Annotated in this window: 49 protein-coding genes and 3 pseudogenes (1 of these 52 running past the window's edge); 25 read left to right on the forward strand and 27 right to left on the reverse strand. The window is 69.5% G+C overall.

Annotated features, from left to right (window positions below; translation table 11 throughout):
• Positions 1-149: 149 nt before the first annotated feature.
• Positions 150-656: a helix-turn-helix domain-containing protein gene (locus tag ABT254_RS05900; protein ID WP_351464122.1), complete on the reverse strand. Its 507-nt coding sequence runs from the start codon at positions 654-656 to the stop codon at positions 150-152.
• A gap of 355 nt (positions 657-1,011) precedes the next feature.
• Positions 1,012-3,270 (reverse strand): ATP-binding protein, encoded by a 2,259-nt coding sequence (locus ABT254_RS05905; protein ID WP_351464125.1) that lies wholly within the window; start codon positions 3,268-3,270, stop codon positions 1,012-1,014.
• A 214-nt stretch (positions 3,271-3,484) separates the two neighbouring features.
• On the opposite strand from ABT254_RS05905, the gene ABT254_RS05910 reads away from it, so the two are divergent.
• From ABT254_RS05910 to ABT254_RS05920, 3 genes and pseudogenes are all read left to right on the forward strand, one after another.
• Positions 3,485-4,591: a hypothetical protein gene (locus ABT254_RS05910; protein ID WP_351464128.1), complete on the forward strand. Its 1,107-nt coding sequence runs from the start codon at positions 3,485-3,487 to the stop codon at positions 4,589-4,591.
• Between the two features lie 167 nt (positions 4,592-4,758).
• Positions 4,759-5,001: pseudogene (locus ABT254_RS05915) on the forward strand (YrrC family ATP-dependent DNA helicase); the annotation flags it as partial.
• A gap of 6 nt (positions 5,002-5,007) precedes the next feature.
• Positions 5,008-5,394 (forward strand): annotated as a pseudogene (locus tag ABT254_RS05920) (aldo/keto reductase); the annotation flags it as partial.
• 400 nt (positions 5,395-5,794) lie between these two features.
• On the opposite strand, the gene ABT254_RS05925 reads toward ABT254_RS05920, so the two are convergent.
• The 7 genes and pseudogenes from ABT254_RS05925 to ABT254_RS05955 all read right to left on the reverse strand — a co-directional run bounded on the left by ABT254_RS05925 (position 5,795) and on the right by ABT254_RS05955 (position 12,482).
• Positions 5,795-6,562, reverse strand: a complete 768-nt coding sequence (locus tag ABT254_RS05925; RefSeq protein WP_351464131.1) for an SDR family oxidoreductase — start codon at positions 6,560-6,562, stop codon at positions 5,795-5,797.
• 652 nt (positions 6,563-7,214) lie between these two features.
• Positions 7,215-7,643: pseudogene (locus ABT254_RS05930) on the reverse strand (sugar phosphate isomerase/epimerase family protein); the annotation flags it as partial.
• A gap of 736 nt (positions 7,644-8,379) precedes the next feature.
• Positions 8,380-9,651 (reverse strand): IS256 family transposase, encoded by a 1,272-nt coding sequence (locus ABT254_RS05935; protein WP_351464134.1) that lies wholly within the window; start codon positions 9,649-9,651, stop codon positions 8,380-8,382.
• Positions 9,652-9,789: 138 nt separating this feature from the next.
• Positions 9,790-10,218, reverse strand: a complete 429-nt coding sequence (locus ABT254_RS05940) for a DUF6069 family protein (protein WP_351464137.1) — start codon at positions 10,216-10,218, stop codon at positions 9,790-9,792.
• 141 nt (positions 10,219-10,359) lie between these two features.
• Entirely contained in the window at positions 10,360-10,722 is a 363-nt protein-coding gene (locus ABT254_RS05945) for a DoxX family protein (protein ID WP_351464140.1), read from the reverse strand.
• 136 nt (positions 10,723-10,858) lie between these two features.
• The gene (locus tag ABT254_RS05950) at positions 10,859-11,902 is read right to left on the reverse strand and encodes a CE1758 family FMN-dependent luciferase-like monooxygenase (RefSeq protein ID WP_351464142.1); all 1,044 of its coding nucleotides are present in this window, start codon (positions 11,900-11,902) and stop codon (positions 10,859-10,861) included.
• A 97-nt stretch (positions 11,903-11,999) separates the two neighbouring features.
• Entirely contained in the window at positions 12,000-12,482 is a 483-nt protein-coding gene (locus tag ABT254_RS05955) for a MarR family winged helix-turn-helix transcriptional regulator (RefSeq protein WP_351464145.1), read from the reverse strand.
• A gap of 472 nt (positions 12,483-12,954) precedes the next feature.
• Between ABT254_RS05955 and ABT254_RS05960 the strand changes: the two genes are divergently transcribed.
• Together ABT254_RS05960 and ABT254_RS05965 are read left to right on the forward strand one after the other, a co-directional pair.
• Complete coding sequence (locus tag ABT254_RS05960; RefSeq protein WP_351464148.1) at positions 12,955-13,917, forward strand: VOC family protein; 963 nt, start codon at positions 12,955-12,957, stop codon at positions 13,915-13,917.
• 228 nt (positions 13,918-14,145) lie between these two features.
• Positions 14,146-14,514, forward strand: a complete 369-nt coding sequence (locus ABT254_RS05965) for an OsmC family protein (RefSeq protein ID WP_351464151.1) — start codon at positions 14,146-14,148, stop codon at positions 14,512-14,514.
• On the opposite strand, the gene ABT254_RS05970 is transcribed toward ABT254_RS05965, so the two are convergent.
• The 5 genes from ABT254_RS05970 to ABT254_RS05990 all read right to left on the reverse strand — a co-directional run bounded on the left by ABT254_RS05970 (position 14,474) and on the right by ABT254_RS05990 (position 22,808).
• On the reverse strand, positions 14,474-14,845 hold the full coding sequence (locus tag ABT254_RS05970) for a hypothetical protein (protein WP_351464154.1): 372 nt from the start codon (positions 14,843-14,845) through the stop codon (positions 14,474-14,476). The genes ABT254_RS05965 and ABT254_RS05970 overlap by 41 nt on opposite strands.
• Positions 14,846-15,317: 472 nt before the next feature.
• On the reverse strand, positions 15,318-16,382 hold the full coding sequence (locus ABT254_RS05975) for a LacI family DNA-binding transcriptional regulator (protein WP_351464157.1): 1,065 nt from the start codon (positions 16,380-16,382) through the stop codon (positions 15,318-15,320).
• A gap of 184 nt (positions 16,383-16,566) precedes the next feature.
• Positions 16,567-18,246, reverse strand: coding sequence for a cellulase family glycosylhydrolase (locus ABT254_RS05980; RefSeq protein WP_351464160.1), 1,680 nt, complete (start codon positions 18,244-18,246; stop codon positions 16,567-16,569).
• 143 nt (positions 18,247-18,389) lie between these two features.
• A complete protein-coding gene (locus ABT254_RS05985) occupies positions 18,390-19,904 on the reverse strand; it encodes a glycoside hydrolase family 43 protein (RefSeq protein ID WP_351464163.1) in 1,515 nt (504 codons plus the stop codon).
• Between the two features lie 54 nt (positions 19,905-19,958).
• Positions 19,959-22,808, reverse strand: a complete 2,850-nt coding sequence (locus ABT254_RS05990; protein ID WP_351464166.1) for a glycoside hydrolase family 3 C-terminal domain-containing protein — start codon at positions 22,806-22,808, stop codon at positions 19,959-19,961.
• Between the two features lie 369 nt (positions 22,809-23,177).
• Here ABT254_RS05990 and ABT254_RS05995 point away from each other — a divergent pair, with 369 nt between their 5' ends.
• The 5 genes from ABT254_RS05995 to ABT254_RS06015 all read left to right on the forward strand — a co-directional run bounded on the left by ABT254_RS05995 (position 23,178) and on the right by ABT254_RS06015 (position 29,676).
• Positions 23,178-24,860: a type 2 periplasmic-binding domain-containing protein gene (locus ABT254_RS05995; protein ID WP_351464169.1), complete on the forward strand. Its 1,683-nt coding sequence runs from the start codon at positions 23,178-23,180 to the stop codon at positions 24,858-24,860.
• Positions 24,861-24,919: 59 nt separating this feature from the next.
• Positions 24,920-25,921 (forward strand): ABC transporter permease, encoded by a 1,002-nt coding sequence (locus ABT254_RS06000; RefSeq protein ID WP_351464172.1) that lies wholly within the window; start codon positions 24,920-24,922, stop codon positions 25,919-25,921.
• Positions 25,918-26,871: a carbohydrate ABC transporter permease gene (locus ABT254_RS06005; RefSeq protein ID WP_351464175.1), complete on the forward strand. Its 954-nt coding sequence runs from the start codon at positions 25,918-25,920 to the stop codon at positions 26,869-26,871. Before ABT254_RS06000 ends, ABT254_RS06005 begins: the two co-directional genes overlap by 4 nt.
• A 376-nt stretch (positions 26,872-27,247) precedes the next feature.
• Positions 27,248-27,688: a glycoside hydrolase family 31 family protein gene (locus tag ABT254_RS06010; RefSeq protein WP_351464177.1), complete on the forward strand. Its 441-nt coding sequence runs from the start codon at positions 27,248-27,250 to the stop codon at positions 27,686-27,688.
• Positions 27,685-29,676, forward strand: a complete 1,992-nt coding sequence (locus tag ABT254_RS06015) for a beta-galactosidase (protein WP_351464180.1) — start codon at positions 27,685-27,687, stop codon at positions 29,674-29,676. Before ABT254_RS06010 ends, ABT254_RS06015 begins: the two co-directional genes overlap by 4 nt.
• On the opposite strand, the gene ABT254_RS06020 is transcribed toward ABT254_RS06015, so the two are convergent.
• The 3 genes from ABT254_RS06020 to ABT254_RS06030 form a co-directional block, all read right to left on the reverse strand.
• On the reverse strand, positions 29,576-30,112 hold the full coding sequence (locus ABT254_RS06020) for a fumarylacetoacetate hydrolase family protein (RefSeq protein ID WP_351464183.1): 537 nt from the start codon (positions 30,110-30,112) through the stop codon (positions 29,576-29,578). The genes ABT254_RS06015 and ABT254_RS06020 overlap by 101 nt on opposite strands.
• A gap of 148 nt (positions 30,113-30,260) precedes the next feature.
• A complete protein-coding gene (locus ABT254_RS06025; RefSeq protein WP_351464186.1) occupies positions 30,261-32,318 on the reverse strand; it encodes an RICIN domain-containing protein in 2,058 nt (685 codons plus the stop codon).
• Between the two features lie 223 nt (positions 32,319-32,541).
• Positions 32,542-33,606, reverse strand: a complete 1,065-nt coding sequence (locus tag ABT254_RS06030; protein ID WP_351464189.1) for a LacI family DNA-binding transcriptional regulator — start codon at positions 33,604-33,606, stop codon at positions 32,542-32,544.
• A 376-nt stretch (positions 33,607-33,982) separates the two neighbouring features.
• Between ABT254_RS06030 and ABT254_RS06035 the strand changes: the two genes are divergently transcribed.
• The 5 genes from ABT254_RS06035 (at position 33,983) to ABT254_RS06055 (ending at position 39,946) form a co-directional block, all read left to right on the forward strand.
• Positions 33,983-35,293 (forward strand): ABC transporter substrate-binding protein, encoded by a 1,311-nt coding sequence (locus tag ABT254_RS06035; protein ID WP_351464192.1) that lies wholly within the window; start codon positions 33,983-33,985, stop codon positions 35,291-35,293.
• A 20-nt stretch (positions 35,294-35,313) separates the two neighbouring features.
• Positions 35,314-36,291 carry a carbohydrate ABC transporter permease gene (locus ABT254_RS06040; RefSeq protein WP_351464194.1) on the forward strand — a complete coding sequence of 326 codons (978 nt, stop codon included), beginning with the start codon at positions 35,314-35,316 and terminating at the stop codon, positions 36,289-36,291.
• Positions 36,288-37,172, forward strand: coding sequence for a carbohydrate ABC transporter permease (locus tag ABT254_RS06045; protein ID WP_351464197.1), 885 nt, complete (start codon positions 36,288-36,290; stop codon positions 37,170-37,172). Before ABT254_RS06040 ends, ABT254_RS06045 begins: the two co-directional genes overlap by 4 nt.
• A 47-nt stretch (positions 37,173-37,219) precedes the next feature.
• Positions 37,220-39,235 carry a beta-galactosidase gene (locus tag ABT254_RS06050; protein ID WP_351464200.1) on the forward strand — a complete coding sequence of 672 codons (2,016 nt, stop codon included), beginning with the start codon at positions 37,220-37,222 and terminating at the stop codon, positions 39,233-39,235.
• 291 nt (positions 39,236-39,526) lie between these two features.
• The gene (locus ABT254_RS06055) at positions 39,527-39,946 is read left to right on the forward strand and encodes a hypothetical protein (protein WP_351464203.1); all 420 of its coding nucleotides are present in this window, start codon (positions 39,527-39,529) and stop codon (positions 39,944-39,946) included.
• Positions 39,947-40,836: 890 nt separating this feature from the next.
• Here ABT254_RS06055 and ABT254_RS06060 read toward each other — a convergent pair.
• A complete protein-coding gene (locus ABT254_RS06060; RefSeq protein ID WP_351464206.1) occupies positions 40,837-41,802 on the reverse strand; it encodes a pirin family protein in 966 nt (321 codons plus the stop codon).
• A gap of 112 nt (positions 41,803-41,914) precedes the next feature.
• Between ABT254_RS06060 and ABT254_RS06065 the strand changes: the two genes are divergently transcribed.
• From ABT254_RS06065 to ABT254_RS06075, 3 genes are all read left to right on the forward strand, one after another.
• A complete protein-coding gene (locus ABT254_RS06065; protein ID WP_351464209.1) occupies positions 41,915-42,400 on the forward strand; it encodes a MarR family winged helix-turn-helix transcriptional regulator in 486 nt (161 codons plus the stop codon).
• 2 nt (positions 42,401-42,402) lie between these two features.
• Complete coding sequence (locus ABT254_RS06070) at positions 42,403-42,867, forward strand: MarR family winged helix-turn-helix transcriptional regulator (protein WP_351464212.1); 465 nt, start codon at positions 42,403-42,405, stop codon at positions 42,865-42,867.
• 80 nt (positions 42,868-42,947) lie between these two features.
• On the forward strand, positions 42,948-43,295 hold the full coding sequence (locus ABT254_RS06075) for a tetratricopeptide repeat protein (RefSeq protein ID WP_351464215.1): 348 nt from the start codon (positions 42,948-42,950) through the stop codon (positions 43,293-43,295).
• Positions 43,296-43,528: 233 nt separating this feature from the next.
• Here the strand turns inward: ABT254_RS06075 and ABT254_RS06080 are convergent, their stop codons facing one another.
• Entirely contained in the window at positions 43,529-44,974 is a 1,446-nt protein-coding gene (locus ABT254_RS06080) for a PepSY-associated TM helix domain-containing protein (RefSeq protein ID WP_351464217.1), read from the reverse strand.
• Positions 44,975-45,119: 145 nt separating this feature from the next.
• Between ABT254_RS06080 and ABT254_RS06085 the strand changes: the two genes are divergently transcribed.
• Together ABT254_RS06085 and ABT254_RS06090 are read left to right on the forward strand one after the other, a co-directional pair.
• Positions 45,120-45,764 carry a peptide deformylase gene (locus ABT254_RS06085; RefSeq protein ID WP_351464220.1) on the forward strand — a complete coding sequence of 215 codons (645 nt, stop codon included), beginning with the start codon at positions 45,120-45,122 and terminating at the stop codon, positions 45,762-45,764.
• A 50-nt stretch (positions 45,765-45,814) separates the two neighbouring features.
• Entirely contained in the window at positions 45,815-46,042 is a 228-nt protein-coding gene (locus tag ABT254_RS06090) for a hypothetical protein (RefSeq protein ID WP_351464223.1), read from the forward strand.
• Between the two features lie 5 nt (positions 46,043-46,047).
• Here ABT254_RS06090 and ABT254_RS06095 read toward each other — a convergent pair whose 3' ends face one another.
• Positions 46,048-46,731 carry a DUF6082 family protein gene (locus ABT254_RS06095; RefSeq protein WP_351464225.1) on the reverse strand — a complete coding sequence of 228 codons (684 nt, stop codon included), beginning with the start codon at positions 46,729-46,731 and terminating at the stop codon, positions 46,048-46,050.
• Between the two features lie 116 nt (positions 46,732-46,847).
• On the reverse strand, positions 46,848-48,281 hold the full coding sequence (locus ABT254_RS06100) for a dihydrolipoyl dehydrogenase family protein (RefSeq protein WP_351464228.1): 1,434 nt from the start codon (positions 48,279-48,281) through the stop codon (positions 46,848-46,850).
• Between the two features lie 121 nt (positions 48,282-48,402).
• Between ABT254_RS06100 and trxA the strand changes: the two genes are divergently transcribed.
• Complete coding sequence (gene trxA, locus ABT254_RS06105; RefSeq protein ID WP_099933232.1) at positions 48,403-48,789, forward strand: thioredoxin; 387 nt, start codon at positions 48,403-48,405, stop codon at positions 48,787-48,789.
• A gap of 24 nt (positions 48,790-48,813) precedes the next feature.
• On the opposite strand, the gene ABT254_RS06110 is transcribed toward trxA, so the two are convergent.
• From ABT254_RS06110 to ABT254_RS06125, 4 genes are all read right to left on the reverse strand, one after another.
• Positions 48,814-50,250 (reverse strand): benzaldehyde dehydrogenase, encoded by a 1,437-nt coding sequence (locus ABT254_RS06110; RefSeq protein WP_351464230.1) that lies wholly within the window; start codon positions 50,248-50,250, stop codon positions 48,814-48,816.
• Between the two features lie 30 nt (positions 50,251-50,280).
• Positions 50,281-51,459: a 4-hydroxybenzoate 3-monooxygenase gene (locus ABT254_RS06115; protein WP_351464232.1), complete on the reverse strand. Its 1,179-nt coding sequence runs from the start codon at positions 51,457-51,459 to the stop codon at positions 50,281-50,283.
• A 17-nt stretch (positions 51,460-51,476) separates the two neighbouring features.
• Positions 51,477-52,526, reverse strand: a complete 1,050-nt coding sequence (locus ABT254_RS06120) for a LacI family DNA-binding transcriptional regulator (RefSeq protein WP_351464234.1) — start codon at positions 52,524-52,526, stop codon at positions 51,477-51,479.
• A gap of 61 nt (positions 52,527-52,587) precedes the next feature.
• The gene (locus tag ABT254_RS06125) at positions 52,588-53,268 is read right to left on the reverse strand and encodes a TetR/AcrR family transcriptional regulator (RefSeq protein ID WP_351464237.1); all 681 of its coding nucleotides are present in this window, start codon (positions 53,266-53,268) and stop codon (positions 52,588-52,590) included.
• Between the two features lie 102 nt (positions 53,269-53,370).
• Between ABT254_RS06125 and ABT254_RS06130 the strand changes: the two genes are divergently transcribed.
• A complete protein-coding gene (locus ABT254_RS06130) occupies positions 53,371-53,934 on the forward strand; it encodes an NAD(P)H-dependent oxidoreductase (RefSeq protein WP_351464240.1) in 564 nt (187 codons plus the stop codon).
• 75 nt (positions 53,935-54,009) lie between these two features.
• Here ABT254_RS06130 and ABT254_RS06135 read toward each other — a convergent pair whose 3' ends face one another.
• Entirely contained in the window at positions 54,010-54,912 is a 903-nt protein-coding gene (locus tag ABT254_RS06135) for a LysR family transcriptional regulator (RefSeq protein WP_351464243.1), read from the reverse strand.
• Between the two features lie 115 nt (positions 54,913-55,027).
• Between ABT254_RS06135 and ABT254_RS06140 the strand changes: the two genes are divergently transcribed.
• Entirely contained in the window at positions 55,028-55,246 is a 219-nt protein-coding gene (locus ABT254_RS06140; protein ID WP_351464246.1) for a hypothetical protein, read from the forward strand.
• Here the strand turns inward: ABT254_RS06140 and ABT254_RS06145 are convergent.
• On the reverse strand, positions 55,222-56,103 hold the full coding sequence (locus ABT254_RS06145; RefSeq protein ID WP_351464249.1) for an LLM class F420-dependent oxidoreductase: 882 nt from the start codon (positions 56,101-56,103) through the stop codon (positions 55,222-55,224). The two genes, ABT254_RS06140 and ABT254_RS06145, sit on opposite strands and share 25 nt — an antisense overlap.
• A 122-nt stretch (positions 56,104-56,225) precedes the next feature.
• Between ABT254_RS06145 and ABT254_RS06150 the strand changes: the two genes are divergently transcribed.
• Both ABT254_RS06150 and ABT254_RS06155 read left to right on the forward strand, forming a co-directional pair.
• Positions 56,226-56,381 carry a hypothetical protein gene (locus ABT254_RS06150; RefSeq protein WP_351464252.1) on the forward strand — a complete coding sequence of 52 codons (156 nt, stop codon included), beginning with the start codon at positions 56,226-56,228 and terminating at the stop codon, positions 56,379-56,381.
• A gap of 43 nt (positions 56,382-56,424) precedes the next feature.
• Positions 56,425-57,041, forward strand: partial view of an alpha/beta hydrolase gene (locus ABT254_RS06155; RefSeq protein ID WP_351464255.1) — the 5' portion only. Its footprint extends 358 nt past the window's final position; the window shows 617 of its 975 coding nt (coding positions 1-617); it begins with the start codon at positions 56,425-56,427; its stop codon lies beyond the right edge, outside the window.

The following is a 57,041-nucleotide window of genomic DNA, read 5'->3' on the forward strand; positions in this document are numbered from 1 at the left end:
CCGCGAGGGGGATCGAGGCGGCGAGGACAGCGCCGACAAGCAGTCCTGCACGGCGTCTTGATGTCGAGAGAGGTCTCACTTGTTCTCCTCGTGTCGTGTCGGAACCGGGACCTGGTTCCGCCGCACCCGCCCTGAGGACGGGACGAATATCACCGGCCGGTAGCGGAATCGGCCGACGGCGGTCGGCTGAGACCCCGGACGGCCGTCGGGCCGCCGGCCGCGGTCATGGTTCGCCGGCGCGAATCGCCGTCAAGTGCCCGCATCGCGCGCCACTTGCCCATGTCCGCGAGGACCGCCATCGGCTGCGCCCGGTCAGGCTGGGGCTGTGCGCCGGTCACCGCGCCGCGGACGGTCACCTGGTGCCGGGAGCAGTCGCTCTGCTGCGCCCGGGACAACTGCTCGGCAGTCGCCCACCAGCGCCGCTTCCACTCCCGGGGATCGGCACCGCACACCTCGGCGTACGCGAGGACCACGGCAAGGGTGGGCAGCTGGGTTCCGGCCGCGGCCCGGGAGAACGTCACCGCCGAGAAACCGGACCGGCGCGCCATCTCCCGGTAGGTGATACCGCCGGCCCTCTGCCGCAGCCCACGCAGCTCGTGGGCCAGAGACGTGACGGGCCCACCATCGGAATCCAATGGGCGTTCCGGTCGTCCCATTCCTCGTTCCTCCCCTGGCGGGAAATAAGAAACAGCGCTTGTTTCCCTGCCGTAGAAATTCCTCGCATGTCGACCGGGGCGCATTGAATCCCGGACAGCTGTCATCCGTGGGGGGTGAATTCCGAAGGCGGCTTTCTCGTCGGTGAGGCGATCAGGCAGACGGTCCACGACGTGCCGGCCAGTGAGCCGACAAGGCGGTGTCAGCCGAGGTGGTCGCCCCTCCAGCGGTCGGTGGGGCGCCGTCTTCGTGGCAGGAGCATCGCTGCGCGGCCGACGCCCGCGCTATGCGTAGTTCTACCGATGCCGGGGTTCCGGACAGTGGGTACTCGCCCCGGGGCGGTTGGGTATCGAGCCGCTAGTCGGTGGGTACCTGGGGCGCGGACCACCAGGCGGCGATCTGGGCGCGAGACCTGAAGCCGAGTTTGCCGAGGATGTTCTGCACGTGACGGTCGGCGGTACGCGGCGACAGCCCGAGCCTGGAGCCGATCTGCCGGTTGGACATCCCCTTGGCGACCAGGGCCGCCACTTCACGCTCCCGGGGGGTGAGCGGGCCTGTCCCGGCGGCCCATGTCGCCGGCCCATGGCCCAGGGCGTACTGGATGGCCCGGCCGGGGGTGTCGTGGCGGCCGCCCTCGGTGAGTTCCTGCGCATACGCCGCCGGGCCCAGGGCCTTGCGGGCCGCTTGCTCGCAGTGCTCGTGGTATTCGGCCATCTGCGGGCCGAATGCGGAGACGGACGTGCCGACATCGCGCCACAGGGCACTGGCAGCGCCCAGCAGCCGGGCCGCCTGCCCGTGATCACCGTCGGCGGCGGTGGCCCAGGCGAGCAGTTCCAGCATCCGCGCGGTCAGCGCGTAGTCGTTGAAGCCGCGCATGCTCTCCAGTGCGGACCGGGTCAGCGCCTTGGCCGCCTCCCGGTCGTCACGGGCCCAGGCGTTGTGGCCGAGTGCCATCAGTACCTGGGCGCGGCCCCACCGCTCCCCGCTCGCCTCGAACGCGGCGATCACCTGCCTGCCCGTCTCCGCTGCACGGGGGTCGCCGGCAAAGGCCTGGCCGCAGGCCAGCGCGTGCAGCCACGCGACCGCCCCGAGCTCGTCGCCCAGCGCCTTCGATGCAGTCATCGCGTCCTCGTACCGGGAGACGCTTTCCTCCGGCCGCCCCTGGCGGTACGCCGACAGGCCGCGGAAGCCGATCACCTGGGCACCCATCCACCGGTCGTCCAACTGCTCGCTCAGTGCTGCCAGTTCGTCCAGCCACCGGTCAACCGCCGCTAGGTCGCCCTGTGCCTGCGCCACCCAGATGGCGATGGCGAGCGCCCGGCCTCGCTCCGGTGTGGGCTCGGTCGCCGCTGCCAGCGCCCGGTCGATTTGCCGGCGCCCTTCGCTGAGGAAACCGCCGACGCACCAGTGGAAGCTCAGCGCCGCGACCAGCGCGAGCCTGACCCGGGGGGCGGCGTCGCAGTCCAGGGCCGCCAGCAGGTTGGGGTGCTCGGCGCGCAGCCGGCCCAGCGCCTCCACCTGGCCGGGGCCGTACCAGTCCTCGGCGATGCACCGGGCCAGGACGAGGAAGTAGTTGCGGTGCTGCAGCAGCAGACGCTCCTCCTCTCCGGAGGCGGCGAGCCGTTCGCGTCCGTACTCCCGGATGGTCTCCAGCAGCCGGTAGCGCGGCAGTCCCTCGGTCTCGGTGGTCAGGACGACGGACTGGCCGACCAGCCGGTCGAGCAGGTCCAGCACCTCGTGCTCCTCGATACCGTCGCCCGCGCAGACGCCGTCGGCCGCCTCCAGATCGAACCCGCCGGCGAAGACCGACAGCCGGTTCCACAGCAGCCGCTCGGCCGGGGCGCACAGCTCGTAGCTCCAGTCGACCGTCCCGCGGAGCGTGCGCTGATGCGGCAGCGCGGTCGGGGACCCGCTGGTGAGCACCCCGAACCGGTCCTCCAGCCGGTTCGCCACCTGCTCCACGGTGAGGGTGCGCAGCCGGGACGCGGCCAGCTCGATCGCCAGCGGCAGCCCGTCCAGCTCGGCGCACAGCCGGGCGGCCTGGTCCCGGTTCGCCTCACCGACCTGGAACCCAGGCCGGACAGCCGCGCCCCGGTCCCGCAGCAGGGCCACCGCGTCGTCCGGGTGCAGGGGCTGGACGTTGAAGACGTGCTCGCCCGTCACCGCCAGCGTGTGGCGGCTCGTCGCCAGGATGTGCAGCTCGGGGGCGGCCGAGAGCAGGGTCTTCGCCAGCTCGGCGCAGGCGCCGGCCAGGTGCTCGCAGTTGTCCAGCACGATCAGCGCCCGCCGCTCGGCCAGATATCCCGCGAGCTGCTCCAAGACGGTCCGGGCACCCGGATCCGGCACCCCCAGCGCGGTCGCGGCCACCCCCGCCACCGCCGCCGGCTCCCGCACCGGGGCCAGGTCCACCAGCCACGCCCCGTGCGGGAAGGTCTTCGCCGAGACGGTGGCCGCCTCCAGCGCGAGCCTGGTCTTGCCGACCCCGCCCGCCCCGATGAGGGTCACCAACCGCGCCGTCAGCAGCAGGCGGCTGATCTCGCCGAGCTCGGCCTGCCTGCCGACGAAGCTGGTGAACGTCGCAGGCAGGTTCCCCGTGTGCATGGCGCTGCCGGGCATGGCCCCATCCTCCCACTCGGGGGAGCCTCACGCATCGGGGTTGCCGGAATTTGATTCACGACGGGAAGGGGTTGTGAATCAACCTGCGAGGCCTAAAAATCGCATTCCGATCCCGTTATGGAGATGCCCGGCACGTGCCGGCGGCATCCCTTGGCGCGCAGAGGGAAATGCGAATTCGGCCCCCTCATGCGCAGAAAAGACAAGGGCACGAATTATGCAGAGAAAGACTACCGCCAGATCGCTGCTGATCGGGGCCGTCCTGTCCACGTCGCTCGTCCTGGGCGCCATCCCGTCGTACGCGGACATGACCCCGCAGGCCGCGGGGATCAGCGACTCCGACTGGTCGCTGGTCGGGCAGGTCGGCGACTACAACAACGCGTACATGGAGTACGTGGACAACCAGGGCGAGGCTACGCTGGTGTTCACCGGAGGCCATGTCCCCGACCAGCTGCAGTGGCCGTCGGGCTTCACCGGGTTCTCCAACCCCAACCTCGTCCTGACCGGCGAGTACAGCCAGTTCCCCACCAACAGCGACATCGACGCGACCATCGGCAACACCGTCGCGCAGATACAGGCGGCCGGCTACGGCGCGTCCGCGGCCTACGACCCGGACACCGACAAGGTGGACGTGACCACGGATGCCCCCTCGTCCGTCACCAACCCGCTCGTCTCCAGCTACGGCAGCAAGATCCACATTGTCGTGGGGGTCCCCGACATCAGTGAGACGGACTGGGCCTCCATCCAGGAGATCGCCGACTACAACGGCGCGTACACGGTGTTCCTGGACAGCCAGAACGAGCCCACGCTGGTCTTCACGGGAGGCCATGTCCCCTCCCAGCTGCAGTGGCCGTCGGACTTCCACGGGTTCCAGGACCGCAACCTCGTCCTCTACGGCGAGTACAGCCAGTTCGCCACCAACAGCGACGTCGACGCGACCATCAACAACACCTCCACGCAGCTGAGCAACGCCGGCTACACCGCCCTCTCGGCCTACAACCCGTACACCGACAAGGTGGACGTGACCACCAACGCCCCCTCGTCCGCCACCAACCCGCTCGTCGCCACCTACGGCAGCAAGATCAACATCATCGTCGGGACCGTCGAGCAGCAGTCGGCGGACGGTACTTCCACGGCTCCCGACTCCCTGAAGAAGCACCACTTCAAGAAGCACGCGCCCGCCAAGAAGCCGACCTCCAAGCAGCACCAGCCCGCCAAGAAGCCGGCGCCGAAGAAGCACGTGTCCCTCAAGCACTTCAAGAAGGCGTCCCCCGCGCCCGGAGAGGCGCACAAGTTCCGCTTCGCGATGCGCAAGCACCAGTAACGGGACCACTGGCGGCCCGCCCCGAGGAGTCAGGCAGACGCGCCCGGCCGGGAGTTCCCCGGCCGGGCCGTCGGCTGCCGCCGGGTACGGCATACGGTGTCGGGGTTCTCCACACCCGGTGCGGGGAGACCGCGGGCGATGTCGGTCCCCGCCGGTACCGTCGGATCATGGGCAATCAGGCGGGGGCGGAGAACACCACGGGTGAACGGCGGCTCGCCGTCCTCGAAGGCGTGCTGGAGCGGATCACGTACGCCAACGAGGAGAACGGCTACACGGTCGCCCGGGTCGACACGGGAAGAGGGGCGGGGGACCTTCTCACCGTGGTCGGTGCGCTGCTCGGCGCCCAGGTCGGCGAGTCCCTGCGGATGGAGGGCCGCTGGGGCTCACACCCGCAGTACGGCAAGCAGTTCTTCCCCGTACTGGAGGAGCTCGGCATCGGGCTCGTCGCCTACTCCCCGCTCGCCCGCGGCTTCCTCAGTGGCGCCGTGAAGTCCCGCGAGCACTACGACGCGGGCGACTTCCGTCAGATGATTTTTTGGTGGGCCCGTGAGAACTTCGACCAGAACCTCTCCATCGGCAACGAGCTCACCAAGATCGCGGAGAGCAAGGACGTCACCCTGTCGCAGCTCGCCCTGGCATGGCTGCTCGCCAAGAAGGACTACATCGTCCCGATCCCCGGATCCCGCAGCCCCGAGCGCGTCGCGCAGAACATCACCGCCGCCGACCTCGGGCTGACCGCCGACGACCTCGCCCGCATCGACGAGATCGCACCCGACGGCGCCATCGGCGGACGAGGCATGTGACACGCCCGCCCAACGGATCCGTGCTCAGCGGCTGGTTCGTCGTGAACCACGCAGGGCAGCGACGTCCAGTTCACCTTCGGCAACTTCGGGCAGGGCGCCTTCACTGGTGCCGCGCCGGCCGACCTCGCGACGGCACGGGCGCTGTCCTCGAAGATGGTGGACTCGTTCGCCGCGTTCGCGCACCACGGTCCCCTTCAACCCGGGCGCTGCCGAACTGGTCGGCCTTCACCCCTCGCCATCGGGCATGCCTGTCCTTCGACGTGGAGCCGCGTCTGGTCCACGACCGGCTCTCCGACGCGCGGCGCGAGGCCTGGGACGGGGTCGATCCCTTCGCAGTCTGCTGATACCTGATGCTGCCGCGGGGGCCGCCGTCCGTTGTGTGACGGCGGCCCCCATGCCGTCATCGGGCGACGTAGCCGCCGTCGACGGGAAGGGCGACGCCTACGACGAAACTCGCTCCCGGGCTGCACAGCCACAGGACCGCCTGAGCGATCTCATCCGCCGTGCCGAGCCGGTTGACGGGCTGGTTGGCCTCGGCCTCGGCCAGGTCCAGTTCCCCCTTGGCGATCATGTCGCTGACCATGGGGGTGTCGATGGTGCCGGGGCAGACGGCGTTGACTCGGATGCCGCGCGGGGCGTATTCGAGGACCGCGCTGGTGGTCAGGCCGATCGCACCGTGCTTCGAGGCGTGGTGGGAGGCGCGGCCGGGAAGGCCCACCAGGCCGCCGAGCGAGGAGCAGTTGACGATGGCCCCGCTGCCCTGAGCACGCATGTGCCGCAGCTCGTGCTTCATGCAGGCCCACACGCCACGGAGGTTGATGGCGTTGACGCGGTCGAACCGCTCGGCGGGTTCGTCGGCGGCGTCGCTGGGCGGGATCTGGATACCGGCGTTGTTGTAGGCCATGTCGAGGCGGCCGAAGGTCTCCACGGTGCCGTCGACCGCGGCGGCCACCTGGTCCTCGTCGCTGACGTCGCAGGTGAGGGCGAGCGCCTGGTGGCCGGAGTCGGTGAGCTCCTTGACCGCTGCGTTCAGAGCGGCTTCGTCGATGTCGGTGAGGGCGACGGCGGCACCGGCCTCGGCGAAAGCGCGGGCGGTCGCCAGGCCCATGCCGGAGCCGGCACCGGTGACGAAGGCGACCTGGCCGGGGAAGTCGTAGGTGGGGTTCACGCGTCTTTCCTGGGCCGCCGACCAGAACCTGCCGGCCTCTCCCCCTCCCGCCCGACCACGGTCGGGCCCTTAGTCGCCGAGCAGGCACCTCACGATGAACCACATACCCAACGGCCAACTGCCGCCCCGAGGTAAGCCCTCCCGCCCCACCAACCCGGGCTCGAACTCGCCCGCTCGCTGCCGGGGCCTGTGCAGGTGGCCCAGTTCTACGGCTGCGGGCATCAGGCCGGCGGTCGGCGAGCAGAGGAGGAGGCCGACCTTTCTCGCGAAGCGACTGGCTCCGGTGCCCGTAACGGAACCCGCCGATTCCAGAAGCCTTCCGTTCCCTCCCGAGACATCCTCAACACGGACCTTCGCACCCGCGCACCGGGGCCAGTTCGCCAGTGACCCCGAGACGACGCACTGCTATCCGGGCACCCTCCGCACAGCCTGCGCGGTCCGCACGCCTTCGCTACCGGGCGGTCCTGGCGGACGTGCTGCGCGCACTAGATGTACTCACCGCCCAGCCGGAGGCCATGAGCTGGCCGATCGGCGTCTACGGCGACGACCTGGGCGTGATGGTCGCGGCGCGCAACCTGCCGTCCGGGCGGCCCGCGTCGACTCCGCTCTCCTGCCTCAGTGGAGCGCGAGCCTTGGGTAGCGAACGCCCTGCTCAGCGGCCTGTAATGAAGGCTGCGTCGAAGGAGGCGGCGGGCGGCTCGATGGCCGTGAGGGCGCGCACCCGGGCGAGGGCGTCCGGGGCGCCGATGAGGCGGTCCATGCCGGCGTCCTCCCACTCGACCGAGAGGGGACCGGTGTAGCCAACGGAGTTGAGGGCGCGTACGCACGCTTCGAAGTCGATGTCGCCGTGTCCCAGTGAGACGAAGTCCCAGCCCCGCCGGGGGTCGGCCCAGGCCAGATGAGATCCCAGGCGCCCGTTACGGCCGTTGAGGTTTTTCTTCGCATCCTTGAAATCGACGTGGTAGATGCGGTCGCGGAAGTCCCAGGCAAAGCCGAGGTAATCCAGGTCCCGCCAGACGAAGTGGCTGGGGTCGAAGTTGATGCCGAAGGCGGGGCGGTGATCGATGGCTTCCAGAGCGCGCCCTCACGCATCGCCTGTCCCGGATCGGGGCGCTGCGCCCGCTCGCGGGCGATCTCACTCGGCTGGACCTGGTGCTCCACGCCATCGAGTTGCACCGGCAGCCTCGGGCCCGTGCCGCGAGTGACGGCCAGCTGCCGCCGGGCGGCGCGCTGCTGACCGCCACCCCGAGTGGTCAGATGACCTGCCAGGACAGGCGGCGCAGGTGGGTCCCGGTGCGGCACTCCGTGGCCCCATTGCCCCGCTGCGCCGGCCCATCCGCAGGCCGTCCGAGCGGCCATGATCGAAGCCCTATGGACGTCGCTTCCGATGACCTGTGTCCTGCCAGCGTCCCGAATCCAGTGTTCAGCCGCTCGCGCACGTCCACACAGCGACCTGCCCTGATAGCGAGCCGGCCCGCAGCACCTCGTCGCAGCTCATCCGGCCTACCCCTCACGCCAGCTGATCAACCCAGCTACCGCAACGAGACAGTCACCACGCGGACACGGCACTCTCACCGACCTCACTCAACAAGAAACGCACCCTCGAGCCGATTGCGGCAGCAGGCGATGAGGTCTTCGAGGGCGGCACGGTGCTCGCGGTAGTGAGCGCAACGGATCCACACCCCCGCCACCTCCAGAACATCGAAGACGGACGGAAGCACGCGGGTTCGTACATTCTCGGAGCTGAACAGCGAGGAACCCGTACACCAAGCACGGTGAACGGGGCGTGTCAGTGATCTTGTGTAAGTCGCCTGGTTTCATTGGATGCTGAGCCGGTCCTCGAAGAAGAGTGAGAACTGGTTCAGTGCCTCTTTCCAGTGTGCGGCGACGTGGTTCGCGTCGCGCGCTTTGGGGTTGATCTGCTCGCGGACCGCGAGGTAGAGGACCTTCAACGCGGCTTGTTCCGAGGGGAAGTGCCCGCGGTTGCGGGTGGCTTTGCGGAGCCGCGAGTTGATCGACTCGACCATGTTCGTGGAGTAGACCACCGTCCTTATGGCCGACGGGAACGCGAGGTAGGGCGTGAACTCCGGCCAGGCCGACCGCCAGGTCCGGACGATCGCTAGGTAGCGTTCACCCAGGTCAGAGGCAGCGAATGCGTCGAGGGCCTGTTCGGCGGCCTGTTCGGTCGGGGCTGCGTAGATCGCTTTGAGGGCCGGCACGAGTTTGGGGTGGTCCCGCACCGACGAGAGCCGGAGCGAGGCTCTGGTCAGGTGGATCACGCAGGTCTGGACAGTGGCCTTGGGCCAGGTCGCGGTGATCGCGTCGGGCAGGCCTTTCAGTCCGTCGCAGGCGACGATGCAGACGTCCTCGATGCCCCGATTCCGTAGTTCTGACAGGACCGCCATCCACGTGGTGGCGCCTTCGCCTTCGGATCCGACCCACATGCCCAGGACGTCTTTGCGGCCGTCCATGTCGACGCCGACGGCCAGGTAGACCGGCTTCGAAGTCACCGAACCTGAGCGGATTTTCACCCACAACGCGTCGATGTAGATGATCGGCCAGACCGCGTCGAGGGGCCGGTTCTGCCAGGTCACGAGCTCGTCGATCACGGCGTCGGTGACCTTGCTGATCAGGTCGGGGCTGACCTCGACGCCGTAGATCTGGGCGAGGTGGGAGCGGATGTCGCGCACGCTCATGCCGCGGGCGTAGAGGGAGAGGATCCGGTCGTTGAACCCGGCGAGCCGACGGGCGTTCTTCGGGACCAGGCGCGGTTCGAAATCGCCGTTGCGGTCCCGTGGAACCGCCAGCGTGACTGCCCCTGCGTCGGTGAGGACGGTCTTGGGCGAAGTCCCGTTGCGGGAGTTCCCCGAGCCGTGGCCTGCGGGATCTCCGCGTTCGTAGCCGAGGTGTTCGCTCATCTCGGCTTCCAGGGCCCGCTCCAGCACGGCCCGGGTGATCTCCGTCAGCAGCCCGCCCTCACCGAGCAGGGCCGCCCCTGAGGCGTCAGCCTTGTCGAGCAGTCGCTCGACGACCTCGTCAACCATCTCGTCGTCGGCCACGTACGCGGCCGCTTCGTCTTTGTCTGCCATGACTCGTCCGATCCGCCCGGCCCGAGGGCCCGAGGGCGAGCCCCGGGCCAGGTTTTCACATCACGGACTTACACGATCTTTCAGACACGCTCCGGTGAACGTGACTTGGCGTACGGGGCTTGCCTGGGTCGGCGGGTATCAGGATGACGCAGTCCGGCTGTTGCCGAGGCGCGGTAGGACGATGAGCAGGACGGTCGCCGCCGCGATCAGGTGAAGGACTTCGAGGGCCGCGATGGTCAGGCCCTGGTGGGCGGAGGTGAGGGGCCCTGCCGCCATCACGACGACGGCGAGCGCCACGAGCAGGACGAAGGTCCGCCCGGGCCGTGCGGTCCGCCGGGCGATGACCAGGGCGATACCGCCTCCGACCAGGGTCATCAGGAGGGTCATGATGCCGGCCATCGGCGCGTTCACCGTGCTCTGGCTGCCGGACATGGTGACGGTGTAGTCGGCTCCCGCCATGTCGAAGAGGAAGTAGGCCACGAGGACAGCGACCGCCGCGGCGATGGCTGCCGGCAGGACGGTGCGGACGAAAGCGGCCAGGGGGCGGGAGGAGACAGCGGAGGACATACGGACTTCTTTCCGGAAGGTCGGACGACGGGCGTCGTGGGGAGGTCGGGTGTATCGCGGGCGCGATAGACGGGCCGTGTGATGTGGCGTGGGGCAGCCACCCGGCGACTTGGATGCGTGGGCGGTCCCGCGCCCGCGGCTCTACAGGGCGGCGAAGCCGAGGACGGCGGCAGTGAGGGTGAGCACGGCCAGTACCGCCGGCGCGGCCGGGGATTCCTTGCGGCGGGTGTGGACCTTGACGGCACCGAGCATGACCAGCGCGAGGCAGATGCCGGCGATCGGACTGAGGACGGTCGCGGTGTCGGTCAGGGCGGGCAGGATCAGACCGAGTGCACCGAGCACCTCGGCCAGGCCGATGAGCTTGATGGGCCCGGCGGAGAAGTCGTCCACCCAGGGCATGTTGGCCTCTTTGAGGGCGGCGCGGTCTCGGGCGAGCTTCATGCCGCCTGCGGCGAGGAAGACGAGCGTGCCGAGGCCGGCGACTATCCAGAAGGCGATGGTCATGGCGTAGTTCTCCGTGAGGTCGGATGCGGACAGAGAGAGGGGACTGGGGTGCCCCACGCCACTGCGGAGGGGGCGACCCGCGCACAGCGTGTGCGCAGGGGGAGGCGAGGGGGTGGCGCGGCGGGAATGTAGCGGCTCAGGCGGCTGTGCGCGTCTTTCCGGCTGCCGGAGGTGTGGGCATCTCGCGGCGCAGGACGGGGAGAATGTCGGAGCCGAACAAGTCGAGCTGTTCGTGGATGGTCTTCTCCGGGACGCCGCCGAAGTCCAGGCCGAACAGTTGGCGCTGGTAGGGGCCGAAGTAGTCGGGGAAGGAGAGGACCTTCTCGATGACCTGCTGCGGGCTGCCGACAGTGAGCCCGGTCTCCCTCGTGACCTGGTCGAAGTCGCCGGAGTGGAAGCGGCTGCCCCCACGGAAGTAGGGCATGTACTCGGCGACGGCGTCCTGACTGTTCCTGCGGACGAAGGCGCCACCTCCGGCGCCGACGATCGCGCCGACGGCGGGGCCGTGGCCATGGTGTTCGAAGCGGGCGCGGTAGTAGTCGACGAAGTCCTTGAAGTACTCCATGGTCATGAACAGGTTGTTCACGAAGAAGCCGTCGCCGTAGTACGCGGCCTGCTCGGCGATCTCGGGCGAGCGGATCGAGCCGTGCCAGACAAACGGCTGGGCGCCGTTCAGCGGCCGGGGCATGGAGGTGAAGCCCCGCAGCGGGGCCCGGAACCTCCCCTCCCAGTCGATGACATCCTCGTCCCACAGCCGGCGCAGCAGAGCGTAGTTCTCTATGGCCAGGGGGATGCCCTGGCGGATGTCCTGGCCGAACCACGGATAGACCTCGGGGGTGTTCCCGCGGCCGAGCATGATGTCGACCCGGTCGCCCGCGAGGTGCTGCAGGGTGGCGAACTCCTCCGCGATCCGCACCGGGTCGGTCGTGGTGATCAGGGTCGTCGACGTCGACAGAGTGATGTTCGTCGTCTGCGCGGCGATGGAGGCCAGGATCGCGGCGCCCGCGCTGGAGATGAAGGGCGGGTTGTGGTGCTCGCCGATCGCATAGACGTCGAAGCCGACCTCGTCGGCGTGCCGCGCGATGCGGACGATGCCCCGGATCCTCTCGGTCTCGCTGACCGTCTTCCCCGTGACCGGGTGAGGGGAGAGGTCCCCGACGCCGAAAATTCCGAACTCCATGACGCGACCTTCCGGGCGGGCACACCCGCCAAGTAGTTGATACGTGTACAACCTAACCCGAAGGTAGTACACGCGTCAACTACATGCCCGAGGGGCATCAGCCGTCGGCCGCCCCCTCGGCCCGACCTGCGGCGGTCACATGCCGGATGAGGCTGGCGGAGATGTCGATCAGCGCCTCCTGCTGCTCAGCGGTCAATGCGTCGAGGAAGTACTTCCTCACGTGCGCGCGGTGCAGCGGCGCCGCCGACCGGATCGCCGCACGCCCGGCATCGGTGACCGCGACCACGGAACCGCGTCCGTCACCGCGATACCCCTCGCGGGACACCAGACCCCGCTTCTCCATGCGCACCGCGTGGTTCGACAGCCGGCTCTTCTCCCAGCTGATGGCCGCGGCAAGGTCCGTGGGGCGCATCCTCCCCTCCGGCGCCTCGGTCAGCGCGACCAGCACCGTGTAGTCCTGCGGGGACAGATCCGTCTCGCGCGCAAGATCCCGCTCCACCTGCTCGCGTACCAGCCGCTGCGCATCCAGCAGACCTCGCCACGCCTGACTCTCTCGCGCATTCCAGTGCTCCGTGCTCACCGCGCCATCCTACCCTGATTAGTTCATGCGTGAACTAATCAGGGTGCGGCCAGGACCTGTCCAGTGGGGGCATGCACCTGCGCCCCTACGCGCACGAACGGAACACGACACAGAAGTCCGGCTCGACCGCACTGAGCGCCGGATCACCGCGCGCGCCAACCCAACCCCCATCTCAAGCCGCCACACCTCGACAGCCGCTCCAACCTTCGATCCAGGGGCATCGCCGCCGAGCAGAAACGCAGGTCGAGGCGATCAAGGCGAGGAGTGGGACCGGGGCCCGGCGCCCGGCTTCGCCTACAGATAGTTGACACGTATACCAACTCGCTCTAGGTTGTTCACGCATCAACTATTCGCTGGTGCGTCGCTCGGAGCGGGCTCGTCATGGAATTCGGGTTCTGGCCGGTTCCGCACCACAGCGCGGGGCGACACCCACCGACGACACTGCAGCCCCCCACCCTCAGGAGCACCTCTCATGACCATTTCCTTCACACGCCGCACCGTGATAGCAGGGGCGCTGGTGGTAGGCGCATCCCTCACGGCCACCAGCCTGGCGCTGGCGTCGCCCGAGACCGGTCCCAGCACGAATGAGACCGCCCCCACCGCTGACGCGGGTACCACCAGGCTGCAGTGGGGGGCGGTCGCCCTGACCGCCCGGCAGTACCCCGCGATGAAGGAATTCGCCCAGAAAGCCCTCGGCCTGAACCTGGTGAACAGCTCGGAGGAGTTCTCCGTCTTCACGACGCCCAACGGCAACCTGTTCGAGCTCTATGGACCGAAGGCCCCTCAGTACCCCTGGCGCACAAGCCCCACCTCGACAGCGATCGGCTTTGATTCCACCAACCTGAACACCGCCGAGAAGGCGCTGCAGGCCAACGGTGCCAAGTGGGCCTCCACCGTCCAGGTGGTTCCCGGCGCCGGAGCCGGCGGCAGCGACTACCGCTTCCGGCTCTTCCGCGCCCCCGACAACCGCGTCTACGCCATCGCTCAAAGCGGCACCGACCCCCGGAAACCGGTGAGCAATGAGGACACCGGATCCGCAGGGATCAACAAGCTGCAATGGGGCGCTGTCGCCTTGACCGCCGAGCAGTACCCCGCGATGAAGAAGCTCGCCGCGAAGGGCCTGGGCCTCACCCCCCTCAACGAAGCGAAGCAGTTCTCCGTCTTCGGAACAGAAAACGGCAACCTGTTCGAGCTCTACGGACCGAAGGCCCCCCAGTACCCCTGGCGCACCAGCCCCACCTCCATCGCCTTCGGCTTCAACACCACGAATCTGGACAAGGCCATGACCCAGCTCCAGAACAACGGCGCCGAGTGGGTCTCCACCGTCCAGGTGGTCCCCGGCGCCGGAGCCGGCGGCAGCGACTACCGCTTCCGGCTCTTCCGCGCCCCCGACAACCGCGTCTACGCCATCTCCCAGAGCAACGCCACCAGCTGACTCCCTCCCCCTGCCGGGTGACCGACGTTCGCGTCGGCCACCTGGCAACATCACGACAGGCACCAGCAGCACGGCCTGGGCGCTCGCCAAGGTCGCCTGCCTCAGCCGGCCGCCGGCGCAGCACCTGCCGAAAGGGCCGGGTAACCGCCGATGACTTCGTCCTCCTCCACAACCACCGCCGGGCAGTCTGCTACGCGAGCGGCGTCAGGGCCGCCACGCCGCACCGGCTTGCTGATCACTGTGCTGGCCGCTCTGACCGCGGCTCAGGCCGCCAACCTGCGGATCCCGTTAGACTCCCTGGAGGTGGAGGTCCAGGCCGACCACGAACCGCGCGCCGGGCGGCCCGGCTTCGTTGAGGTGGCGATCGACCCGCACAACATCTCCTACACCGTGCGCATCACCTCACCCGCCGGCGAGGCCCGTATCCGCGCACTGCACGAGACGGTCGAGCGCAAGTGCCCGATCTACAGCCTCCTGGACAACCCGCAGTCGGTCACCGGCCGGGTCGTCCTGACCAGCAGTCCCCGCCGAGCAGGGGTCAGGAAGCCCGGAGCACCTAGGCGGCGCTGGTCGTGGCCGACCGCACATCGGGCTTGATGCCAAGTGCCTCGGCGACGAGCGCGTGGGAGTGACGGCGGGCTTCCTGGTCGGGGCTGATGCTCTGGAGCATGACTTCGGTCGCGCCGGTCTGCTCGATCATCTGCAGGAGCTGGTCGCGTACGGTTTCCGGGCTGCCGGCGACCTGGCGGGGCCACCGCCCGCCCACGATCCGGGACGGTTCGTCCTTCTGCGCCGTGGTGAGCATGCGAGAGGCTTCGTCGACGGACACGATGTCGGGTATCCGTCCGGAGCGGCCCGCGCAGGCGAAGACGGCACGCATCGGCCAGGTCATGCGGTGGGCCTCTTCGTCGGTGTCGGCGGCGAACACGCTGACGCTGAGTATCGCCTGGAGTCTCGGAGCCGTAGTTGGGTGGGGACGAACACCTTGCGGCACGCCTGCAGTGCGGGCACCGAGCCTGCCGGGTTGAGGAACCCGGCGAAGGCGAGGGGCCCGGCCCAGACACCGGCCGAGCGGGCAAGGAGCTGATCGAGGCAACGCGCGCGCCGCTTGGACCGACCGATGAGGTGGCCAAGGCCGCCGTAGGGCCGTCCTCTGCGAACAGCCCTATAAAGGCGACGGTGTTGAACTCCTGAGTCGCATGCTGAGACGTTTCCTCAGGTGCAGGCGTGCGTGGCGGGGCGGGTGGGGCTCGAACCAACGGTCGGCGGATCATGAGTCCTTTTAGGATCTTGGTGGTCCTTGCCGATCAACGCTCATCCATGACGTCTTTGCCGGTCAGAGTGAGTGAGCGGTGTTCGTACTCCTCAGCCCTTGTCAGTCTGTTCCTGTCCTTGTGGCCTCAGACCTTCTTCTGCTTCTTCGCGGGTTTGGCGGTGCTGCTGCGCACGGTGAGCGTGGTGGCGATCTCCACGCCGATCTGCGCCGGTCTCTCGCCGCGGCCGAGAGAGAGCGCGAGCTCGGTGGCCGCCGTCGCCATCTCCGTCAGCGGTTGGTGAACCGTCGTCAGCGGCGGGTCCACCCATGCCACGACAGGGAGGTCGTCGAAACCCACGACGCTGAGGTCGCCGGGAATGGTGAGTCCCAATTCGCGGGCAGCCTGGTAGACACCCAGTGCCTGCAGGTCGTTCGAGGCGAAGACGGCGGTGGGCCGCTCGCTCCGCGTCAGCAGCTCACGCGCGGCTTCGCTGCCGCCTTCCCTGGTGAGCGGTGCATTGATCACCAGGTCGGGGTCGGCGGGCAGGCCCGCCGCGTCCAGGGCGGATGTGTAGCCGGCCTGCCGTGCGCGGAAACAGGAGACCTCCCGGGGACCGCCGATCATCGCGATGCGGCGGTGCCCGAGGTCGATCAGGTGCCGGGTCGCCGACTGGCCACCACGCCAGTTGGTGGCGCCGACGAAGGGCACGCCGTCGGGGGGCTCCTCCGTCGGGTCGAAGACGACGAAGGGGATGCCCTTGGCGCTGAGTTGCTCGCGCTCCTCGTCGGACAGTTGGGCCACGGACAGCACGCAGTGCGGCCGGCGGCCCACCATGTCCTCCAAGGTCCGGGTGGGTGCGTCATGGAGCCCGAACTCGGAGACCATCACGCCCACCCGGTTCTTGCTGGCCACTCGCTCGACGCCACGGATGATCTCGACCGCCCACAGGCTCTTCAGTTCGCGGAACACCAACTCCATGGTGGTGTTGCGGCTGCCCGGCGGCTTCTTGTAGCCGTAGCGGTTGATCAGTTCCTCGACGCGGGCGCGGGTGCCGCTGGAGACGCCCGACCTGCCGTTGAGCACCTTCGAAACGGTGGGGATCGAAACTCCGGCCGTCTCGGCGATGTACGCGATCGTGACCGGCCCCCGAGATTCGTCGGGAACGTCTCCCGCGTGCTCCGCCGACGCGTCCGCCCCGTTGTCCGCCACGCTCGCCTTCCCTTGCTGCCGCAGCTCTTTATGCTGTCGCCGTTCCCCGGTTCATTGTGGCACTTCAGGCCGGCGAGCGACCGCCGCGCGTGTTTCTCCCGCTTGTTCCGCGGCGCTTTGTGTTGCGTGACCGGCCCGGTCACGGGCAGTGCCACCGTGACCGGGCCAACGCGGGTCCTCAGAGTCAGGTGCTCGACCCCGTCACCGTGGTGCCGGAGCGGGTGACCTGGTACGTCACGGTGGTGCCGCTCCAGAAGTGGAAGGTGAGGGTGACCGGTGCGCCGTCGGTGAGGCTGCCCAGGAAGGCTGGGGTGAGGTCGATCGCCCGGCCGGGGTAGTCCGGGGAGAACGTCGTGTTGAACTGCTGGTAGGAGGTCCAGGTGGCGGTGCCGGCGTTGGACCCGTCCGCGTACTTCGCCTCCATGGTGGCCAGTTGGTCACCCCGGAAGTCCGTGGGGACGACCAGGCCGTCGCTCGTGCCGGACGCGTTCGAGAGCACGGGGGCGTCGTACGTGCGGACGTGGACGGGCCAGGGCCGACCGCAGTCGAAGCGGAACTGGATGGTCGAGTTCTCCCCGTAGGCGCGGTCCCCGGCGAGGCGGGTGAGAGCGGCGGCGGTGAGGGTGACCCGGTCGCCCGAGACGGTGTAGTCGCGGCCCTGGGTGAGCTTCCGGTTGCCCTGCCACACACCGCGGAAGGAGGTTCCGTTCGGGTTCAGGGTGAGCGTCTGCGCGGCGATGGCGCCCGACTTGGGCAGGTAGACGGTGTCGCTGGAGGCGGTCCCGGAGCGCGTGGTCCAGGCGGACCTGATCCGGTTGATCAGTTCGAGGTCACGCCACTGCAGGGTCTCCCTGTTGAGGTAGTTGAAGGCGTCCCACAGCGCGGTGGTGACCCCGTTGACCCGGGCCTCGTGACCGAGTTGTTCGAAGTACTTGAACGCCTCGCCGCGTTCGACCGTGGCCGGGTGGTTGAAGTCCGGGTAGTTGAGGAGGCCGAACTCCCCCAGGTACACCGGTATGCCCTTGGCGACGAAGATGTCGTGCATCTGCGTGAAGGCCTGCGTCATGTCCTGCTGTGAGGTGGCCTCGTAGCGGGTGTAGCCGGCGATGTTGACGCTGAAGGGCCAGAAACCGTAGTAGTGCACGGTCGCGGCGATGTTGTCGTCCTTGAGCGAGGCCATCTCGGCGGAGAGGGCCTCCATCAGGGACTGGCTGGGCGTGCAGTACACCGTGGGCAGGAGCAGCAGCCTGTCGGTGTTGCCGCCGCCGGAGGCGCGGACGATGCGGTGGAACGAGGTGTTGAGCTCGTTCAGCAGCTCCTGCTTCTGGGCGTCGGTGGCGTTGTTGAACTGCGGCTCGTTGACGCTCTCGAACAGCAGGAGGCGCGGCTCGTCCTTGAAGGCGTCGGCGATCTGGGTCCAGGTGGCGTCGAACCGGGCCAGCACCCCGTCGTGGTCGGAGGGCATGTCGGCGATCCACGTCCACGAGTCGTGGTGGAGGTTGAGGTCCACGTAGAGGCCGTCGGCGATGGCCCAGTCGACGACCTGCTTGACCCGCTTCATGAACGCGGGGTCGATGGTGTACGGCGCCGTCGACGACTGGTGGCTGCCCCAGGTGACGGGGAGCCGGACACTGCGGAAGCCCTGGGCCTTGACGGTGTCGAGCAGGGCCTTGGTGATCGGCGGGTTGCCCCAGGAGGTCTCGTCCGGGATGGCGTCCAGGGTGTTGCCGAGGTTCCAGCTGGGCTGCATGGCCTTGACGACGGCCATGCGGTCGGAGGGCACGGCGGGCGCCTGGGGCGCTTGTGAGGCGGCGAAGGCGGCGCCGCCCCAGGCGAGGTGGGTCGCGGCTGCGAGCGCGAGCAACAGTCCGACGCAACGGCGGAGCGGTCTGAAGCTTCGGCTGTTGTCCTCATGCCCACGTCTCGTGAGGCGTTGTGTCCGGTACAAGGTGCGGTCCTCTCTGTGCGTGCGGGTGGTTGCGGGAGGGTGCGGATCGAGACTCCTCGTCAGTGATGAGCAGGGATGTAGTCGAACCAGTCGAAGTGCACGGCGCCGTCGACGGCGTACAGGCCGACGACCCGGCCGGTGAAGCCTCCGGCGACCTCGGTCGAGAGGTAGCGGCCGTCCAGCGAGGCCACGTCCGTCGTCGTTCCGTCGGGTGTCTCGACGCCGAAGACCAGGGAGTCGGGGCCGGTGCGCGAGTCGTGGGGCCGGGGTACCTCTCCGGTGCGCACGGTGAGCGCGACGGGACCTGCGGGCAGCGCGAGTTCCGCTGCCAAGGAGCGCAGCGATCCGACGCGGCCGATCACCCGGACGGTGCCCTCGGGCGTCGCCTCGATGGCGTAGTGGTGCCGGTCGTCCAGGCGGACGGCCAGGCCCCCGGTGCCCTCGGAACAGTCGACGAGGGTCCGCGCCTCGAAGCCGAGGTGCTGCTGGCGCCGCCCGAGGAAGATGACGTCGGGTTCGTCCAGGGAGGTCCCGCGAGCCCGCAGGGTCAGCCAGTTGGAGCGCTCCTTGGTGGTGTAGTGCTCGGCCGGGCGGTCGTGCAGTGAGATCCAGGAGCGCCGCAGCTCGTTCGAGTCGAAGTCGTCGCGCTCGTCCGGCACGGCGGTCGGCACCAACGGCCAGGGCATCTGCGGGAGTTCGGGATTGACCTCACCGACGACGGGCCAGCCGTCGACCCAGTCCACGGGGGCCAGGAAGGTCTCCCGGCCCAGGATGTGCCACCCGGGGGTGCCACCCTGTGGGCGGACGCCCAGCAGCACCATCCACCAGGAGCCGTCCGAGGCCTGGACGAGATCGGCGTGGCCGGTGTTCTGGATGGGCCGATTGGTGCTGCGGTGGGTCAGGATCGGGTTGGCCGGACAGGGCTCGAAGGGGCCGTTGGGGGAAGTGCCGCGGGCGATGGAGACACCGTGGCCGCGCTCGGTGCCGCCCTCGGCGATCATCAGGTACCAGTAGTCGCCGATCCGGTACAGGTGCGGGGCCTCCGGGGCGGCGGCACCCGGGGTGCCGGACCACACCGGCCGCGGCTCGCCGAAGGCCTCGCCCGTGGTCGGGTCGATACGGACCTGGGCAACCCCGGAGATGGTGCACCAGCAGTTGCCTTCCTCGTCCCAGGCCAGATCGGGGTCGATGCCGGGGACTCCGGGCAGCCGGACCGGGTCGGTCCAGGGGCCGGCGGGGTCGGTCGCGCTGACCACCAGATTGCCCTCGCCGGGGGCGACATTGGTGACGATCAGCCAGAACCGTCCGTCGTGATGGCGCAGGGTGGGTGCGTAGAGACCGCCGGAGGAGGGGGTGTCCCGGGGCAGGCGGAGCTGGCTCGGCCGGTCAAGGACGTTGCCTATCTGGGTCCAGTGCACCAGGTCCCGGCTGTGGAAGAGCGGGATGCCGGGGAAGTACTCGAAGCTCGAACAGGCGAGGTAGTAGTCCTCGCCGACACGGCAGACGCTGGGGTCGGGGTGGAAGCCCGGGATCACCGGGTTGGTGGCGGATGCCGTCGCGTTCTCGTCGTACACCTCGTCGGGTCCCTTCGGTTCTCGGTCTGTGGTTCGGTGGATCCGCACGACGGTTCAGGGCGCGAAGGTCAGCGTGCGCAGCCGCTGTTCGCCGGTGAGGACGATGCGCAGGTCGTGTACGCCCTCTAGTTGCTCGGCCAGCGGGGAGGTGACGGTGGTCCAGGCGTAGCGATCGCCGGTGACGCGCACCTCCAGGGCCGCCAACCTGCGCTCCCCCGCGTGGAGTTCGAGCACGGCGGCGGCCCCCTCCCCCGTGCGGGACACCTCGACCGCGAGCCGGCCCGCGCCGCTCAGGTCCACCTGGCGGAATAGCAGCGTCGCGGTCTCGCCGGCCGGGGTCACCGCGTCACCGTCCTCGCGGGTGGCGTCGACCAGGGCGAGGTCCTCGTAGTCGTCGAAGTCGACCGCGCGCAGCGGGCCTTCGAGCGCGCCGCGCGGCCGCGGGGCGGGGCCGGTGACCGTCAGCTGCGCGGTCAGGGCGGGAGCCGCCGCCGAACGGGCGAGCACCAGTTCGTAGCGGCCGGGGTCCACGGTGAAGGCGCCAGTGACCACGTCCCAGTGGGACAGCGCATCGGCGACCGGCAGCCGGAACTCCAGCTCCGTTGCCTGGCCCGCCGCCAGGCGCGCCTTGCGGAACGCGACGAGTTTCAGCCGCGGAGCCTGGTAGCGGGCGTCCAGGGCGCGGGCGTAGAGCTGCACGGTCTCCGTGCCCGCGCGCGGCCCGGCGTTGCGCAGCGAGACCCGGACCCGCATCTCGCCGTCCTGGCCCAACCCCTCCTGGTCCAGGGCGAGTTGGGTGTAGTCGAAGCGGGTGTACGACAGGCCGTGGCCGAAGGCGTAGAGCGGGGCGGTGCGGTGGTACTGGTATGTCCAGCCGGCCTTGATGATGTCGTAGTCCAGGCGGCCGGGCAGCTGGTCGTCGCCCCGGTACCAGGTCTGCGGGAGGCGGCCTGCCGGGTCGGCCTCGCCGCGCAGCACCTGGGCGAGGGCCCGGCCGGTCTCCTGGCCGGCGTGCGAGATCCACAACACCGCGGGCACGTGCTCGTCGGCCCAGTCCAGCGCGTAGGGGTAGCTGGACATGACGACCAGCACGGTCTCGTCATGGACCGCGGCGATCTCGCGCAGCAGCCGGTCCTGCTGGGGCGGTAGCCGCAGACCGACTCGGTCCGTGGTCTCCTTGCCGTTGATGTGCGGGTCGTTGCCGACCACCACGACGACCGTGTCGGCGCTCCGCGCGGCCGCGACGGCCTCGGCGACGCCGTCGCGCACCACGGTCCGGGTGAACCGGACGGCCTGCTCCGGGGTCTCGGCGGTCATGGTGAGGACACCGGTGTCCGGATCGGCCTGGGCGTAACGGCTGTTGCAGATGTTGAAGAGCAACTCCGCTCCGTCCCCGGCCGGTTCGAGGCGGAAGGTTTCGTGGACCTCCCACTCACCGGGCTGGTCCCGGTCGGCGGCGACCTGGTGGTCCGCGTCGCGCAGCGAGGCGTAGCGGCCGCTGGCGGCGGAGCGCAGGGTGAGCATCCCCAGGTCCCAGTCGAAGAGGTCCCACTGGGCGGCGGGGTCGGTGTCCTGGGCGTCCGTCAGGGTCAGCCGGCCCTCCGGGCCCACGGCGCCGAGTGCGCGGCCGTCGGCGGTGCGCAGCACGATCCGGTCGACGCCTTCGACGCCCTCGACGCTGAGGCCGTCGGCAACGGTGATCCGGTACGGGTGGCTGCCGCTGTACCAGTCCTCGAACAGGGTGCGGGCGAGCGGCCCCACCACGGCCACACGTCGGTCGGTGGCGAGCGGCAGCGCTCCGGTGTTCTTGAGCAGCACGACCGACTCGGTGGCCGCGCGCAGCGCGAGCGCCTGATGGGCCGGGGAGTTGACGACGTCCCAGCCGATCCCCGCGTACGGGTCGTGCTCGGGGTCGAACTCGCCGAGCCGGAAGCGTATCGACAGCTGACGGCGCACGGCCCGGTCCACGTCCGCCATCGACAGCAGGCCGCGCTCCAGGGCAGCGCTGATCCGGCCGAAGGTGGGGGCGCTGTCCTGGAAGTGGTCGGTGAAGCTGTCGATGCCGGCCTTCAGCGCGGCGGCGTGCGACTCGGCGTGGTCGTCGAAGTAGTGCTCGGGGTCCACCAGGTTCGAGGGGGCGTCGGCGTCGCTGACGACGAAGAGTTCGTGGCCGGTGGGCTTCGCCCACTCCCTCAGCTGCTGCTTGAGGAGCGGACTGACGTGGCAGGGACGGCCGTTGACCAGGTTGTAGGCGGCCATCACGCCGGTGGCCGCGCCGGTGGCGATGGCGAGCCGGAAGGCGGCGAGGTCGTACTCGTGCAGGACCCGGGGCCGCAGGCCGGAGGAGGTGGTGCAGCGGTCGTCCTCGTTGTTGTAGGCGAGGAAGTGCTTGAGGACCGGCGCGGTGCGCAGGTGGTCCGGGTCGTCGCCGGACATGCCGCGGCAGAAGGCGGCGCCGAGCCGGGCGGAGACGAGGGCGTCCTCGGAGTAGCCCTCCTCGTTGCGGCCCCAGCGCGGGTCCCGCAGCAGGTTCACCACGGGGGCCCAGCCCTGCAGGCTGTTGCGACCGGTGCCGACGACCGCGGGACGGTGGTGGTGAAAAGCGCGCTGCTCGACGGAGATCGCCTCGGCGACCTCGTGGACCAGGTCCTCGTCCCAGGTCGCACCCAGGCCGACCGCCTGCGGGAACGTGGTGGCCTCGCCGAGCCAGGCGACGCCGTGCAGGGTCTCGGTGCCGGTGCGGAACTCGGCGACGCCCAGACGGGGAACGGCGGGCGCGTACTGGTGCAGCATCGCGACGCGTTCCTCCGGCGTGAGCCGGTGCAGCAGGTCTTCGACGCGTTCGGCCAGCGGGCGCCCCGGGTCGCGGAAGGGCAGCGTGGCGGAGACGGCAGCGGTACTCACAGGTGAGGTCCCTTGCGGAGTGCGGCGACGGGGGTGGACGGCACCGTACGGCCGGGTCGCAGGGCCTCGATGCCGCGTGTTGAAGCGCTTCGACGCTGGCATGGGCCTGACGAGACGTCAAGAGAAAGTTTCCAAGAAACTTCGGTTTCTAAATTGACGGTTCGGTTTCCTGCACGACCCTTGCCCGGCGCTCCACAACGCGCTTAACCTCTCGGCGACGTCGAAGCGCTTCGACTGGCGGGCAACTATCCACGCCTCGTTTCGACCTCGTCGAAGCCGCTCACGCCTCCCGCGCCGAGGTCAGGCGGCCACTGCGCAGCCCTCGCACGACGTTCGTCACAGAACCTCAGAGCCGAAGGACCGCCCACCATGAGCATCGCAATGAATCGCAGAGCCTTCGTGAACGGCGCCGCCGCCGTCGCCGGGGCCGCCGCCCTGTCCCCGTTGCTGTCCGCGTGCGGAAGCGGATCCTCCGGCTCGAAGGGCGGCACCAACTCCCGGTCGGGACTGGCCGCCGCGCTTCCCCACTACCAGCCCAGCACCTCGGTGAAGCCGGACATCCCGTCGGTCACCGGACCCGACGGAGCGTTCACCAGCCCGGGCTTCCTGTCCTACCCGGCCCACCCCGTGACCACGGTCCAGGGGATCCCCGGCAAGGGCGGCAGCTACACCGCAGTGACCCCGATCTGGGGGACCCTGCCCCCGCCGGACAACTCCTACTACCGGGCCATGAACAAGGCCCTCGGAATCGACCTGACCATGAAGCCGGCCAACGGCAACGACTACGCGACCGTCGTCCCGACGATGACCGCGTCCAAGAAGCTGCCGGACTGGGTCCAGCTGCCGTCCTGGTGGAACGCCACCTTCAACGTCAGCGCGCTGGCGGGCACCCAACTGGCCGATCTCACGCCGTACTTGTCCGGCGACAAGATCAAGAAGTATCCGAACCTGGCCGCGATCCCCACCGGTGCCTGGCAGGCCGCCGCCTGGGAGGACAAGATCTACGGCATCCCCTCCTTCGCCGGCGGCATGGCCGTGGCAGGGGCCGTCTTCTTCCGCGCGGACATACTGGGCGCGAAGGGCATCACCGCGGACCAGGTCAGGTCCGCCGACGACCTGTGGAACCTGGGCAAGGAGCTGACCGACGTCAAGCGCGGCGTGTGGGCCTACGACGACGTGTGGACCTACCTGTACCAGGCGTGGGGAGTCCCCAACAAGTTCACGATCAAGAAGGGCAAGCTCGTGCACAAGTACGACATGCCCGAGTTCCTGGAGGCCCTGAACTGGCACTACCGGCTCGCCAAGGCCGGTTACGTCCACCCGGACGCGCGGGCGGGCGACACCAACAACGGCCTCTCCCGGTTCTACGCCGGAAAGGCCCTGATCGAGGGCGGCGGCACCGGCGCGTGGAACCTGGCGGACCACCAGTCCGGCATCGCCGCGAACAAGAACTACCGCCGTGCGGCCTTCGACATCATCTCCGCCGACGGCAAGTCCAAGCCCCAGACCTTCCTCGGCCCCTCCACCAGCATCATGAGCTACCTCAACGCCAAGCTGAAGGGCGACCAGATCGAGGAGCTGCTGGCCGTCGCCAACTACCTTGCCGCGCCCTTCGGTTCGGCCGAGTACACGCAGGTCGTCTACGGCGTCGAAGGCGTCCACTACACGATGGTGAACGGCATTCCCACGTACACCGACGAAGGCAAGAAGACCGCGCAGCAGCAGACGTTCAACTTCCTGGCATCCGCTCCGCAGGTCGTCAGCAACCCGGGCGCCAACTCGGTGACCGAGGACTACACCGCCTGGTCGGCCCGGACCGTGAAGTACGTCTACAAACCGGTGTTCTGGAACATGAACATCACCGTGCCCAAGCGCTACGCCACCGCCGACACCGCGCAGGCCGTCGAGGACGCGATCAAGGACTGCTACCACGGCATCAAGAAGGTCTCGGACGTCCAGGCCGCCATCGCCTCCTGGAAGGCCAGCGGCGGCGACCGGCTGACCGAGTGGTATCAGACCGCCGTACTGGAGAAGAGCGGCAGCGGCCAGTAGCGGACGACGGCGTGCGGACCGGCCGCGTCGCAGCGGCCGTCGCACAGCGAGGAGGAGCGGTGGCCGCCACGATCACCACCAAGAACAAGAAGGAATCGACGTCGACGTCGGCAGGGGTCGCGGGAGGAGGGGGATCCCCTCCCCCGGCGAACCGCATGAGTCTGCGGTTGCGGCTGCGCCGGGACAAGTCGCTGATCGTCATGACCCTGCCGGCGGTCGCGCTGCTGCTGGTCTTCAACTACGCGCCGCTCTTCGGCCTCGTCACGGCCTTCGAGTACTACGACCCGCTGGTCGGGGTGGTGCACAGCGACTGGGCCGGACTCGACCAGTTCCGTCAGCTCTTCCACGACCCGCTGTTCTGGGAGGCACTGCGCAACACCCTCTGGCTCAGCTTCGTCCAGCTGATCCTCTTCTTCCCCGTGCCGATCGGGCTGGCGCTGCTGCTCAACACGGTGCTCAGCGAACGGCTGCGGAACTTCATCCAGTCCGTGGTGTACCTGCCCCACTTCTTCTCCTGGGTGCTGGCCATCACCCTCTTCCAGGAGATGCTCGGCGGCGCCGGAGTGCTCAACCACTTCCTCGCCCAGCACGACCTGGGCCCCTGGAACATCATGACCAACCCGGACACCTTCGCGCTCCTGATCACCTCCCAGGCCGTGTGGAAGGAGGCCGGCTGGGGCGTCATCGTCTTCCTCGCCGCGCTCGCCGCCATCGACCAGAACCTCTACGAGGCCGCTGCCGTCGACGGCGCGGGCCGCTGGCGCCGGATGTGGCACATCACCCTCTCCGGGATGCGCGGGGTCATCGTTCTGATGCTCGTGCTGCGCCTGGGGAACGCCCTGTCCGTCGGCTTCGAGCAGTTCCTGATCCAGCGCAACGCCGTCGGCCACGACACCGCCGACGTGCTGGACACCTTCTCCTTCTACTACGGCATCGCCACCAACAACTACAGCTACGGCGCCGCCGCCGGACTGTTCAAGAGCGTGATCTCCATGCTCCTGATCTGGGGCGCCAACAGGGTCGCGCACTCCTTCGGTGAGGACGGGTTGTATCGCAAATGAGCCAGACGCTGACTCCCCCGCAGACCGCCCCCGCCCGCCGGCCCGACCGTCACCGCGGTCGTGCCGTCTGGGAGGAGAAGCCGACCGTCGCCGGGCAGACACTCAAGGGCGGTGTCCTCGTCCTGGTCCTCGCCGCGGTCCTGGTGCCGCTCTACATCGTCGTGCTCACCAGTCTCTCCACCCCCGGCGCCATCAACCGTGCCGGCGGGCTGGTGCTCTGGCCCGACGGTCTCACCCTCGGTGCCTACCGGCAGATGCTCACCGAGGGCCCCGTCACCCGCGCCGTCCTGGTCAGCCTCGGCATCACGGTCATCGGCACGGCGCTGTCGATGGTGGTCTCGGTGCTGTGCGCCTACGGCCTCTCCCGGTCCCGCTCGCTCGGCCACCGCGGCATCCTGATGGTGTTGATCGTCACCATGTTCGTCAGCGGCGGCCTGATCCCCACCTACCTGGTCGTCACGGGCCTCGGCGGCTACGGCCAGTACTGGGCGCTGATCCTGCCCAGCGCCGTCTCCGTCTTCAACATCCTGGTCCTGCGCTCCTTCTACTCCGGCACCGCGGCGGACCTCATCGACGCGGCCCGGATGGACGGGTGCAGCGAGTGGCGCATCCTCTGGTCGGTGGTGCTGCCCACCTCCCGCGCGGTCACCGCGGTCGTGGCCCTCTTCTATGCCGTCGGCTACTGGAACGCGTTCTTCAACGTCATGCTCTACATGCCGACCGACAGCGCCAAGTGGCCACTGCAGTACGTACTCCTGCAGTACGTCAATTACGGCTTGACCATGCCCGGATCGGTCAACAACGGCTTCGGCGGAATCCACGCGCAGACAGCGCCCCAGTCGCTGCAGATGGCCGTGGTGGTGCTGACACTGGTCCCGATCCTGCTGGTGTATCCCTTCATGCAGAAGCACTTCAAGACCGGCGTACTCACCGGGGCCATCAAGGGCTGACCCGCGACGGCCCGATGCCGCGGCGATCCACGCGGAAAGCAGAGAGATGACCACCGGCATGGTGACACTGACCCAGGTGACCAACGCGCAGGCGTCTTTCCGAGCACGGTGAGCTACATCTTCAACGGCAAGCACTTCGTCCCCGGACCCACCCGGGAGCGCGTGGAGCAGGCCCCACGGACGATGCCACCCGGCTGACACAGGTTCTCACGCCCCGCGAAAGCACCGGCCCGGTTCCGTGCCGGCCTCTTGAGCCGCGGAGGCTCAAAGCGACGCGCATAGGTGCAGGGGTATCCCGGCCGAAGGCCAGCGTGCGGGACCACCCCCGGGCCCCGGAAGCGCACATTGAACTACTAGCAAATGGAGTCGTCCCTTCATGTTCAACTTCTTCCACGACCTCGGTCACGCTAGCGAGTGGCGGGCTGAGGGCGAAACCCTGTGTGGCGCGGCGAGCGGGGTGGACGCCATGCGGGTCCGGACGACGCCCGGCGGCGCGCTGTTGCCGGAGCAGACGCACACCCTCGCCTCCAGCTGCCTCCCGCCGGTGCGGCCGCTGCTGGAGTTACCCGAGGACGAGCACGTCTGGACCGTCGAGGACTCCTTCCTGCTCGGCCCGGACCTGCTCGTCGCCCCTGTCACCGAGGCAGGAGCCCGCGAGCGCGAGGTCTACCTGCTGCCGGGTGCGAGCTGGACCGAGGCCGGGACGGGTGATGTTCACCAAGGCTGCAGCACCATCCGTATCGAGGCCCCGCTGGAAAGCATCCCCCCATTCCTCCGCGACAGCGACGAACTCCCCGTCCGGGCAGGCGAGTCGTGACCGGGCAGCTGACTCGCCGCCTCGGCGGCCTCGCCTTCGGCGGGGACTACAACCCCGAGCAGTGGGACGCGGGTGTGTGGAAGGAGGACGACCTGCTGATGCGTCAGGCACGGGTCAACCTCGCCACCGTCGGCGTCTTTTCCTGGGCGCTGCTCGAGCCCGAGGAAGGCCGGTACGAATTCGGCTGGCTAGACGCCCAGTTGGATCGGCTCCACGCCAACGGCGTCGCCGTCGACCTGGCCACCCCGACCGCGTCCCCGCCGCCTTGGTTCACCTTGGCCCACCCCGACGCCATGCCGGTCGCCCCCGAGGGCGCTCGGCTCGTCCACGGCAGCCGCGACACCTACTGCCTGGCCGCCCCCGCCTACCGCCAGGCCTCACGGCGGATCGCCACCGCCCTGGCCGAGCGCTACGGGAACCACCCGGCCACCGCGCTCTGGCACGTCCACAACGAGTACGCCACAGTATGCGTCTGCGACCACGTGGCAGAAGGGTTCCGGCGCTGGCTGCAGCACCGGTACGGCAGTCTCGACGCCGTCAACTCAGCCTGGGGGACGGCTTTCTGGAGCCAGCACTACGGCAGCTGGCAGGAGATCCTGCCGCCCCGGGCCACCCAGTGGCACCGAAACCCGGCGCAGGTCATCGACTTCCGCCGCTACTGGTCCGACGAGGCCTTGGCCGCCTACCGCGAACAGCGCGACGCCATCCGCGCCCACAGCGACCGGCCGGTCACCACCAACCTGATGCTGCCCGGCTACCAGAACCTCGATCTGTGGGCCTTCGGCCGCGAGGTCGACTTCGTCGGCATCGACCATTACCCGGACGCCCCGGGTTTGGACGCCGCCGCCGACATCGCCTTCGGCGGCGACCGGGCCCGCTCCTTCGGCGGCGGCAAGCCCTGGCTGCTGATCGAGCAGGGCCCCAGCACCATCTATGCCGGGGACCGCACCCTGCCCAAAGAGCCCGGGGAGATGCTGCGGCACTCGCTCCAGCACCTCGCACACGGCTCCGACGGCGTGCTCTTCTTCCAGTGGCGGCAGCCCCGGGCCGGAGCCGAGATCTGGCACTCCGCACTCGTCCCGCACACCGGACCGGAGTCCAGGATCTTCCGCGAGGCCGTCCAGGTCGGCGAGGCCGTCGCCCGACTCGGCGAGCTGGCAGGTTCCCGGATCACCGCCGAAGCAGCCGTCCTCCACGACGCGGACGCCTGGTGGGGCCTGGACAGCCAGGGGTTGCCCTCCTCCGAACTGGACTACCGCGGCACTCTGCGCCGCGCCCATCGCGCCCTGTGGGACGCCGGCGTTATTGTCGACTTCGCCCACCCGGGGGCCGACCTGACGCAGTACCGGCTGGTCGTCGCCCCGGCGCTGTACTTGTTGTCGGACGCGGCGGCGGAGAATCTGCGGGAGTACGTGCGGCAGGGCGGCGTGCTGCTCGTCCAGTACTTCAGTGGCGTCGTCGACCAGTATCACCGGGCCCGCCTCGGCGGCTACCCTGCCGCGCCGCTGCGCGAGGCCCTGGGTGTTCGGGTGGAGGAGCACCGGCCGCTGGCCGCCGGTGCCGAGATCACCCTCTCCGATGGGTCGTCAGGTTCCGTGTGGAGTGAGTACCTCGGCGCCTCGGGAGCCGCAAAGACCGTGGCAGAGTACCCGGACGGCCTGCCGGCGCTCACCCGGCACGGCTTCGGTACAGGCACCGGCTGGTACCTGTCCACGCGCCTGGACGACCGGGCCTATACCGCGCTGGTGGGCCGCCTGCTCGGGGAGGCTGGGGTGCGGCCCGTCCTCCCCGATCTCCCAGAGGGGGCCGAGGCTGTCGTCCGCCGTGCCGAGGACGGCCGAGAGTGGCTGTTCCTGCTGCACCACGGCAGCGGACGGCCGTGGCGGGTCACGGTGAGCGGGCACGAACTGCTGACCGACCGTCCGGTGCCGGAGACCGGACTGAACCTGCACCCGGGTGCGACAGCTGTGGTGCGTCTGCGTGCTTAGGCAATCGGAAGTCGCCTGAACAAGACGACCGGCGCCCAGTCCAGTCCGACTTGCTGTGCCCTGCGTCCAGCGGTGCTGGACACAGGGCACAGCACTGGTCGCTTTCCGATGAGGAAGGTGGGGTCGCCGACTCCGACGTGCTAAGCCATTGCCGAGGCGCGTTCGCGCCGCGGGCGGTGGTATCCCCTGGCCGGCTTGCTGCTGATCTGCGCCTGCGCAGTCCTCGCCGGCGCGGCGGCTCAGCGAGCCGGTCGACCGGACCGATGTCCACGACGATGCGCTGACCGTCGCGAACCTCACCGGCTCCGGCGAGCGTGCCGGTGGAGACCACGTCACCCGGCAGCAACCGCAGCGCGCTGGAGGCGTACGACAGGAGCCCGGGGACGTACCGGATGAGGTTCGCACCCCGGGCGCGCTGCCGCAGCGTACCGTCCACCGATCAGCGCAGTTCGAGCGCTTCCGCGGACCCACCTCGTCAGGGGTGACCAGGTGGGTCCCATGGGGTGAACCTGTCGAGGGATTTGCGGATCAAGCAGGCCTTCGGTGCGTTCTCTTTCCTTGCCGGATGCGGAGAGCGCAGCCGCTCAGTTGATGCGGACGATCTTCCAGAGCTGGTCGTCGACGTTCAGGTCGTTCCACTGGATGACGGCTGCGCCATTGGCGGTGGAGGACTGGGCGACGCCGACGCTGAGGCCGCTGTTGACGTTCTTGAGCTTGTAGTAGCCATTGCCCGCGTCGGTGAGGGTCCACTTCTGTGAGCCGGCGGTGGAGGGCGTGTTCTGCACGACGGCGGCTCCGGCGGCGGTGGATCCGCTGCCGATGTCGAGGTTGAGGTTGCTGCTGACGCCCTTGACGGTCCAGGCTCCGCCGCCCGCGGACTGGAAGGTGAACAGCTGGCAGAAGCAGGCCGAGTTCTGCCACTGGTCGGCGGCCGTACCGGCGGAGGTGGAGTCCTTGGGGATGTCGAGGTACTTGCCGCTGTTCTTGTTGACGAGGACGTACTGCCCGGTGCCCAGCGGGGGCAGCGCGGTCTGGGTGAGGTTCCAGCGCTGGCAGGCGCAGCCGGTGCCGCTCCACTGGCCGGCGGTGGTTCCGGTGGCGGTGGAGGCATTCGGGATTTCGAGGTACTTGCCGGTGACGCGGTTGGTGAGTGTGTAGCCACCCGCGGGGTTGGGGGCGACGGCCCATTCGTGGTCGAGGGTGCCGTTGTCGTCCCACTGAAGGATCTTGGCGCCGTCGGCGGTGGATTGGTTCTCCACGCCGAGGACCTTGCCGCTGGCGACGTTGAAGATCTTGAAGTAGCCGGAGGACTGCTGGACGAAGCGCCACTGCTGGTCGGTGGCGGTGTCGGCGTTCTGCTGGGTCGCGTAGGTGCCGTTGGCGGTGGAGCCGCCCGCGATGGCGAGCTGCAGATTGCTGTTGGCGTTCGACACGGTGTAGGTCGCGCCGTCCGAGATGCCGCCGCCCAGATCGATGGTGCTGTAGGTCACCGGGTTGACGCCGGTGCTTCGTGCGCGCCCGCCGCTGAGCACGAGCAGGCTGTGGCCGTCGGGCAGCGGGAGCATGCCGCGGCTGTAGCCGCCGGCGACGTTGGAGCGGATCCGGGTCCAGGCGCCGGCAGCGCCGTTCTGGGTGTTGACGAACAGGTCGTCCTGGGTGTCACCGCTGACGACGAGGGTGCCGTTCGGGCCGCCGGCGGGCAGCCAGGTGATGTACGGCGCGCCGCTGGGGATGGTGCCGTCGGTCGCCCGCAGCACCTGGCCGGGGGCGGAGGCGAACGCCTCGGGGTCAGCGGATATGTGGTAGTACACGGAGCAGCCGCCCTCGGGCGCGCCGCAGTATTCGTGCGTCATGACGTAGTTGCCGTTGGGCAGTTGGGTGACCACCGGCATGCCGGGGCGGTCCGCGTAGTTCGGCCTCACGACGTCGTCCACGACCGCGCCCCAGGTGCGCACGTCCGTGGAGACCTGGTGCACGATCTTCTGGCCGTGGGCGGTGTCGCGCTGGTCGGAGTAGTAGACGATCAGCCGGTTGCCGTTCATGAGGAAGAACGGCTCCCACACTGGTGTGTAGCCGTTGGTGGAGAACGCCGGGCCGCCGGTGGCGATGTTGGTGACGAAGCTCCAGGTCTGCCCGCGGTCGGTGCTGGCGTACAGGTCGATCTTGGATGCCGACCGGTCACTGGGCACGGAATCGCCGGCGGCCAGGATGGTCCCGGCGGGGAAGTCGCCCATCGCGGTGGGCAGTTCGAACAGCTGGGGCTCCCAGCGCATGCCCCAGCCGTTCTGGGTGTCGGTGACGTCGGAGATCTTCGTCCAGGAGTTGCCGTTGTCGGTGCTGCGGTAGATCGGGAAGACGGGCGTGCCGGAGGTGTACTGCTCGAACGTCGACAGAATCGTGCCGTTGGCCGAGCCGTTGTGTTCCAGACGCAGTGCTCGCGGATAGAACGAACCGGGCGAGGGGGCGTTCGAGGGCGGGGTGTACATCGTCTGCGATGGACGGGCCAGGGCATCCGCCCGCCCGGCGGCCGGCAGAACCAGCGTCGCCACCACGGCCAGCAGGGCGAAGACCGTCGACAGGAGGGAGAGGGGACGGGAACGCGGAGCGGCGCCGGGTCTGGCGCCTGTTCGGGCAGGGAACATGTGCGGCTCTCAGAGGAAGGGAAGGGAAGGGGATGTGCTTTGGTGCCCGCCGCACCCCGGATCGGTCCGGACGGGAACGGCGGAGTCGATGGGCGGCGCCGGTCGGCGTGACCGTGCCGGCTGACGCCGCGCTGACGAGGGCATCCGACAGGCGCCACGGTGAGACGGCTGTCGGGCGGTGCCCGGGCGTGCGGCCTACGCCTGCTACGGCCGGGGCAGGTAATCAGGTGGCGCGAAGCACCGTCTGCCCCTGGTGGGACGGCGGAGGTGCAGTCGAGCCGCGGACGACGAGTTCGACCGGTGGCTCGCTCACCGCAGGCAACTCGGTCTCCGGCTTTTCGATGGCGTGCACGAGCAGCCTGATGCCCTCTCCTGCCGCAGCGTCAAAGGGCTGACGCACAGTGGTCAGGGGAGGAGTGACGTAGGCGAAGACGGGGTTGCCGTCGAAACCGACCACGCTGATGTCCTCCGGCACACGCCGGCCGGCCTCCCGCAGGGCATGGATCAGGCCGATGGCCATCTCGTCACCCGCCACGAACACCGCCGTCACCGAGCTGTCCGCAGCCAGGGCGCGGCCTGCCGCGTAACCGGATTCCGGTGACCAGTCACCCTGGATCACCGGCGGTTCTTGTGCCCCCCGTGCTGCCAACGCCGCCCGCCAGCCGTCGATGCGGTCCGTGGTTGCGTACCAGCGGCCGCGGCCGGCGACATGGTGAACGGTCGTGTGCCCCAGGTCCAACAGATGATCGGTGGCCGCCCGTGCCAGGGCGTGCGCGCCGACGCCCACGGTCAGGGTGCGGGCAGAGGGAAAGGACGGCGGGGCGCCCAGGAACAGGACCGGCACGTCGATGCGGACGGAGACCTCTCCCTCGACGACGGGCTCGGAGACGACGATCCCGTCAACTCCCTGCTCAAGGAGGGACATCACCGCGCCGGCGATGCCTTCGGGGTCCCCGTCCGGCGTATTGACCACCCTCAACGCGTACCCGGCGCCACGCACCGCCTTCTCGATTCCCACGAGGAGCATGGCGGTTCCGTACCCGGCTGTGCCCAGGGCGATGACGCCGATGGAGCGATTCCGCCCCGATGCCAGCGCCCTGGCCGCGTGGTTCAGCCGGTATCCGAGTTTCTCGGCGGCACCGAGGACGCGTTGCCGGACCTCGTCGGAGACATACGGCTCGTTGTTGAGGACCCGCGACACCGTCTTGCGTGAAACGCCGGCCACACGGGCCACGTCCGCGCTGACCGGTGCGGGAGAAGCCGCACCGCGCCCCACCGATGGTGTCATGAGAGCTCCTGTCAGCCGTATGCCCGCTGCCTGCTGTGTCGCCGTCTGCTGCCTGCATCAGGCGAGGTCAACCGTATGACCGCGCGGTCACTGACCGCGCGGTCATATCTAGACAGCCGGATGGTCACGCGTCAAGAGTCCGCGCAGCACTTCCTTCGTTCACGGGCCGGATTTCTTCGTGAGGGACGGTTCACCCGCCAGGCTCTCCGCAGGGTCTTGACAGCAGATCCCTGGAAAGTTCACTCTTCGACGCGTCAGCCGATTGGATCTGTCCGATCGCGTTCGTTTCTGGTCGCATTGTCGACCGCTTCTTCCCGTCACGTCCCCTTGAGCCGATGCGCCATGCCCGGGCTGTGGCAGCCCCTCAGGAGCCGAAATGCGCTATTCATCCCCTGGTCAGCCCTTGCCTGGTACCAGCCGACGCGCCGTGCTGCGCGGACTCGGCGCGGCCGCCCTGCTGGGCGCGGGCGTTCCGCTGCTGTCCGCATGCGGCAGCAGCGGTGCCGCGTCTGACCCCAAGACCGTCACCCTCGGCTCCAACGCGTCGGACGCCGTGCCGAAGAAGGCGTTCGCCGACATCTACGCGGCGTTCAAAAAGCAGTCCGGGATCACGGTCGACGTGAACACCAAGGATCACAACACTTTCCAGGAGCAGATCAACTCCTACCTCCAGGGCACCCCGGACGACGTGTTCAACTGGTTCGCTGGCTACCGCATGCAGTTCTTCGCGGGCAAGGGCCTGGCCGAACCGATCGACGACGTGTGGGCGAAGATCGGGGACAACTTCCCTGACGCGATGAAGAAGCTCAGCAAGGGCGCGGACGGCAAGTACTACTTCGTGCCGATGACCACGTACCCCTGGGCAGTCTTCTACCGCAAGAGCGTCTTCCGGCAGCACGGCTACACCGTCCCCACCACCTGGGACGAACTCGTCGCCCTGTGCAAGCGGATGAAGAAGGACGGCCTGGTCCCGATCGCCTTCGGCGACAAGGACGCCTGGCCCGCGATGGGGACGTTCGACCAGATCAACTTCCGTACCAACGGCTACGACTTCCATGTCGAGCTGATGGCGGGCAGAGCCTCCTGGACCGACACGAAGGTCAAGGCCGCCTTCGACCACTGGGCCGAGCTCCTCCCCTACCACCAGGACGGTTCACTTGGCCGTACCTGGCAGGACGCCGCGCAGACACTGGTGGCGAAGAAGGCGGGCATGTACCTGCTGGGCAGCTTCGTGGCGCAGCAGTTCACGAACAAGGCCGACCTCGACGACCTCGACTTCTTCGCCTTCCCGGAGATCGACCCGGCCTACGGCCAGGACACCGTCGAGGCACCCACCGACGGCTTCATGGTCAGCAAGAGTCCGAAGAACCACGACGGTGTGGTCAAGCTGCTGGAGTTCCTGGGCACTCCGGAGGCCGAGCAGCTCTACCTCAAGTCCGACCCAAGCGTGGTGGCCGCTTCCGGCAAGGCCGACACCTCCGCCTACTCGGCGCTTCAGCAGAAGGCCTTCGAGATGATCGGCGGAGCCAAGAGCCTCACGCAGTTCATGGACCGCGACAGCCGGCCGGACTTCACCTCGACGGTGATGCAGCCCGCGCTGCAGAGGTTCGTCCGTGACCCCAAGGGGATCGACGGTCTGCTGACCTCGATCGAACGCCAGAAGAAGACGATCTTCGCGTCCTCGTAGTCGGGGGTTCTCCCAGCACCATGAGCATCGACGCCATGAAGACCCGTGAGGTGGCCGCCGTGCCACCTCCGGGCACCGCACCCTCCAAGAAGCGGGCTCCGCAGGGCCACCGCCGTCTGCTGACCCGCCGCGACCGGCTCACCCTCGGCCTGATGGCCGGGGTGCCGACGATCCTGCACGTGACCCTCGTCTGGGTCACCGCGCTCGCCTCCATCGCCCTGGCCTTCACCACCTGGGACGGCATCGGCTTCGACGCCATCAAGTGGGTCGGACTCGACAACTTCCAGGAACTGTTCACCAACAACCCGCAGTTCTGGCCCGCCGTAGAGCACAACGTCATCTGGTTCGTCGTGCTCATCCTGATCCCGACCCCGCTCGGGCTCTTCCTCGCGGTCCAGCTCGACAAGAAGATCCGGTTCAGCCGCATCTACCAGACTGCGTTTTTCCTGCCCGTCGTGGTGTCGCTGGCGGTCACCGGTTTCGTCTGGCAGCTGATCTACAACCCGGACACGGGCCTGATCAACAGCATCATCGGCGCCAACAGGCCCGGCCACTACATCGACTGGATCGGCGACCCGCATCTCAACCTGTGGGCGATCCTGGTCGCCGCCTGCTGGCGGCACACCGGCTACATGATGATCCTCTACCTGGCCGGTCTGAAGGGCGTCGACCCGTCGCTGCGCGAGGCCTCCTCGCTGGACGGCGCGAACGAGTGGCAGACGTTCAAGAACGTCATCTTCCCCACCCTGCGCCCCACCAACACCGTCGTGCTGGTGGTCACCATCATCGAGGCGCTGCGCGCCTTCGACCTGGTGTTCGTCTTCAACAAGGGCGCCCAGGGCACCGAGTTGCTCTCGATCCTGATCACCAACAACATCATCGGCGAGTCCAGCCGCATCGGATACGGCTCCGCGATCGCCGTCGTCCTCCTGGTGATCTCTCTCGTCGTGATCATCCCGTATCTGATCTCGACCTTCCGTAAGGAGCGGCGCGCATGAGTACGGTCACCGCCCTCAGGCAGCGCACGCCCGTCCGCCCCGCCCGGATCCTGCTGCACACGTTCCTCGTCGTGGCGGCCCTGGCCTGGCTCGCCCCCCTGCTGTGGGCGCTGCTCGCCGCCCTGCGCCCATACGCGGAGACCAGCGAGAAGGGCTTCGTCTCCTGGCCCGACAAGCCGAGCCTGGACAACTTCACCAACGCGTTCGAACAGTCGGACATGACGCACTACTTCGGGAACACGCTGCTCATAGCGGTCCCGGCGGTGCTGCTGACCTTGTTCCTGTCCTCCTGCGTCGCGTTCTACGTGAGCCGCTTCGACTTCCGGGTCAACCTCTTCCTGCTGCTGGTCTTCACCGCGGGCAACCTGCTCCCGCAGCAGGTCATCATCACCCCGCTGTACCGTCTGTACCTCCTGGTGGACCTGCCGGGCATCACCATGAGCGGCAAGCTGTACGACTCCGCGCTCGGCCTCGTCTTCATCCACGTGGCGTTCCAGTCCGGCTTCTGCGCCTTCGTGCTCAGCAACTACATGCGCTCCCTGCCCCACGAGCTCACCGAAGCCGCCCTCGTCGACGGTGCCTCGGTATGGCGCCTGTACTGGCAGATCGTGCTCCCGCTGTGCAAGCCCGCGATGGCCGCCCTGGCCACCTTGTTGTCCATCTGGATCTACAACGACTTCTTCTGGGCCATCGTGCTGATCTCCACCGGCGAGAACATGCCGATCACCTCGGCCCTCAACAACCTCTCCGGCCAGTACTTCACCGACCCCAACCTGGTCGCCGCCGGCGCCGTGCTCACCGCGATCCCCACTCTGATCGTGTACTTCGTGCTCCAGCGGCAGTTCGTCAGCGGCCTGACCCTGGGCGCCAACAAGGGCTGACCAGCCTCCGTCGCGCCACCCGTCCCCGACCTCTCGGAGCCCCACCCATGAGTACCGCACGCCGTCTTCGCATTCCCGGTATCGCCTACGGCGGTGACTACAACCCCGAGCAGTGGCCCGAGGAGGTCTGGGTCGAGGACATGCGCCTGATGCGTGAGGCCGGGGTGAACTTGGTCAGCGTCGGGATCTTCTCCTGGGCGCTGCTGGAGCCGTCCGAGGGCGTCTACGACTTCTCCCGCATGGACCGGATCCTCGACCTGCTCCACGAGAACGGCATCGCCGCCGACCTGGCCACCCCCACTGCGGCCCCGCCCGCCTGGTTCTTCAAGGCATATCCGGAGGCGCTGCCGGTCGACCGGGACGGGCACCAGCTGTCATACGGCAGCCGCCAGACGTTCTGCCCGTCCAGCCCCGCCTACCGCCGAGCGGCGCTGCGGATCGCCGAAGCCCTCGCCGAGCGCTACGCCGCCCATCCGGCCGTCGCCATGTGGCACGTCCACAACGAGTACGGCTGCCACAACGACGCCTGCTACTGCGACACCAGCGCCGCCGCCTTCCGCACCTGGCTGCGCGCCCGCTACGACAACAATCTGGACGCCCTCAACCACGCCTGGGGCACCACCTTCTGGAGCCAGTGGTACTACGACTGGGACCAGATCCTGCCGCCCCGCACCACCGCGGCTCCCCCGAACCCCACCCACCAGCTCGACTGGCGCCGCTTCTGCTCCGACGAACTGCTCTCCCTGTGCACCGCCGAACGCGAGGTACTGCTCCGGGCCGCTCCGGACACCCCCGCGACCACCAACTTCCTGGTCCTGCGCACAATCGACGCCCTCGACTACTGGCGCTGGGCACCGGAGTTGGACATCCTCTCCAACGATCACTACCTGCTGTCCGACGACCCGGAGGCCGAGGTCGACATCGCCCTGCACGGCGACCTGATGCGCTCGCTCGCGGGCGGCCCGTGGTTCCTCATGGAGCACTCGACCGGCGCCGTCAACTGGCAGCCCGTCAACCGTGCCAAACTCCCCGGGGAGATGCGCCGCAACGCGCTCGCGCACGTGGCCCACGGCGCCGACGGCATAGCCTTCTTCCAGTGGCGGGCGGCGAAGGCGGGCGCCGAGCAGTGGCACTCGGCGATGCTGCCGCACGCCGGCACCGACAGCCAGATTTGGCGCGACGTCGTCCAACTCGGCGCTGACTTGCGGGCGTTGGCCGAAGTGCGGGACTCCACCAGCACGGCACAGGTGGCGATCGTGTGGGACTGGGACGCCCGCTGGGCGCTGGAACTGCCCTCGCAGCCCAGCGGCGAGCTGCGCTACCAGGACCTGATTAGGGATTGGTATACCCCCCTGTGGCGAGCCGGGGTCGCCGTCGACTTCGTACGCCCCGACGACCCCGAACTCGACCGCTACAAAATCGTCCTGGCACCCTCGCTGTACCTGGTCACAGCGGCAGCCGCGGCAAACCTCGCCCGGTTCACCGAACGCGGCGGCACGCTCGCCGTCGGCTTCCACAGCGGCATGGTCGACGAGAACGCCCATGTGTACCTGGGCGGCTACCCCGGCGCGTTCCGCGATGTCCTCGGCGTGGTCACCGACGAGCTCTTCCCCCTGCTGCCGGACGAGACGAACGGCCTGACCGGCGGCGTGGCGCCGGGCGCCACAGCCGACCTGTGGTCGGAACGCATACGGCTCACCGGCGCACAGGCCGTCGCCACCCACGCCGACGGCCCCCTGGCCGGCCACCCCGCCGTCACCCGCCATCAGCACGGCGACGGCACCGCCTGGTATCTGGCCACCCACCCCGACCAGGACACGCTCACCGCCCTGCTCGACCGCATCCGTCAGGAGGCCGGCGTCACACCGGAGCACGGCGCACCCACCGGGATCGAGGTCGTCCGGCGCCGCGGCACGCAGGCCGACTACCTATTCCTCATCGACCACACCGGCAAGGGCGCCGAAGCACCTGCCGAGGGCGTCGAACTCCTCGCCGGCACCCCGGTCACCGGCACCGTCACCGTCCCACCTGGAGGAGTCGCCGTGGTCCGCGAACCCCGCTGATCACTGCAGCCGGCGGCGGGCCCTCGCTCCGGGCATGGAGTGGCCGGAGATGGCTGGCTCCCTCCTCGCCGGGACCCATCGCACGTCCGAGGGACGGGACCGCCCGCGACGACACTCACGTCGTGGGCGGGTGGCGCGCCGGGCGGTCGTCGGCTACGCCGTCCAGCTGGCCAAGACGGACGGTCGAAGCCCTCCCTCAGTCTCGACTGAAGGCGTAGGAGCCCGTCGCCCGCCAACTTCCACGCTGTACGAGGAGTACCAGCGTTCACATCCGAGCCACTGTGCTTCGAGATGTTCGGGGTCGGCCTTCCACTCCGCTATCGATGCCTCGTCCGCGTAGTAGATAACGAGATCGCCCTCGACCGCCGCGCCTTCGCCTACTGGGTCATCAGCCCCCACGGCTGGACGGTAGCGCCCGGGCAGTACCGGATACAGCTCGCCGACGACGCGCACGACGTCATCGCCGCCACCACGCTCAACCTTCCCAGTGACAAGCTCGTACGGCCGCTCACCCTTAGCTCCCCCATGGGTGACTGGTTCGGCCACCCAGTCGTCGGCCCCGCACTGATCTCCGCTATCGCGTGCGGGCTGGCCGAGGGGGAAGCCACGGCAGGAATCGCCGAAGCGCTGCGCCTGCTCTCCTCCATGGCCATGCGTCAGTGCCTCGGGTTCCCCCCAGACAGCTTCCGCAGGAGCTGCTGCAGAAGCTGATGGAGAAGGGCGAAGCGCCGTCCGATCCAACCGACACCTGAGACACGGCGCCCCGTCTCACCGGCCGGTCCCCACCGACCGCGGCCCGCTGTGCCGTCACACCAGCAGGTGGCGCCGTCGTTGCAGGCAGTGCAATCGGGGGCAATAGGGGCAGATCGAAGGCGTCAGCCCGCGCCTTCGGGACACTCCCGGCAGGCAGCCCTGGCGGGCAGCCAGCGTAGAGCACGATCATTCGACAGCTCTTGGAAGACGTCGAGTTCAGTGCCGCTCCCATTGGAAGGGCGTTTGCCACTGACGTCCGTCCAGGTCCCAGCAGCAGAGACGGACCCTGACGATGGCATAGGCGACCAAGATCCGGACCATATGCAGGCCAGCCTCCGTCCAACCTTCTCCATCGCCGCCATTCGTGCTGGTCAACGACTCAGAGGGCCTGTACCACCAGCAGACGAAGATTCTGCTGCGGCACCCTCGCACCGCAGCACTCGCCCCGGACAAAGCTTGCACCAGCAGGCAACCACAGACCCTGAATCTTGTCGACTCTCCACAAGACGCCAGAGCGAGTACCGAATTCCCTCGCCGGCGTACAGCACACTGCCCGCCAGGACATCACTCAGCCGCCGCCGTCGACCCGCCAAAACCGCTGCCCGCCACACAGCCATGCGCTGCAGAACCTCGCGAGATCAACTGACGAAGCGTCAGTAAAGTTAGCATTGGGTTAGCAAGTGTCCTGCCACAACTGCCCACAGACGGCGAAACCATGGAAAGGCCGAGCGCTACACATTGAGCCTGGAGAAGCGCCCAGCCTCCCACCAGCGAGCGATCGAAAGGTGGATACAAGGCACTGCGCCAAATCGCCCACCTGTCACCGAGCAACCACCCATCCCTGCAGGTCAGCGGACCCTTCCTCGCGGCTTCAGCGGCGTCGACGGCAGCTCGGGGGCCGGTAGCGGGTCCCCGTCGTACCCCTTCACCTCGCCGAATCTTGCACCTTCCATCCAGTCCCGACGAGCCTGTACGATCTCCTCCTGCGACCGTCCGATCCAGTTCCAGAACATGATCAGCTCCTCCTCGAAGGGCTCGCCGCCCAGGAGCATCAGGCCTGCGTCCGACTCGGCGCGCAGCGGGAGTTCGGTGCGGCCGCAGCCGAGGTAGAGCATCGAACCGGGCAGGACCGGCACGCCGTCGACGTGGGCCTCGCCGGACATGGACAGGACGGCGTACTCGAAGTCCGGCTCCAGCGGCAGGCGTACGTCCGCGCCTCGGGTGAGGGTCAGGTCGGCGCCGACGATCGGGGTGTACGTCGTTCCGGGCGAGGTCGCGCCGTCGAGGGTGCCGAGGATCAGCGTGGCCTTGAGGCCGGGAGCCGTGACGCGCGGCAGTTCGGCGTGGTGCTCGAAGTGGGGGTCGGTGTGGCGGTGGCCGTCCGGGAGGGCGACCCACAGCTGTGCGCCGTGCAGGAAACGGGCGTGCTGCCGGGGGCTCTCCTCGGAGTGGCTGATGGCCCGGCCCGAGGTCATGAGTCCCAGTTCGCGGGGGCGGATCGTCTGCAGGCTGCCGGTGGAGTCGCGGTGCAGCACCTCGCCCTCGTGCAGCCAGCTCACCGTCTGCAGACCCATGTGCGGATGCGGCGGCACCTGCATGCCGGGCTCGTCGGCGATGTCGTCGGGGCCGTAGTGATCGACGAAGCACCAGGCGCCGACCATGCGGCGGCCCAGGTTGGGCAGCAGACGGCGCACTTCGGTCGACTCGCCGAGCTTGACACGGCGAGGGCTGAGGAGTTCACGCACGGGCTCCGCCACGACGAATCCACGGCCGCCGCACACGGCGGGAACCGGCTCGCGATCAAGATTGCTCATGGCGCCAACCTAGCCCCGTCGAGGGCATCCCGTCAGTCCGTCACCCGGGCGTTCTCCCTCACCTTCGAAGAAATAGTAGCCATGTACATAGTAGCCATGTACTGTATCCGTCATGAGCACAGATTCCGAGAAGGCCACGCCCGGCTTCCTGGTGTGGCGTCTGTCGATGAAGTGGCGGGTGGCCGTCGACCGGGCAGTGGCCCCGCTCGGGCTCACGCACGCGCAGTACTCGCTGGTGGCCTCGTTGTACGGCATGCAGCGCAGCGGGGAGCGTCCCAGCCAGCGCCGCCTCGCCGACGTGACGGGCCTCGAGCCGCTGTACGTGTCCAAGCTGGCCCGCGCCCTGGAAGCGGCCGGCCTGATCGAGCGCACCCGGGACCCCAAGGACCCGCGTGCGGTGCAGCTGGCGCTCACCGAGCAGGGCCGCGAGGTCACCGGGCGCGCGATCAAGGTCGTACAGGGGCTTCTGCAGCAGTTGCTGCAGCCGCTCGGCGGCCTCGACAGCCCCCGCACACGGGAGTTCACCCGGGAACTGGCGACCCTGCTCGACGCACCTCTTGATCCGTTCGGCGAGAACACTGAGAGCGAGAAGGAGTAGTCATGACCACCACGGAACCGACCACCACATACACCAGCGCACCGCCCGCCGATCCTCGCGTCATCGCCCTGGCCCACTACGCAGGCCGTGCCGTCCTGGAGCACGTGCTGGCCGGTCACGGCGCCACCTTCCAGCAGCAGATCACCCTGCGGCCCCTCGCCGTCGAAGGGCCCCTCGAACGCGAAGAGCTCGTCGGGCAGGTCGCCGGTGCGCTCAAGGTCGAGGCGGCCGAAGTGCAGGGCGTCATAGAGGAACTCATCACCAAGGGACTCGTGGCCGACGAGGCGACCGGCGTCCACGCCACCGAAGCCGGACGGGCTTTCCACGCCGAAGTCAGCGCTGAGACCGCGGTGATCTCCGCGCGGATCTATGCCGGTATCCCCGCGGAGGATCTGGCGGCGGCCGGGCGCGTGCTGGCCCTGGTGGCCGAGCGGGCCAACGCAGAGCTGGCGGCGCTGGCGGGCTGAGCAGCCTCCCCGACACACCTGCACCCGTGGTGGAATGTTCAACGACCTCCTTCGGTTGGAGTGCACGAAGGAGGTCACGAGTGGAGATGACGTACTACGACCACGGAACACCGGCGGAGCGCTGGGAGCGCGCGCAGATGTTCTTCGACGCCAAGGACTACGCCGCCGCCGCGCGCGTGCTGGGCGGGCTGGTCGAGGAGGTGCCGGAGCAGACCGGACCGCGGCTGCTGCTGGCGCGTGCCTACTACCACTCGGCCCAACTGCGGCGCGCGGAGGGCGAGTTGCGCGTCATCGTCGAGCGTGACCCGGTGGAGCACTACGCCCGGCTGATGCTCGGCCGCACGCTCCAGCGGCAGGGGCGGCACGAGGAGGCCGAGTCGCACATGCGGATCGCCTCGGCGCTCGCGGGCGACTTCGAAGAGGTCTGAGCAACGCCGTGACTCCACGGCTCTGCGTCCGGGGCCGGTTCCACGGAGGAACCGGCCCCGGACACGTCTCCGCCCTGCACCGGGTCGCCTGCTTCACGGCCGCGCCCGGCGCTAGCCGGCGGAACGCCGAGCAGCACGGCTGAGCGACGCCCTGACTCCACGGCTCCGCGACTGGGTCCCGCCCCACGAAGGAACCGGGCCCCGGCCATGTCTCCGCCCGGCCCCGGTGCCCGCTACTTCACGGCCGGGGCCGGTGTGGACCGCCCCTTCCGGTGGGCGATCTCGCCGAGGAGGGCGTCGGCGACGATGAAGGCGGCCAGTGGAATGCCGAGCAGTGGGACGAAGTAGCCGAGGACGGCGATGCCGGCGACCGCCGGGACGAGGATCTGCGGGGGCACCTGCTGCCAGGCGCCGCGTGGGATCGGCCGGCCGAAGGCGGAGCCGCGGCCGCGCTGCCACCACATGCGGTAGCCCCAGACGATCAGCAGGATCAGGGAGAGCGCGAGGAGCATCAGGGCGATCTGGTTGACCAGGCCGAACAGAATGCCGGTGTGCAGGTCGATGCCCCAGCGGGTCAGTTTGGCGAGCAGTGGGTAGTCGGCGAAGCGCAGTTCGTCGGTGACTTTGCCGGTGGCCGGGTCGACCGCGACCGAGTCCTGCTTCTCGGGCCAGCTGCGCTGCACCTGCTTGACGACGTATGCGGAGTTCGCATCGGCGGGCGGCACGATCTCCACCGGGTCGGACAGACCCTTGGCCCGGGCCGCCGCCAGTATCTTGTCGAGGCCGACGCCGTGTTCGCCGGACCCGGTGGTGGCGGAGGCGCCGTGCCCCGCGTGGTCGCCGCCCGCCGCCGCCGAGACCGACGGAGTGGCCTGACCGAGCGAGGTACGCAGCGTGTCGATGTTCGCCCCGGCGTAGGTCGACCAGGTCAGACCGGTCGCCGACAGGAAGACGAACCCGGCGGCGGCCCACACGCCGACGGTGCCGTGCAAACCGAGCGTGCGGCGCCGCCCGCTGGTGCCGCGCACCTTGCGCAGGGCCCGGCGGCGCGAGAACCACAGCACCAGGCCACCGCCGGCAATCACCCACAGCCAGCTCGCGGCGAACTCGCTGTAGAGCCGACCGCTGTCGCCGAGGTGCAGGTCGCGGTGGAACTCGTCGATCCACGTCCGCAGCGGCAGCGCGCCCGTCGAGCCGTACTGTTCGAGGGCGCCGCGCACTGTGCCGGTGTACGGGTCCACGAAGACGGCGAGGGTGTGGTCGGGGTCGACTCCCTTGACGCCGGACAGCATCACACGGGTGGTGGCGTCGGCCTCCGGGGATGGCCGTACCGCCGAGACGGTGCCCTCGGGGTGCGCCTTGCGCGCCGCGGTGACCTGCTGGGATATCGGCAGCTTGGTGTCGCCGACCTTGGCGACGGTCGTCTCGTGGGCGTACACGAGCTTCTCGGCCTGGAACGCACCGGCGTAGAGGAACCCGGTGACGGCGGCGACGAGCAGGAACGGCGCGACGAACACGCCGGCATAGAAGTGCAGTCGCAGCACCAGCGGGCGCAGCGCCGCCAGGCGGCTGGGGGACGGCGCCGGGGCGGCGGCGGCCGGTTGCGGGGCCTCGTCCGGTGGGAGTCCCCCCGCTGGGCCGGAGCCGGAAGTGGGGGAGGTCGAGGGAGCGGTGGACATCGGCGGGCTTCTCCGGGAGACGGGGACGTGAAGTGGCGTAGCGGTCCAGTAGTCGGGAGCGGGGCCCGCCGAGTTCCCTGTGACAGAAGTGGTCCGCGTCACACACCGAGACGGCAGTGGCCGAAGTCCATGACATCCTGGTCCGATGGCAACTCCCCGTGACCACGCGCCCCTTGCCGAGCAGGTCGAGGAACTTCTCGCCGTCGGCGGCCCGTTGCCCATCGTCGCGGCGGGTGACCCGGTCCTGAGGCGCGGCACCGAGCGCTTCGAGGGCCAGCTCGACCCCGCGCTGCTGGCCCGCTTCATCGAGGCCCTGCGCCTCACCATGCACGAAGCACCGGGGGTGGGCCTCGCCGCACCGCAGGTGGGCGTGCCGCTGCGGATCGCGGTGATCGAGGATCCGGCACCGGTGCCGGAGGAGGTACGGCTGGCCCGCGGCCGGGTGCCGCAGCCGTTCCGGGTGCTGGTCAATCCGACGTACGAGCCCGTCGGTGCGGCCCGCGCCGCGTTCTTCGAGGGCTGTCTCAGTGTGCCGGGCTGGCAGGCGGTGGTGGCGCGGCACGCAGAGGTGCGGCTCACGTGCGAGGACGAGGTGGGGCGACCGGTGGACGAGGTGTTCAGCGGCTGGCCGGCACGGATCGTGCAGCACGAGACCGATCATCTCGACGGCGTTCTGTACCTCGACCGGGCGGAGCTGCGCTCGTTGTCGTCGAACCAGGCGATGGCGGAGCGGTGGACGCAAGTGACGCCGGAGGGGGCGGCTCAAGCTCTGGGTTTCGATCTCCCGTGACCGCCGTGAAGAACGTTTCTGCAGGTGCGGGCGCTGCTACTGTGACCGCCGTGACTCAGATCAAGTTGCTGGCAACCGCCGCCTCGTGCCTCAGCGAAGGCACTTGTCCTGCCGTCTTCGAACTGCCGAACGGCGATCTGGCCCTCATCGGCTCAGAAGCTCCCGGCGAGTTGCACGACCAGCTCCCCCAGGGCGCCGGTGTCGGGCCGGGTGAGCGCCTCGTGGTGGTTCCCCGCAGCCTCGCCGTCGCAGCAGGATGGCAGCTTCCTTCAGTTTGAGGTCCTCACTCGGCTCCTGGCCGGTCTGCCTGACAACGCTGGTAGGCGAGTTCGGCCATCTCGTAGAACTTCCACATGGAACCGCCGGGCGCCGTACCTCCCGCGCGTATCGGGCGCGACTGCTCCCAGAACTCGCTGATCACCTCACTCTGAAACAGTCGGAACATGCTCGCCTCCACCTCGTCGACCGATGTGTAGTTCACCGTGTACGCCATGTAGTGGAATGAAATGATCAGGTTGGCATACAGGAACTGTTTCCTCTTCTCCTCAGAGACATCGGTCCCCCAGCCCGGCCACACGTCGGCAAGCAGGGGATCCTCGATGGCCGCACTCAACAGGGCTTGGTGCTGCTCCCGCACGGCTGCCTCGGCCATTCGCTGAGCACACTCGTTGTTTATGCGCGCGTACTCGCTCTGCGACATCACCTCGTTGAGCTGCGCGTCGAGCAACTCCCGCTGCATCTGCGTCTCTTGACGTTGCTGATGGAACGTCCGGACCATGAAGACGAGCACGATCATCGACGTCACACCGGCTGCCGCCCCGAACGCCTGGCCCGCGTTGCCGCTCTGCGGAGACTGCAGCCCCGGTACGCGCACCAGAAACACGGTGACCAGAATCGAGGCGACGCAGGCCGCCACGACCAGAGCGGTCGCGGCGGCCAGTTCCTTCACCAACTTGAGCCCAGACATCGCCCAGCTCCCCCCTGACGCCCGTGAAATGCCCTCGTGGCGTCACCGCCAACTGGCGCACGGACGGCGCAAAGAGGCACATGCCGTCAAGAAATCCCAGGCGCAGCTGTTGGACGTCAGTTGTCCCGGTACGCCTCCAGCAGCCGCAGCCACACCTCGCTGATCGTCGGGAACGACGGCACCGCGTGCCAGAGCCTGCTGATCGGGACCTGGCCCGCGACCGCGATGGTGGCCGAGTGGATGAGTTCGCTGACGCCGGGGCCGACGAAGGTGACTCCGCGCAGGATCTCCTCGTTCAGGTCGACGATCATGCGGGCGCGGCCGCGGTAGCCGTCGGCGTACAGGCCGGCGCCGGAGGCGGAGGTCATGTCGACGTCCACGGCCCTGACGCGGTGTCCGGCCTGTTCCGCCTCCGCGAGGGAGAGGCCTACGGCGGCCGCCTCCGGGTCGGTGAAGACGACCTGGGGGACGGCGTGGTGGTCGGCGGTGGCGGCGTGCGCGCCCCAGGGGTCGGATTCCAGGAGCGGGACGCCGGAGGCGCGGGCGGCGATGGCGGCGCCCGCGATGCGGGCCTGGTACTTGCCCTGGTGGGTGAGGAGGGCGCGGTGGTTGACGTCGCCGACCGCGTAGAGCCAGTCGCTGCCGGTCACGCGCAGGCTGTCGTCGACCGGGAGCCAGCTGCCCGGCTCCAGTCCGACCGTCTCCAGGCCGATGTCGCCGGTCTTCGGGCGGCGGCCGGTGGCGAAGAGGATCTCGTCGGCCTCGATGCGGTCGCCCTGGTCGGTCACCACCACGACCGTGCCGTTCTCGCGGGTGACCGACTCGACCGAGGTACCGGTGCGGACGTCCGCGCCGGCCTCGGTGAGGGCCTCGGCGACCAGCTCCCCGGCGAAGGGTTCCATGCGGTTGAGCAGGCCCTTGCCGCGCACCAGGACGGTGACCTGGGATCCGAGGGCCTGCCAGGCGGTGGCCATCTCGGTGGCGACCACTCCGCCGCCCACCACGACCAGCCGGCCCGGTACCTCCTGTGCGCTGGTGGCGTTCCGGCTGGTCCACGGCTTGACGTCGGCCAGGCCCGGCAGGTCGGGCAGGACGGCGTCGGTGCCGGTGCAGACGGCGACGGCGTGCCGGGCGGTGAGCACCTTCTGCCCGCCGGCGGAGCCGGTGACGGTCACCGTGCGCGGGCCGGTCAGGCGGCCGTGGCCGCGGTGCAGGTCGGCGCCGATGCCGTCCAGCCATCCGGCGGCGCCGTCGTCGTGCCAGTCGGAGGTGTAGTAGTTGCGGTGCGCGAGGACCGCGGCGGCGTCCAGGGGGCCCTGCACCGACTGGCGCAGGCCCGGTACGCGGCGGGCGTCGGCGCGGGCGATGACCGGGCGCAGTAGGGCCTTGCTGGGGATGCAGGCCCAGTACGAGCACTCGCCGCCGACCAGCTCGCTCTCCACGACCGCGGTGGACAGGCCGGCCGCGCGGGTGCGGTCGGCGACGTTCTCCCCCACGGGCCCGGCCCCGAGCACCACGACGTCGTACGCGATGGTTTCCGTTTCCGTCATGAGGTCAGTCTGGTGGGTGGTGTGCGCTCAGGCCACACGGGTAGGGGCGCGGAATACGTGACCGGCCGGCCGTGTTGTGCCGACGGCTTCGCCCCGACAGCAGGAAGAGGGAATTCAGGTCATGAGCAGCACCGTGGAGCTCACCAAGGAGAACTTCGACCAGACGGTCACGGACAACGACTTCGTCCTGATCGACTTCTGGGCGTCGTGGTGCGGGCCGTGCCGTCAGTTCGCGCCGGTCTACGAGAAGGCGGCCGAGGACAACCCGGACCTGGTGTTCGGCAAGATCGACACCGAGGCGCAGCCGGAGCTGGCCGCGGCCTTCGGTATCCAGTCGATCCCGACGCTGATGATCGTCCGCGACCAGGTCGCGGTGTTCGCGCAGCCGGGCGCGCTGCCCGAGGCCGCCTTGACGGATGTCATCGGCCAGGCCCGCAAGCTGGACATGGACGAGGTCCGCAAGGCGGTCGCGGAGCAGCAGGCGCAGGCCGAGCAGAACGGCCAGTAGCCCTCTCTGGAGCAGTAGCCCTCTCTAGAAGGGATACGGCGCCACGTCACCGCGCACCGTCGTCCAGCGCACGTCGGTGAAGGCCTCCAGGTTGGCCTCGCCGCCGAAGCGGGCGCCGGTGCCGGACGCGGCGATGCCGCCGAAGGGCGCCACGGCCTCGTCGTTGACCGTCTGGTCGTTGATGTGGACGATGCCGGTCGGGATGCGTTCGGCGAGGTCGAGACCGCGGGCGGCGTCGCGGGTGACGATGCCGAGGGACAGGCCGTACTCCCCCGCCGACGCCAGGGCTGCCGCCTCGTCGACGGTGGCGAAGGACCGTACCGGCGCGACCGGACCGAAGACCTCCTCGGCGTAGGCGGGGCTGTGATCGTCGACGCCCGCGAGGACCGTCGGACGGTAGAACAGGCGGTCGTGGGTGCCGCCCGCGGCCAGCTTGGCGCCGCCTGAGGTGCTGGCCTCGACCAGGCCGTGCACCTTGGTCAGCTGGGCGTCGTCGATGATGGGCCCGAGGTGGACCTGCTCGCGGTGCGGGTCACCGACGGCGAGGGAGTCGGCCTTGGCGGCGAGGCGCTCGACGTACTCCTCGTACAGCGACTGGTGCACCAGGTGGCGGCCGGTCGTCATGCAGATCTGGCCCTGGTGGAAGAACGAGCCCCACGCGGCCGTGGAGATCACGGCGTCCAGGTCGGCGTCCTCGAGGACGACCATGGCGGAGTTGCCGCCGAGTTCCAGGTGGACGCGCTTGAGGTGGCGGCCGCCCGCCTCGCCGACCGCGCGGCCCGCTGCCGTGGAGCCGGTGAAGGAGATGACGGGCACCTTCGGGTCGGCGACCAGGGCCTGGCCGACGTCCGGGCCGCCCGGCAGGATGTGCAGCAGGTTCTCGGGCAGGCCTGCCTCGGCGAAGACCGCGGCGAGGGAGAGCCCGCCGCAGACCGCGGTGCGCGGGTCCGGCTTGAGGACGACCGCGTTGCCGAGCGCGAGGGCCGGGGCCACCGAACGGATCGAGAGGATCAGCGGGGCGTTGAACGGGGAGATCACGCCGACCACGCCGACCGGGATGCGGCGCGTGTACGACAGCCGGGGCGCCTCGCTGGGCAGGATCTGCCCGGCCGGGCGTGAGGCGAGGGCGGCGGCCTCGTAGCACTCCTGGGCGGCCACATGCAGCTCGAACTCGGCCTTGCCGGGGATCGAGCCGGACTCGCGGACGATCCATTCGCGCAGCTCATCCGCGTGCGCGGCGAACAGGTCGCCGGCCTTGCGCAGGACGCCGGCGCGGACGAAGTGCGGGACGCGGGCCCACTCGGCCTGGGCGGCGCGGGCGGCCTCGGTGGCAGGGGCGACGTCCGCTGCCGAGGCGAGAGTGACGGTCGCGAGGGTGTCCCCGGTGGCGGGCTCCGTCACGGCGTACTCCGGTCCCGACAGGGGTCGGGACTGCCAGGTCTTCGGGTCGAGCAACGGCATGACGGCTCTCCGTTTCGTCACCGGCGGGACTCACGTCATCAGCGGAAGTCCCGTGTAGTTGGCGGCCAGTTCGGCGGCCGCGTGGCGGGATGCGGCGATCCGGCGCAGACGTGTCAACTGCAGGCGGTTCTCGAACGCATCCCCATCTGGTTGAGCATGCAACATCTTAGTCATGTCGTAGGAGAAACGCGTGGCCTGCCACACCCGTGCGAGGCAGATCTCCGAATAGGCGTCGAGGAGTTGCTCGGATCCGCTGCGGTGCAGCTCGGCGAAGGCGCGGGCGAGGACGCGGACGTCGGAGACGGCCAGGTTGAGGCCCTTGGCCCCGGTGGGCGGCACGATGTGGGCGGCGTCGCCGGCCAGCAGCAGCCGGCCGTGGCGCATCGGTTCGTGGACGTAGCTGCGCATCGAGGTCACGGACTTGGCGGTGATCGGGCCGCGGTGCAGGGTCCAGTCGGCGTCGACGGCGAAGCGGGCGGCGAGCTCGTCCCAGATGCGGTCGTCGGGCCAGTCCTCGGGGTCGGTGTGGTTGGGGACCTGGAGGTAGAGGCGGGACAGCTGCGGGGAGCGCATGCTGTGCAGGGCGAAGCCGCTCGCGCCGCGCGCGTAGATCAGCTCCTCGCAGGAGGGTGCCACGTCGGCGAGGATGCCGAGCCAGGAGTACGGGTAGTCGTGCGCGTACGAGCGGCTGCTCGCGGCAGGGAAGGTGTCGCGGGAGATGCCGTGGAAGCCGTCGCAGCCGATCACCCAGTCGCAGGTCAGCGTCTGCTCGCGGCCCTCGTGCAGGAAGCGTACGACGGGCGAGGCGCTCTCCGGCTTCTCGATCGCGAGGGCCTCCGCCTCGAACAACAGGGGTGGCCCGTCGGCCAGTTGGAGGGCGACGAGGTCCTTGACGATCTCGGTCTGGGCGTAGATGGTGACGGTGCGGCCACCGGTGAGGGCCGGGAAGTCGATGTGGTGGCGTTCGCGGTCGAAGCGCAGCTCGATGCCCTGGTGGACCAGGCCCTCGGCGTTCATGCGCTCGGCGGCGCCGGCCTCCCGCAGGGCGTCCACGGTGCCCTGCTCCAGCATTCCGGCGCGCTGGCGGTGCTCGACGTACTCGCGGGTCCTGACCTCCAGGACGACACAGTCGATGCCCGTGCGGTGCAGCAGCCGGGCCAGGAGCAGTCCGGCGGGGCCGCCGCCGATGATGCCGACCGTCGTGCGCATGGGCGCCTCCCGTGGCTTCAGCTGGAGTCGCGGTGGACCACCGTGGCTCCCAGCACCTTGTGCGTCTCGGGCGCGGCGCCCGGGTTGCGGACCGCGCGGTCGACCAGTTCGGCGAGGTCGCGGCCGGACGGCAGCTCGATGTGGACCGTGCTCAGCCGGGGCCTGAGCAGTCGGCCGAGCATGAGGTCGTCGGCGCCGATCACGGCCGTGTCCTCCGGGATGCGCACCCCCGCGTCCTGCAGGGCGCGCATCAGCAGCATCGCGTACTCGTCGTTGTACGCGAACACGGCGTCCAGGTCGAGCTCACGCCAGCGGGCGGCGAGGCGCGCGGCGGATTCCTCCTCGTAGCCGAGCGGCAGTTCGGTGACGGTGGCGTCGGTGCCGTGCAGGGCGCGGCGCACCCCTTCGAGCCGGGGCAGGGAGAAGGACTCCAGGCCGTCCTCCTCGGGTACGACGACGCCGATGCGGCGCCGGCCGCGGTCGAAGAGATGGCTGCCGGCGCAGTGGCCGACGGCCTCGTGGTCCATCAGCAGGGCGTGGGCGCCGTCGACGGAGTCGGGGCCGAGGGTGACGACGGCCCGGGCGCCGGAGCGCTTGAGCACGGTCACGCCCTGCGGGGTGAGGGAGCCGGGGCCGGGCACCAGGACCGCGACCGGGCGCAGCTCGGCCCAGGCACGGGCGGCCTCGTCGCCGTGCACGCCGACGGAGCCGTACTGCACGACCGTGTAGTCGAGACGGCCCAGCGCCCACTGCAGCTCGCTGATGAACTGGCTGTAGAGGGGGCCGACCGGGAAGCTGGGCGCGGGCATCAGGACCATGCGGCTGTGCCCGGCGCGCAGGCTGCGGGCGGCCGCGTGCGGGACGTACCCGAGTTCCTTGGCCGCCTCGTGGACACGGCGGCGCGTGGGCTCACTGATCCGTACGGCGCTGGCGTTGTTCAGGACGTAGGAGACGGTCGCGCGCGAGACGCCGGCCAGGCGGGCCACATCGGCGCTCGTGGGCACGGAGCGCGGTGCGGGCGACGAGGACGCGGGCGTTTTCGGTATCTGCACCATGACGTACGGCATCTTTGCAGAACCTGTGGCCGAGGCCACAGGCGGGGCGCCGGCGACCGTGTCCGCGCGGGGTTCAGCAGGGCGGTCGGCCGTGGGTGACGCGGTCGACCAGGTCGATCCAGCCCTTCTCCAGGCGCTCCATCGGCATGCCGCACTGCTTGGTCAGATGGTGGATCAGGGCCGGGTCGAGATAGCCCATCAGGGTCTGGGCGAGGAGTTCGCAGTCGGCGTCCGGGGCCATCTGCCGCAGCAGCATCGTGACGTGGGTGTGCAGCGCCCGGAGCGAGGGGTGGGCGAAGCGGCGCATGGGCTCCGGCTGGGCGGCCAGTTGCAGGTCGAGCTGCTCGACCGAGCGATAGAGCACCGCCACCCCGAACGCCCGCAGCCGCTCGATCGCCGGTGCCCCGGGGCCCAGCGGCGGCGGCCCGCCGAGGAAGTCGGCCTGCAGCTTCCTCGACGAATGGTCCAGCAGCGCCGTCAGCAGCCCGGTGCGGTCTCCGAAGCGGCGGAAGACGGTCCCCTTGCCCACGTTGGCCGCAGCGGCGACCGCCTCCATCGTGACCCCGGCAGCCCCGTGCTCCGCGATCAGCCGGGTGGCCGCCTCCAGCAGCCGGGCCCGGTTGCGGGCGGCGTCGGCGCGCAGGCACGGCTCGTCCTCGGCGGAGCTGAGCTGGAGCAACTCAGGCTCGCCGGCGGGCTCTTGAGGCCTCGGGAAGGGCGGCAGCGTGGCGGACATGAAGACAGCGTAAAGCATCGGGAACAAAACTGGACCGGGGTCCGGTTAGGGTGCTACAACGATAAACGGACCTCGGTCCGGATCGTAACGGCAATGTTTCAGCACCCCCTGGAGTAACCCATGTCTGTTCGCATCCTTGCGCTCGTCGGCAGCCTTCGCGCCGGTTCGCACAACCGTCAGCTCGCCGAAGCAGCCGTCAAGCTGGCCCCCGAGGGCGCGGACGTCGTGCTGTTCGAGGGCCTGGCCGAGATCCCCTTCTACAACGAGGACCTCGACGTCGAGGGCAGCGTCCCGGCCGCCGCCACGAAGCTGCGCGAGGCCGCGCAGGCCGCCGACGCGTTCCTGCTCTTCTCCCCCGAGTACAACGGCACCATCCCGGCCGTCCTGAAGAACGCCATCGACTGGCTGTCCCGCCCCTACGGCGCCGGCGCCTTCGGCGGCAAGCCGGTCGCCGTGGTCGGCACCGCCTTCGGCCAGTTCGGCGGCGTGTGGGCGCAGGACGAGACCCGCAAGGCCGTGGGCATCGCAGGCGGCAAGGTGCTGGAGGACGTCAAGCTCTCCATCCCCGGCTCCGTGGTCCGCTTCGCCGAGACCCACCCGGCCGACGACGCCGAGGTCGCCGCGCAGCTGACCGAGGTCATCGCCCGCCTCCACGGCCACGCGGACGAGGCCGCTGCCGCCTGAGCGGACGAGGCCGCAGCAGAATCTGAGGGGCCGGAGCCGATCAGCTCCGGCCCCTTTGTGTGCCTGGTCCGGGTGTCAGGCCACCGCCGTCGGCGCCAGTTCGCGCAGTTCCCGCAGTGCGGCCGCGACCGCGGGCCGTTCCCGGGCGCCCCGGCGGGTGCAGGTGAGCAGCTTGCGGTGCGGGTTGCCGGTGCAGCGCACGCGGGTGATCGGCAGGTGCTGGGTGAGCTGGGCCAGCCGCGGGACCAGCGCGACACCGAGGCGGCTCGCGACCAGGTGGGCCGTGACGTTCCAGTCCAGCGCGTGGTGGACGATGTCCGGGCTGAACCCCGCCTCGCCGCAGGCGGACAGCACGTGCGGGCGGCAGGGGCTGTCCGCGACCGGGGCGATCCAGTCCTCGTGCGCCGCCTCGGACAGGTCGACGCGCTCCCGCCCGGCCAGCGGGTGGTCCTCGGGGACGACGAGGTCGAACGGGTCGTCCAGGAGCGGCTCCTGGTCGAAGCGGGCGTCGCTCAGGGGCGGGTTGTGCGGGGTGGCCTCGACGACGGCGAGGTCGGTCTCCCCCTCGAAGAGCAGGTCGAAGCTGCCGGGGACGACGGCCTCCTGGATGCGCACGGACAGCCGGGGATGGCGCTCGTGCAGCCGGACCGCCATGGGGGCCAGCAGCACCGAGACGGCCACCGGGAACCCGCTGACACGCAGCGGCCCGGCGGGGGTGTGTTCGGCGCGCAGATCGAGTTCGGCCTGTTCCCAGCGGGCCTGGATCGCGTCCGCGTGCGCGAGCAGGCTCTCGGCGGCGGGGGTGAGCCGCACCCCGCGGCCCTGCGGTTCCAGGAGGTCGACGCCGAGGTCGCGGGCGAGCTGGCGGATCTGCTGGGAGGCCGCGGACGTGGTGAAGTGCAGGGCGCGGGCGGCCGCGGTGACCGTGCCGTAATGGGCCACCGCCCGCAGGACGTGCAGTCGGCGCAGGTCAATCATGAAGCCCAGGCTTCAAGGTCGGGTCCACAAAGTCAACCTGGACGTGTACGGATGCCGGGCTGCACTCTGGGTGTGTCGCGACGGCCCACCAGTCAGGACGTACCGAGGAGTTGCCATGATCAGCACGACCGGCACCGCCTGCCCGCACTGCGGTTGGCCGGACGGCGCCGAGCCCTTCCAGGTGGTGTCGAGGCACAGCACCGCGGCGGGCCGCACGGAGTGGACCCGTTGCGGCTGCGGCTCGCTGCAGGTCCGGGTGGTCGACGGCTGCGGGGTGCGCGTCGTCTCGCGCAGCGGCCCCGCGGAGCCTCACTCCAGCCCGGCCAGCCGCTGAACGGCCGGGGCCGCGAAGCTCTCGATCCACGCCGCGGTTTCCCCGAGACGCGGCACCAGGATCACGGTGTCCAGGCCCAGCTTGGTGTAGCCGGAGATGTCCCGCGTGAAGGTGTCGAGGTCTCCTGCTGTGGCCGACTCGCCCATGTAGGCGACCGTCTTGCTGATCCGGTCGTAGTCGCGCCCCTCGGCGTCACAGTGCCCGCGCAGCACGTCCAGCTTGTGGCGGACCTCCTCCGGCGAGGTCGCGAACAGGTTGCAGGCGTCGCCGTACCGGGCGACCAGGCGCAGCGTCTTCTTCTCGCCCCCGCCGCCGATCATGATCTCGGGGTGGGGGCTGCTGACCGGTGCCGGGACGCACAGGGTCTCGGCCAGTTTGTAGTGCTTGCCCCCGAAGGCGCCGTTCGTCTGCGGGTCCCACATCTGCAGACAGATCCGGAGGGTCTCCTCCAGCCGTTCGAAGCGCTCGGCGAGTGGCGGGAAGGGGACGCCGAGGCCCTCGTGCTCGCGGTCGTACCAGGCCGCGCCGATACCGAGGGTGGCGCGACCGCCGGACAGGACGTCCAGCGTGGTGGCGATCTTGGCGAGCAGTCCGGGGTGCCGGTAGGTCACGCCGGTCACCAGCGCACCCAGTTGCACCGTGGAGGTGTGGCCGGCGAGATAGCCGAGGGTCGTGTAGGCCTCCAGCATGGGGTCCTCGGCGCCGCCGTTGAACTCCATCTGGAAGTAGTGGTCCATGACCGACAGCCGGCTGATGCCGGCTGCCTCGGCCGCGGCGCCCGTCGCGGCGAGTTCCGCGCCGAGGGCGGGCCCGCCGCCGCTGTGGTTGAACCGGTTGATGTGTACGCCCACCCGCATGACCGTCTCCGTCCGCCCGGGCCGTTGTCGTCCCTGGTGACGCTAGGACTTCGAGTGCTCTCGAAGTCAAGACGGTCCCGCATCCCTTCAGGGCGCCGCCTGCGACTCATGAGGGAAACGTCATGCGGCTCGCGTCCGACGAAGAAGTCGACGGCGACGAGCGCGCACAGGGTGACGACCCTCAGCAGCCGGACGGGAGCAGGTATCGCGCGGCCACCCGCCGTTCGGCGGGCAGGTTCCGCCGGACGGCGGCGGTCCGCATGACGGCCGGCGCGTGAATCATGTCGCCAGAGCCACCGCGCCATGCAAGAGGAGACAGTCATGACCCTGGTCCCGCCCCCGTTCGATCCCGAACTTGCCGCAGCACTCGAGCTGATCAAGGATCTGGTGCGACCCGGTCTCACCCTCGACGAGATCGACCTGGTGCGCCAGGGACCGGGCATCGAGATGCTCGCCCAGCTCGACCTGACCGCGGGCGGCTTCTTCGAGGTCGAGGACCGCACCGTGCCCGGTCCCGAGAACGCGCCCGACATCTCCCTGCTGATCTGCCGCCCCGCCGGCCCGCCGGCCGCTGGTCCGCGGCCCGTCGTCTACCACGTCCACGGCGGCGGCCTGATCATCGGCAACAACCGGGTGGGTGTGGACGTGGCCCTGGAGTGGGCGCGGCAGCTGGACGCGGTCGTGGTGTCGGTGGAGTACCGGCTGGCTCCGGAGCATGCGTATCCGGCGCAGATCGACGACGTGTACGCCGGTCTGCTGTGGACGGCGGAGCATGCCGCAGAGCTCGATGCCGACCCGGAGCGGATCGTGATCGCGGGTGCCAGCGCGGGCGGCGGGCTGAGCGCGGCGCTGGCCCTGCTCGCCCGGGACCGCAAGGGCCCGCGACCGCTGGGCCAGATGCTGATGTGCCCGATGCTGGACGACCGCAACGACAGCCC

Origin of the sequence: Streptomyces sp. NPDC001137 (genome assembly GCF_040298885.1) — a bacterium.
Taxonomy (GTDB): domain Bacteria; phylum Actinomycetota; class Actinomycetes; order Streptomycetales; family Streptomycetaceae; genus Streptomyces.

Excerpts from the sequence above, each read along its gene's own strand:
- ABT254_RS05900 (WP_351464122.1), bottom strand. The coding sequence starts at position 656 with ATGGGACGACCGGAACGCCCATTGGATTCCGATGGTGGGCCCGTCACG.
- ABT254_RS05905 (WP_351464125.1), bottom strand. The coding sequence starts at position 3,270 with ATGCCCGGCAGCGCCATGCACACGGGGAACCTGCCTGCGACGTTCACC.
- ABT254_RS05910 (WP_351464128.1), top strand. The coding sequence starts at position 3,485 with ATGCAGAGAAAGACTACCGCCAGATCGCTGCTGATCGGGGCCGTCCTG.
- ABT254_RS05935 (WP_351464134.1), bottom strand. The coding sequence starts at position 9,651 with ATGGCAGACAAAGACGAAGCGGCCGCGTACGTGGCCGACGACGAGATG.
- ABT254_RS05940 (WP_351464137.1), bottom strand. The coding sequence starts at position 10,218 with ATGTCCTCCGCTGTCTCCTCCCGCCCCCTGGCCGCTTTCGTCCGCACC.
- ABT254_RS05945 (WP_351464140.1), bottom strand. The coding sequence starts at position 10,722 with ATGACCATCGCCTTCTGGATAGTCGCCGGCCTCGGCACGCTCGTCTTC.
- ABT254_RS05950 (WP_351464142.1), bottom strand. The coding sequence starts at position 11,902 with ATGGAGTTCGGAATTTTCGGCGTCGGGGACCTCTCCCCTCACCCGGTC.
- ABT254_RS05960 (WP_351464148.1), top strand. The coding sequence starts at position 12,955 with ATGACCATTTCCTTCACACGCCGCACCGTGATAGCAGGGGCGCTGGTG.
- ABT254_RS05995 (WP_351464169.1), top strand. The coding sequence starts at position 23,178 with ATGAGCATCGCAATGAATCGCAGAGCCTTCGTGAACGGCGCCGCCGCC.
- ABT254_RS06005 (WP_351464175.1), top strand. The coding sequence starts at position 25,918 with ATGAGCCAGACGCTGACTCCCCCGCAGACCGCCCCCGCCCGCCGGCCC.
- ABT254_RS06010 (WP_351464177.1), top strand. The coding sequence starts at position 27,248 with ATGTTCAACTTCTTCCACGACCTCGGTCACGCTAGCGAGTGGCGGGCT.
- ABT254_RS06025 (WP_351464186.1), bottom strand. The coding sequence starts at position 32,318 with ATGTTCCCTGCCCGAACAGGCGCCAGACCCGGCGCCGCTCCGCGTTCC.
- ABT254_RS06030 (WP_351464189.1), bottom strand. The coding sequence starts at position 33,606 with ATGACACCATCGGTGGGGCGCGGTGCGGCTTCTCCCGCACCGGTCAGC.
- ABT254_RS06035 (WP_351464192.1), top strand. The coding sequence starts at position 33,983 with ATGCGCTATTCATCCCCTGGTCAGCCCTTGCCTGGTACCAGCCGACGC.
- ABT254_RS06040 (WP_351464194.1), top strand. The coding sequence starts at position 35,314 with ATGAGCATCGACGCCATGAAGACCCGTGAGGTGGCCGCCGTGCCACCT.
- ABT254_RS06045 (WP_351464197.1), top strand. The coding sequence starts at position 36,288 with ATGAGTACGGTCACCGCCCTCAGGCAGCGCACGCCCGTCCGCCCCGCC.
- ABT254_RS06050 (WP_351464200.1), top strand. The coding sequence starts at position 37,220 with ATGAGTACCGCACGCCGTCTTCGCATTCCCGGTATCGCCTACGGCGGT.
- ABT254_RS06055 (WP_351464203.1), top strand. The coding sequence starts at position 39,527 with ATGTTCGGGGTCGGCCTTCCACTCCGCTATCGATGCCTCGTCCGCGTA.
- ABT254_RS06060 (WP_351464206.1), bottom strand. The coding sequence starts at position 41,802 with ATGAGCAATCTTGATCGCGAGCCGGTTCCCGCCGTGTGCGGCGGCCGT.
- ABT254_RS06065 (WP_351464209.1), top strand. The coding sequence starts at position 41,915 with ATGAGCACAGATTCCGAGAAGGCCACGCCCGGCTTCCTGGTGTGGCGT.
- ABT254_RS06070 (WP_351464212.1), top strand. The coding sequence starts at position 42,403 with ATGACCACCACGGAACCGACCACCACATACACCAGCGCACCGCCCGCC.
- ABT254_RS06080 (WP_351464217.1), bottom strand. The coding sequence starts at position 44,974 with ATGTCCACCGCTCCCTCGACCTCCCCCACTTCCGGCTCCGGCCCAGCG.
- ABT254_RS06085 (WP_351464220.1), top strand. The coding sequence starts at position 45,120 with ATGGCAACTCCCCGTGACCACGCGCCCCTTGCCGAGCAGGTCGAGGAA.
- ABT254_RS06095 (WP_351464225.1), bottom strand. The coding sequence starts at position 46,731 with ATGTCTGGGCTCAAGTTGGTGAAGGAACTGGCCGCCGCGACCGCTCTG.
- ABT254_RS06100 (WP_351464228.1), bottom strand. The coding sequence starts at position 48,281 with ATGACGGAAACGGAAACCATCGCGTACGACGTCGTGGTGCTCGGGGCC.
- trxA (WP_099933232.1), top strand. The coding sequence starts at position 48,403 with ATGAGCAGCACCGTGGAGCTCACCAAGGAGAACTTCGACCAGACGGTC.
- ABT254_RS06110 (WP_351464230.1), bottom strand. The coding sequence starts at position 50,250 with ATGCCGTTGCTCGACCCGAAGACCTGGCAGTCCCGACCCCTGTCGGGA.
- ABT254_RS06115 (WP_351464232.1), bottom strand. The coding sequence starts at position 51,459 with ATGCGCACGACGGTCGGCATCATCGGCGGCGGCCCCGCCGGACTGCTC.
- ABT254_RS06120 (WP_351464234.1), bottom strand. The coding sequence starts at position 52,526 with ATGCCGTACGTCATGGTGCAGATACCGAAAACGCCCGCGTCCTCGTCG.
- ABT254_RS06125 (WP_351464237.1), bottom strand. The coding sequence starts at position 53,268 with ATGCTTTACGCTGTCTTCATGTCCGCCACGCTGCCGCCCTTCCCGAGG.
- ABT254_RS06130 (WP_351464240.1), top strand. The coding sequence starts at position 53,371 with ATGTCTGTTCGCATCCTTGCGCTCGTCGGCAGCCTTCGCGCCGGTTCG.
- ABT254_RS06135 (WP_351464243.1), bottom strand. The coding sequence starts at position 54,912 with ATGATTGACCTGCGCCGACTGCACGTCCTGCGGGCGGTGGCCCATTAC.
- ABT254_RS06140 (WP_351464246.1), top strand. The coding sequence starts at position 55,028 with ATGATCAGCACGACCGGCACCGCCTGCCCGCACTGCGGTTGGCCGGAC.
- ABT254_RS06145 (WP_351464249.1), bottom strand. The coding sequence starts at position 56,103 with ATGCGGGTGGGCGTACACATCAACCGGTTCAACCACAGCGGCGGCGGG.
- ABT254_RS06150 (WP_351464252.1), top strand. The coding sequence starts at position 56,226 with ATGCGGCTCGCGTCCGACGAAGAAGTCGACGGCGACGAGCGCGCACAG.